General features: G+C 62.9%; 55 protein-coding genes. 25 read left to right on the top strand and 30 right to left on the bottom strand.

Annotated elements, in window-relative coordinates; genetic code table 11:
* Nucleotides 1-25 precede the first annotated feature (25 nt).
* The 8 genes from AC1RT2_RS18515 (at nt 26) to AC1RT2_RS18480 (ending at nt 8,126) form a co-directional block, all read left to right on the top strand.
* Entirely contained in the window at nt 26-913 is an 888-nt protein-coding gene (locus AC1RT2_RS18515; RefSeq protein ID WP_493104187.1) for a helix-turn-helix domain-containing protein, read from the top strand.
* Nucleotides 914-978: 65 nt separating this feature from the next.
* Nucleotides 979-1,896, top strand: coding sequence for a helix-turn-helix domain-containing protein (locus AC1RT2_RS18510; protein WP_493104185.1), 918 nt, complete (start codon nt 979-981; stop codon nt 1,894-1,896).
* Between the two features lie 197 nt (nt 1,897-2,093).
* On the top strand, nt 2,094-2,744 hold the full coding sequence (locus AC1RT2_RS18505; protein ID WP_493104576.1) for a hydrolase: 651 nt from the start codon (nt 2,094-2,096) through the stop codon (nt 2,742-2,744).
* A gap of 94 nt (nt 2,745-2,838) precedes the next feature.
* Complete coding sequence (locus AC1RT2_RS18500; RefSeq protein WP_069063801.1) at nt 2,839-3,102, top strand: XapX domain-containing protein; 264 nt, start codon at nt 2,839-2,841, stop codon at nt 3,100-3,102.
* 89 nt (nt 3,103-3,191) lie between these two features.
* A complete protein-coding gene (locus AC1RT2_RS18495) occupies nt 3,192-5,069 on the top strand; it encodes an amidohydrolase (RefSeq protein ID WP_493104573.1) in 1,878 nt (625 codons plus the stop codon).
* Between the two features lie 21 nt (nt 5,070-5,090).
* Complete coding sequence (locus AC1RT2_RS18490; RefSeq protein ID WP_493104571.1) at nt 5,091-5,534, top strand: DoxX family protein; 444 nt, start codon at nt 5,091-5,093, stop codon at nt 5,532-5,534.
* Entirely contained in the window at nt 5,534-7,126 is a 1,593-nt protein-coding gene (locus AC1RT2_RS18485) for an MFS transporter (RefSeq protein WP_493104183.1), read from the top strand. The genes AC1RT2_RS18490 and AC1RT2_RS18485 overlap by 1 nt, the downstream gene beginning before the upstream one ends.
* Nucleotides 7,127-7,304: 178 nt before the next feature.
* Complete coding sequence (locus tag AC1RT2_RS18480; protein WP_493104569.1) at nt 7,305-8,126, top strand: alpha/beta fold hydrolase; 822 nt, start codon at nt 7,305-7,307, stop codon at nt 8,124-8,126.
* Between the two features lie 43 nt (nt 8,127-8,169).
* Here the strand turns inward: AC1RT2_RS18480 and AC1RT2_RS18475 are convergent, their stop codons facing one another.
* Nucleotides 8,170-9,120, bottom strand: a complete 951-nt coding sequence (locus tag AC1RT2_RS18475) for a LysR family transcriptional regulator (RefSeq protein WP_493104180.1) — start codon at nt 9,118-9,120, stop codon at nt 8,170-8,172.
* 85 nt (nt 9,121-9,205) lie between these two features.
* Between AC1RT2_RS18475 and AC1RT2_RS18470 the strand changes: the two genes are divergently transcribed.
* The 9 genes from AC1RT2_RS18470 to AC1RT2_RS18430 are packed head-to-tail and all read left to right on the top strand — an operon-like array spanning nt 9,206 to nt 18,502.
* Nucleotides 9,206-10,063: a dioxygenase family protein gene (locus AC1RT2_RS18470; RefSeq protein WP_493104178.1), complete on the top strand. Its 858-nt coding sequence runs from the start codon at nt 9,206-9,208 to the stop codon at nt 10,061-10,063.
* Nucleotides 10,060-11,118, top strand: a complete 1,059-nt coding sequence (locus AC1RT2_RS18465) for a maleylacetate reductase (RefSeq protein ID WP_493104176.1) — start codon at nt 10,060-10,062, stop codon at nt 11,116-11,118. The genes AC1RT2_RS18470 and AC1RT2_RS18465 overlap by 4 nt, the downstream gene beginning before the upstream one ends.
* Before the next feature lie 35 nt (nt 11,119-11,153).
* A complete protein-coding gene (locus AC1RT2_RS18460) occupies nt 11,154-12,434 on the top strand; it encodes an ABC transporter substrate-binding protein (protein ID WP_493104174.1) in 1,281 nt (426 codons plus the stop codon).
* Between the two features lie 34 nt (nt 12,435-12,468).
* Nucleotides 12,469-13,188, top strand: a complete 720-nt coding sequence (locus tag AC1RT2_RS18455) for an ABC transporter ATP-binding protein (protein WP_493104172.1) — start codon at nt 12,469-12,471, stop codon at nt 13,186-13,188.
* Nucleotides 13,185-13,904: an ABC transporter ATP-binding protein gene (locus tag AC1RT2_RS18450; RefSeq protein WP_493104170.1), complete on the top strand. Its 720-nt coding sequence runs from the start codon at nt 13,185-13,187 to the stop codon at nt 13,902-13,904. Before AC1RT2_RS18455 ends, AC1RT2_RS18450 begins: the two co-directional genes overlap by 4 nt.
* Nucleotides 13,891-14,754, top strand: coding sequence for a branched-chain amino acid ABC transporter permease (locus AC1RT2_RS18445; protein ID WP_493104168.1), 864 nt, complete (start codon nt 13,891-13,893; stop codon nt 14,752-14,754). The genes AC1RT2_RS18450 and AC1RT2_RS18445 overlap by 14 nt, the downstream gene beginning before the upstream one ends.
* Before the next feature lie 10 nt (nt 14,755-14,764).
* On the top strand, nt 14,765-15,847 hold the full coding sequence (locus AC1RT2_RS18440; protein ID WP_493104166.1) for a branched-chain amino acid ABC transporter permease: 1,083 nt from the start codon (nt 14,765-14,767) through the stop codon (nt 15,845-15,847).
* A complete protein-coding gene (locus AC1RT2_RS18435; protein ID WP_493104164.1) occupies nt 15,840-17,594 on the top strand; it encodes an FAD-dependent oxidoreductase in 1,755 nt (584 codons plus the stop codon). Before AC1RT2_RS18440 ends, AC1RT2_RS18435 begins: the two co-directional genes overlap by 8 nt.
* Before the next feature lie 8 nt (nt 17,595-17,602).
* Nucleotides 17,603-18,502, top strand: a complete 900-nt coding sequence (locus tag AC1RT2_RS18430; protein WP_493104567.1) for an intradiol ring-cleavage dioxygenase — start codon at nt 17,603-17,605, stop codon at nt 18,500-18,502.
* A 182-nt stretch (nt 18,503-18,684) separates the two neighbouring features.
* Here AC1RT2_RS18430 and AC1RT2_RS18425 read toward each other — a convergent pair whose 3' ends face one another.
* The 6 genes from AC1RT2_RS18425 to AC1RT2_RS18400 form a co-directional block, all read right to left on the bottom strand.
* Entirely contained in the window at nt 18,685-19,080 is a 396-nt protein-coding gene (locus AC1RT2_RS18425) for a zinc-binding dehydrogenase (protein ID WP_493104565.1), read from the bottom strand.
* Nucleotides 19,081-19,239: 159 nt separating this feature from the next.
* Nucleotides 19,240-20,286 carry a branched-chain amino acid ABC transporter permease gene (locus AC1RT2_RS18420; protein WP_493104163.1) on the bottom strand — a complete coding sequence of 349 codons (1,047 nt, stop codon included), beginning with the start codon at nt 20,284-20,286 and terminating at the stop codon, nt 19,240-19,242.
* Nucleotides 20,283-21,161, bottom strand: coding sequence for a branched-chain amino acid ABC transporter permease (locus tag AC1RT2_RS18415; protein ID WP_493104161.1), 879 nt, complete (start codon nt 21,159-21,161; stop codon nt 20,283-20,285). The genes AC1RT2_RS18420 and AC1RT2_RS18415 overlap by 4 nt, the downstream gene beginning before the upstream one ends.
* Nucleotides 21,162-21,171: 10 nt before the next feature.
* Nucleotides 21,172-21,900, bottom strand: a complete 729-nt coding sequence (locus tag AC1RT2_RS18410; protein ID WP_493104160.1) for an ABC transporter ATP-binding protein — start codon at nt 21,898-21,900, stop codon at nt 21,172-21,174.
* Complete coding sequence (locus tag AC1RT2_RS18405; protein WP_493104159.1) at nt 21,900-22,646, bottom strand: ABC transporter ATP-binding protein; 747 nt, start codon at nt 22,644-22,646, stop codon at nt 21,900-21,902. The genes AC1RT2_RS18410 and AC1RT2_RS18405 overlap by 1 nt, the downstream gene beginning before the upstream one ends.
* A gap of 139 nt (nt 22,647-22,785) precedes the next feature.
* Nucleotides 22,786-24,063 (bottom strand): amino acid ABC transporter substrate-binding protein, encoded by a 1,278-nt coding sequence (locus tag AC1RT2_RS18400; protein WP_493104157.1) that lies wholly within the window; start codon nt 24,061-24,063, stop codon nt 22,786-22,788.
* A gap of 302 nt (nt 24,064-24,365) precedes the next feature.
* Here AC1RT2_RS18400 and AC1RT2_RS18395 point away from each other — a divergent pair, with 302 nt between their 5' ends.
* Nucleotides 24,366-25,397 carry a LacI family DNA-binding transcriptional regulator gene (locus AC1RT2_RS18395; RefSeq protein ID WP_493104155.1) on the top strand — a complete coding sequence of 344 codons (1,032 nt, stop codon included), beginning with the start codon at nt 24,366-24,368 and terminating at the stop codon, nt 25,395-25,397.
* Nucleotides 25,398-25,414: 17 nt separating this feature from the next.
* Here the strand turns inward: AC1RT2_RS18395 and AC1RT2_RS18390 are convergent, their stop codons facing one another.
* Nucleotides 25,415-26,314, bottom strand: a complete 900-nt coding sequence (locus AC1RT2_RS18390) for a LysR family transcriptional regulator (protein WP_493104153.1) — start codon at nt 26,312-26,314, stop codon at nt 25,415-25,417.
* A gap of 167 nt (nt 26,315-26,481) precedes the next feature.
* Between AC1RT2_RS18390 and AC1RT2_RS18385 the strand changes: the two genes are divergently transcribed.
* Nucleotides 26,482-27,171 carry a hydrolase gene (locus AC1RT2_RS18385; protein WP_069063468.1) on the top strand — a complete coding sequence of 230 codons (690 nt, stop codon included), beginning with the start codon at nt 26,482-26,484 and terminating at the stop codon, nt 27,169-27,171.
* A 110-nt stretch (nt 27,172-27,281) separates the two neighbouring features.
* Nucleotides 27,282-27,677, top strand: a complete 396-nt coding sequence (locus AC1RT2_RS18380; RefSeq protein ID WP_493104563.1) for a DoxX family protein — start codon at nt 27,282-27,284, stop codon at nt 27,675-27,677.
* Between the two features lie 23 nt (nt 27,678-27,700).
* Here AC1RT2_RS18380 and AC1RT2_RS18375 read toward each other — a convergent pair whose 3' ends face one another.
* Nucleotides 27,701-27,991 (bottom strand): GNAT family N-acetyltransferase, encoded by a 291-nt coding sequence (locus tag AC1RT2_RS18375; RefSeq protein ID WP_493104152.1) that lies wholly within the window; start codon nt 27,989-27,991, stop codon nt 27,701-27,703.
* Between the two features lie 347 nt (nt 27,992-28,338).
* The gene (locus AC1RT2_RS18370; RefSeq protein WP_493104150.1) at nt 28,339-29,442 is read right to left on the bottom strand and encodes an NADH:flavin oxidoreductase/NADH oxidase; all 1,104 of its coding nucleotides are present in this window, start codon (nt 29,440-29,442) and stop codon (nt 28,339-28,341) included.
* 357 nt (nt 29,443-29,799) lie between these two features.
* Between AC1RT2_RS18370 and AC1RT2_RS18365 the strand changes: the two genes are divergently transcribed.
* The 3 genes from AC1RT2_RS18365 to AC1RT2_RS18355 all read left to right on the top strand — a co-directional run bounded on the left by AC1RT2_RS18365 (nt 29,800) and on the right by AC1RT2_RS18355 (nt 32,867).
* Nucleotides 29,800-30,855 carry a TRAP transporter substrate-binding protein gene (locus tag AC1RT2_RS18365; RefSeq protein ID WP_493104149.1) on the top strand — a complete coding sequence of 352 codons (1,056 nt, stop codon included), beginning with the start codon at nt 29,800-29,802 and terminating at the stop codon, nt 30,853-30,855.
* 66 nt (nt 30,856-30,921) lie between these two features.
* Nucleotides 30,922-31,428 carry a TRAP transporter small permease gene (locus AC1RT2_RS18360; RefSeq protein WP_493104148.1) on the top strand — a complete coding sequence of 169 codons (507 nt, stop codon included), beginning with the start codon at nt 30,922-30,924 and terminating at the stop codon, nt 31,426-31,428.
* Nucleotides 31,425-32,867, top strand: a complete 1,443-nt coding sequence (locus tag AC1RT2_RS18355; protein WP_493104146.1) for a TRAP transporter large permease — start codon at nt 31,425-31,427, stop codon at nt 32,865-32,867. The genes AC1RT2_RS18360 and AC1RT2_RS18355 overlap by 4 nt, the downstream gene beginning before the upstream one ends.
* A 34-nt stretch (nt 32,868-32,901) precedes the next feature.
* On the opposite strand, the gene AC1RT2_RS18350 is transcribed toward AC1RT2_RS18355, so the two are convergent.
* The 12 genes from AC1RT2_RS18350 to AC1RT2_RS18295 all read right to left on the bottom strand — a co-directional run bounded on the left by AC1RT2_RS18350 (nt 32,902) and on the right by AC1RT2_RS18295 (nt 44,815).
* Nucleotides 32,902-35,190, bottom strand: a complete 2,289-nt coding sequence (locus AC1RT2_RS18350) for an NADP-dependent malic enzyme (protein WP_493104145.1) — start codon at nt 35,188-35,190, stop codon at nt 32,902-32,904.
* A 93-nt stretch (nt 35,191-35,283) separates the two neighbouring features.
* On the bottom strand, nt 35,284-35,949 hold the full coding sequence (locus tag AC1RT2_RS18345; RefSeq protein ID WP_493104144.1) for a 3-oxoacid CoA-transferase subunit B: 666 nt from the start codon (nt 35,947-35,949) through the stop codon (nt 35,284-35,286).
* A gap of 12 nt (nt 35,950-35,961) precedes the next feature.
* Nucleotides 35,962-36,669, bottom strand: a complete 708-nt coding sequence (locus AC1RT2_RS18340; RefSeq protein WP_493104143.1) for a CoA transferase subunit A — start codon at nt 36,667-36,669, stop codon at nt 35,962-35,964.
* A 3-nt stretch (nt 36,670-36,672) separates the two neighbouring features.
* Complete coding sequence (locus tag AC1RT2_RS18335) at nt 36,673-37,203, bottom strand: gamma carbonic anhydrase family protein (protein ID WP_493104141.1); 531 nt, start codon at nt 37,201-37,203, stop codon at nt 36,673-36,675.
* 65 nt (nt 37,204-37,268) lie between these two features.
* Nucleotides 37,269-38,618 (bottom strand): dicarboxylate/amino acid:cation symporter, encoded by a 1,350-nt coding sequence (locus AC1RT2_RS18330; protein WP_493104139.1) that lies wholly within the window; start codon nt 38,616-38,618, stop codon nt 37,269-37,271.
* A gap of 105 nt (nt 38,619-38,723) precedes the next feature.
* Nucleotides 38,724-39,074, bottom strand: a complete 351-nt coding sequence (locus tag AC1RT2_RS18325) for a cupin domain-containing protein (protein WP_493104138.1) — start codon at nt 39,072-39,074, stop codon at nt 38,724-38,726.
* A gap of 5 nt (nt 39,075-39,079) precedes the next feature.
* Entirely contained in the window at nt 39,080-40,102 is a 1,023-nt protein-coding gene (locus AC1RT2_RS18320) for a quinone oxidoreductase family protein (RefSeq protein WP_493104137.1), read from the bottom strand.
* Nucleotides 40,103-40,117: 15 nt separating this feature from the next.
* The gene (locus tag AC1RT2_RS18315) at nt 40,118-41,014 is read right to left on the bottom strand and encodes a beta-keto acid cleavage family enzyme (RefSeq protein ID WP_493104135.1); all 897 of its coding nucleotides are present in this window, start codon (nt 41,012-41,014) and stop codon (nt 40,118-40,120) included.
* Between the two features lie 21 nt (nt 41,015-41,035).
* Entirely contained in the window at nt 41,036-41,821 is a 786-nt protein-coding gene (locus AC1RT2_RS18310) for an SDR family NAD(P)-dependent oxidoreductase (protein WP_493104133.1), read from the bottom strand.
* Between the two features lie 26 nt (nt 41,822-41,847).
* Nucleotides 41,848-42,771 (bottom strand): dioxygenase family protein, encoded by a 924-nt coding sequence (locus AC1RT2_RS18305; RefSeq protein WP_493104132.1) that lies wholly within the window; start codon nt 42,769-42,771, stop codon nt 41,848-41,850.
* 137 nt (nt 42,772-42,908) lie between these two features.
* Nucleotides 42,909-44,042: a low temperature requirement protein A gene (locus AC1RT2_RS18300; protein WP_493104131.1), complete on the bottom strand. Its 1,134-nt coding sequence runs from the start codon at nt 44,040-44,042 to the stop codon at nt 42,909-42,911.
* A 98-nt stretch (nt 44,043-44,140) separates the two neighbouring features.
* Complete coding sequence (locus tag AC1RT2_RS18295; RefSeq protein WP_493104129.1) at nt 44,141-44,815, bottom strand: DUF1275 family protein; 675 nt, start codon at nt 44,813-44,815, stop codon at nt 44,141-44,143.
* A gap of 878 nt (nt 44,816-45,693) precedes the next feature.
* Here AC1RT2_RS18295 and AC1RT2_RS18290 point away from each other — a divergent pair.
* On the top strand, nt 45,694-46,113 hold the full coding sequence (locus tag AC1RT2_RS18290; protein WP_493104127.1) for an NUDIX hydrolase: 420 nt from the start codon (nt 45,694-45,696) through the stop codon (nt 46,111-46,113).
* 102 nt (nt 46,114-46,215) lie between these two features.
* Complete coding sequence (locus AC1RT2_RS18285) at nt 46,216-47,397, top strand: multidrug effflux MFS transporter (RefSeq protein WP_493104125.1); 1,182 nt, start codon at nt 46,216-46,218, stop codon at nt 47,395-47,397.
* Between the two features lie 108 nt (nt 47,398-47,505).
* Here AC1RT2_RS18285 and AC1RT2_RS18280 read toward each other — a convergent pair whose 3' ends face one another.
* The 8 genes from AC1RT2_RS18280 to AC1RT2_RS18245 form a co-directional block, all read right to left on the bottom strand.
* The gene (locus tag AC1RT2_RS18280; RefSeq protein WP_493104123.1) at nt 47,506-48,666 is read right to left on the bottom strand and encodes an amidase family protein; all 1,161 of its coding nucleotides are present in this window, start codon (nt 48,664-48,666) and stop codon (nt 47,506-47,508) included.
* A gap of 9 nt (nt 48,667-48,675) precedes the next feature.
* Nucleotides 48,676-49,383: an ABC transporter ATP-binding protein gene (locus AC1RT2_RS18275; protein WP_493104121.1), complete on the bottom strand. Its 708-nt coding sequence runs from the start codon at nt 49,381-49,383 to the stop codon at nt 48,676-48,678.
* Complete coding sequence (locus tag AC1RT2_RS18270) at nt 49,376-51,124, bottom strand: branched-chain amino acid ABC transporter ATP-binding protein/permease (protein WP_493104120.1); 1,749 nt, start codon at nt 51,122-51,124, stop codon at nt 49,376-49,378. The genes AC1RT2_RS18275 and AC1RT2_RS18270 overlap by 8 nt, the downstream gene beginning before the upstream one ends.
* Complete coding sequence (locus tag AC1RT2_RS18265) at nt 51,117-51,950, bottom strand: branched-chain amino acid ABC transporter permease (protein ID WP_493104117.1); 834 nt, start codon at nt 51,948-51,950, stop codon at nt 51,117-51,119. Before AC1RT2_RS18265 ends, AC1RT2_RS18270 begins: the two co-directional genes overlap by 8 nt.
* Before the next feature lie 53 nt (nt 51,951-52,003).
* Nucleotides 52,004-53,152 (bottom strand): substrate-binding protein, encoded by a 1,149-nt coding sequence (locus tag AC1RT2_RS18260; protein WP_069063489.1) that lies wholly within the window; start codon nt 53,150-53,152, stop codon nt 52,004-52,006.
* A 33-nt stretch (nt 53,153-53,185) separates the two neighbouring features.
* Entirely contained in the window at nt 53,186-54,031 is an 846-nt protein-coding gene (locus AC1RT2_RS18255) for a nitrilase family protein (protein ID WP_493104561.1), read from the bottom strand.
* Between the two features lie 290 nt (nt 54,032-54,321).
* Nucleotides 54,322-54,945 (bottom strand): ANTAR domain-containing response regulator, encoded by a 624-nt coding sequence (locus tag AC1RT2_RS18250; RefSeq protein ID WP_493104116.1) that lies wholly within the window; start codon nt 54,943-54,945, stop codon nt 54,322-54,324.
* A gap of 2 nt (nt 54,946-54,947) precedes the next feature.
* The gene (locus AC1RT2_RS18245; RefSeq protein ID WP_493104115.1) at nt 54,948-56,081 is read right to left on the bottom strand and encodes a transporter substrate-binding domain-containing protein; all 1,134 of its coding nucleotides are present in this window, start codon (nt 56,079-56,081) and stop codon (nt 54,948-54,950) included.
* Between the last annotated feature and the right edge of the window lie 122 nt (nt 56,082-56,203).

Genomic DNA, 56,203 nt, shown 5'->3' with positions numbered 1-56,203 from the left:
CAACGGCTGGTGCGGGGAGGACACGATGAACGATGATTCAGTTCCGGAAACGGTCGATATGGCTGCTGCCATGCGCCGCTGGGAGCTACGTGCCTCGCCGCTCACCATCACACGACTGAGTTCCGACCGAGACGATCTAGTCCCCGATCCCCCGAATGCGCCCGAAGACGCGTTCCATATCATTACCCAGCTCCGTGACTTCCGCCTGCACCGGCTATGGCGGGGGGAGGCGCTGATCTTCGAGGGGGGGCACCCGAAAGGCGCGCTGGCCATCACCGATCTGCGCGAGGAGTGGCGCTGCCACCATCTCTCGCCCTTCGACAATGTGCGTTTCAAGATCCCCTTCCAGCACGTACGCGCCCTCGCCACCGAACTTAGCCGGCCGGAACTGTCGGGCTTTAAATGCCGGCCCGGCACGCTGGACGCGGTGATGCTAGGGCTCGCGCAAGCGCTGCTGCCTGCACTGGAACGGCCACAGCAGGCAAGCCGCCTGTTCCTCGAACAGGTCGGCCTCGCCATCCTCACCCATCTCACGCAGACCTATGGCGGGGTCTATTTTCCGGTCGATCGCAAGGGCACGCTGGCGCCCTGGCAGGAAAAACGCGCGCTTGAACTCCTCGCTGCACGCCTCGATGGCGGGGTCTCCATCGCGGAACTGGCGGAAAGCTGCGACCTGTCGCGCAGTTATTTCATCTCGGCCTTCAAGGCGAGTTTCGGGCGAACGCCGGCCCGCTGGCTGAACGAGTATCGCGTCGCCTGCGCCAAGGAATTGCTGTCTGGCGACCTACCGATTGCCGAAATCGCCATCGGATGCGGCTTTGCCGACCAGAGCCATCTCACCAAGGTCTTTGCCGCCGTGACCGGCGAGACGCCCGCCCGCTTTCGCCGTGAGCGCCGCTCCGCAAAAATTTAGGGTGTCGCCACGGGGCTGGATCGGGTAGCTTGCCCGTGGGGAAGCCAACTTCGGAGGAAAAAGGCATGGGCAATGCCCCTTCCGTTTCGGCCGCCTCTCCTTCCCGCGACAGCCTGGGGTGCAGCCTTTCACGGCTCGAAGATGACCGGCGCGTCGAGGCAAGCGGCATGACCTTCCATCGCAAGAAGGCGACCTCGGCCCCGCCCGAACCGGTCTACACGCCCGCAACCAGCCGCGGCTACCTGCTCGGCCTGTCGCTCACCGGCGGCCATCGCCGGCGGATTTTTCACGCGCATCATTCTAGTGTGCACGATTTTGCGGAGAATGCCGTCTATCTGCGTTCCTTCCAGGAAGCCTACCAGGCAGAACTGGCCGGTTCGTTCGATTTCGCTCTCCTGGAAATCGGTCCATGTGCGCTCGAGCGCTTGGCCGACAGCGCGGATCTCGCGGGCGTCAGCGAGTTGCAGGCCTTCGGGGAGGAGTCCGATCCGGTGCTCGGCGGGCTGATGGGTGCACTCTTCGCCCCAACCAGCGATCAGCTGGAGCACAGCGCCCTCTTCGTCGACCAGCTTTCGCTGGCGATCGGTATCCATGTTGCGCACCACTACGGCAATGCCGCGCGCGAGACCGTGACGGAGCGTGCGAAGGGTCGGCGCCTTTCGCTGCGTGGCATGGCCGCGGTGCAGGACATGATGCGCGACCGGCTTCACGGCGATGTCGCGATCGAGGATTTGGCACGCGCTTGCAACCTTTCCGAAGGCGCCTTCCTGCGTGCCTTTCGCGAGACGGTGGGCAAGACCCCGCATCAGTTCCTCATGCAGGAGCGTGTCGAAAAGGCGCGCGACCTGCTCGCCTTCTCCTCCCTGACCCTCAGCGAGGTCGCCGCCGCCTGCGGCTTTGCCGACCAGAGCCATTTTTCGCGAATTTTCTCGCGCATCGTCGGCGCCGCGCCGGGGACCTGGCGGCGCAGCCGCAAGGCGTGAGCCGAAGCGGCATGCTGCCGCGTGCAATCAGAGAACTGTACCCTCTGCTCGCACGCGAACAAGAGCGAGTTTGGCCGAGAAACCTGTCAGAATGTTCAAAAGACAAACATAGGCGACAAGAACGGTACGGAGCACAGGGGCATAGTCCGGTTCGAAGAGAACTGAAACCGGCATCCAAAAAGGAGGACCCCATGACCCTGAACGCGACGCCCACCCCCGGCAGCCTGCTGATTTCCCCCAAGGATCACACGCTGATCATGATCGACTTCCAGTCGCAGATGGCCTTTGCGACGAAATCGATCGATGCCGTGAACCTGCGCAACAACGCCGCTCTCGTCGCCCATGGCGCCAAGGGCTTCGGCGTTTCGACGATTTTGACCACGGTGGCCGAAAAGACTTTTTCCGGTCCGATGTTCACCGAGATCACCGAGGCCTTCCCGGGCCAGGCCCTTCTCGACCGGACCTCGATGAACACCTGGGAGGACGCCGCCGTCATCGACGAGGTGAACCGCATCGGCAAGAAGCGCCTGGTGATGTGCGGCCTGTGGACCTCCGTCTGCATCGTCGGCCCGTCGCTCTCGGCGCTCGACCAGGGCTTTGAGGTCTACGTGATCACCGATGCCTGCGGCGATATTTCCACCGAGGCCCATGATCGGGCCGTGGACCGCATGGTTCAGGCGGGCGTGCGCCCGATGACCTCGCTGCAATACCTCCTGGAACTCCAGCGCGACTGGGCCCGCACCGAAACCTACGAGATGACGACTGGCATCGCGAAGAAATTCGGCGGCGCCTACGGCCTCGGCATCATCTACGCCAAAACCATGTTCGGGGCTTCCGAGGGGCACTGAGTTCGTTCCCCCTCCCGCACTCATTGCCCGCTCCGCCCGTCCGCAGGCCGCGCTGCGGACGGGCGTTCGATCCAGGATGGAGAAGGAAGCCATGATGAAGATCTATCTGCTCTCGCTCGGTGCCGGCCTCATGGTGGGCGTGCTCTACAGCCTGCTCAATGTGCGCTCGCCCGCCCCGCCGGTCGTCGCGCTGATAGGCCTGCTCGGCATTCTCGTCGGCGAACAGATCGTGCCGCTCGCCAAGTCGTTCTGGAACCGTGACCCGGCCGCGCAATCCTGGCTGCAGCACCACGTCAAGCCGCATGTCTTCGGTGAGATGCCGAAGGGCGGAAAACCGACCGACAGGACACACGTCTGATGCCGACCCGTCGCAATTTCCTTGGCGCGACCGCTGCCGCCCTGACACTGGGCAGCGCCGCCACGCAGGCCCAACAGGAGTCCCGTTTGATGACTGCCGACCTCATCCTTCATAACGGCCGTTTCACGACCCTCGACCGCAGCAATCCACAGGCATCAGCGGTCGCCATCGCGGACGGCACCTTCCTCGCCGTCGGCGACGAGCGCGAGGTTATGGCGCTTGCCGGCCCGGAGACGCGGGTGATCGACCTCAAGGGCCGCAGCGTACTGCCCGGGCTTTGCGACAACCATACCCACGTCGTGCGCGGTGGCCTGAACTTCAACATGGAACTGCGCTGGGACGGCGTGCGCTCGTTGGCCGACGCCATGGACATGCTGAAACGGCAGGTGGCGATCACCCCGCCGCCGCAATGGGTGCGCGTCGTCGGCGGCTTTACCGAACATCAGTTCGCTGAAAAGCGCCTGCCGACCATCGAGGAGATCAACGCGGTCGCCCCCGACACTCCGGTCTTCCTGCTGCATCTCTATGATCGCGCATTGCTCAACGGCGCGGCCCTGCGCGCCGTTGGCTACGGCAAGGACACGCCGAACCCGCCCGGTGGCGAGATCACCCACGACGCCAGCGGCAACCCGACCGGCCTGCTCCTTGCCAAACCCAATGCCGGCATCCTTTACTCGACACTCGCCAAGGGGCCGAAACTACCCCTCGACTACCAGGTCAACTCCACGCGCCATTTCATGCGTGAACTGAACCGGCTCGGCGTTACCTCCGTCATCGATGCCGGCGGCGGCTTCCAGAACTATCCGGATGACTACGCTGTCATTCAAAAACTCGCCGACGAGAACCAGATGACCGTGCGGCTCGCCTACAATCTCTTCACCCAGAAGCCGAAGGAAGAGAAGGAAGACTTCCTCAACTGGACGAAGTCGGTCAAATACAAGCAGGGCAACGACTATTTTCGCCATAACGGGGCCGGCGAGATGCTGGTCTTTTCCGCCGCAGACTTCGAGGACTTTCGCGAGCCGCGGCCGGACATGCCGCCGGAAATGGAGGGCGATCTCGAAGGGGTCGTGCGCATCCTTGCGGAAAACCGCTGGCCCTGGCGCATGCATGCAACCTATGACGAGACGATTTCCCGTGCGCTCGACGTCTTCGAGAAGGTCAACCGCGACATCCCGCTCCAAGGCCTCAACTGGTTCTTCGATCATGCCGAGACCATTTCCGAACGCTCGATTGACCGGGTGGCGGCGCTTGGTGGCGGCATCGCGGTGCAGCACCGCATGGCCTATCAGGGCGAATATTTCGTCGAACGCTACGGCCATGCCGCAGCCGAAGCCACGCCCCCCGTCGCCCGCATGCTGGAAAAGGGCATCAAGACCTCCGCCGGCACGGATGCGACCCGCGTCGCCTCCTACAACCCCTGGGTCTCGCTGTCCTGGATGGTGACGGGCAAGACCGTGGGCGGCACGGCGCTCTATCCGCGCGCCAACTGCCTCGACCGCGAGGCGGCCCTGCGCATGTGGACGGAGAACGTCACCTGGTTCTCCAACGAGGAGGGCAAGAAGGGCCGCATCGAAAAGGGCCAGTTCGCCGACCTCATAATCCCCGACAAGGATTTTTTCACCTGCGCGGAGGACGAGATCTCCTTCCTCTCCTCCGAACTCACCATGGTCGGCGGCAAGATCGTCTACGGCGCGGGCGATTTCTCCCGGCTGAACGAAAACCCCGTGCCTCCGGCGATGCCCGACTGGTCGCCGGTCAGAACCTTCGGTGGTTATGCAGCCTGGGGCGAACCGGAGGGTGCCGGCAAACGCTCGCTCCGGCGCACCGCGATCTCGACATGCGGCTGCGCCAGTTCTTGCGGCGTGCATGGTCATGACCACGCCGCGGCCTGGACGTCGAAACTGCCGATCGGCGACCCGAAGGGCTTTTTTGGCGCGCTCGGCTGTGCCTGCTGGGCAGTTTAAGGAGACAATATGCTGCAAACCATGGAACAGCGCGCGGCAAAGGTCTGCGCGCCCTTCATCATCAGCCATCCGGTGCGGCTTCTGGCACTTCTCGGCCTGTGCGCCGCCTATATCCAGGGCAGCTTGATGAAGCTCTTCGATTTCAACAGCGCGATTGCCGAGATGGAGCATTTTGGCCTGACGCCTGCCGCCCCGTTCGCCGCCGCGGTCATCTTCTTCGAACTCGTCTGCTCAGCCATGGTGCTGACTGGCTTTTGCCGCTGGATCGGCGCGTTGGCACTCTCGGCCTTCACGCTGATGGCGACCTTCATCGCGTTGCGCTTCCGGGAAATGACGCCCGGCATGGAGCGCATGATGGCGACCAACGCCTTCTTCGAGCACCTCGGCCTCGCCGGCGCCTTCCTGCTCGTCGCGTGGTATGATCTGCACCGCTGGAAGACGGCCCCCCGGGAGGACTGGACCTGATGGCCGCCGAGACCGCCCGCCCGCCCGGCGCCTTCGCTCCATTGCGCCAAAAAGTCTTCGCCGTGCTCTGGGTAGCGACGATCGTCGGCAACATCGGTACCTTCGTTCGCGATGTCGCAAGCTCCTGGCTGGTGACAGACCTTTCCGCAGCCCCCGCCGCCGTGGCGCTCATCCAGGCCGCCTCCACCTTCCCGATCTTCCTACTGGCAATCCCCGCCGGCGTGCTCTCCGATATCCTCGACCGGCGCAAATTCCTCATCGTCATCCAGCTCATCCTCGCCACCGCCAGCATCTCGCTGCTGACGCTGTCGGCCACCGGCCTGCAATCGATCACCTCGCTCGTCGCCTTCACCTTCATCGGCGGCATCGGCGCGGCGCTGATGGCGCCCACCTGGCAGGCGATCGTGCCGGAACTGGTGACGAAGGCCGACGTCAAGGGCGCCATCGCGCTGAATTCGCTCGGCATCAACATTTCGCGCGCCATCGGCCCGGCCCTCGGCGGCGTGCTGCTCGCCACCTTTGGCGCGGCCGTTACCTATGGCGTCGATGTCATCAGTTATGTCTTCGTTATCGCCGCCCTCCTCTGGTGGCGACGTCCCGTCGATAGCGAGGACGCGCTGTCGGAACGCTTCTTCGGCGCCTTCCGCGCGGGCCTGCGTTATGCCAAGTCGAGCCGCGAGCTGCATGTCGTGCTGGTGCGCGCCGCCGTGTTCTTCGCCTTTTCCAGCGCGGTCTGGGCGCTGCTGCCATTGGTGGCGCGCAACCTCCTCGGCGGCACGGCCGGTTTCTATGGCGTGCTGCTTGGTGCGGTGGGTGCCGGCGCCATCGGCGGCGCCTTCCTGATGCCGATGCTGCGCGCCCGTTTCGACGTCGATGGACTGATGCTGCTTGCCGCCATAGCCGCTGCCGCGGTCATGGCCGGGCTGTCGCTTGCTCCGCCGCAATGGGTGGCGATCCTCCTGTTGCTCGTGCTTGGCGCCGGCTGGATCACCGCGCTCACCACGCTCAACGGCACGGCGCAATCCGTGTTACCCAACTGGGTGCGCGGCCGCTCACTTGCCATCTACCTCACCGTGTTCAACGGCGCTATGACCGCAGGCAGCCTCACCTGGGGAACGATCGCCGAGGCACTTGGCATTCCCGCCACGCTGCTTGCCGCCGCCGCCGGCCTCACCATCATCGGCCTCGTCTTCCACCGGCTGAAGCTGCCCAAGGGCGAGGCGGACCTCGTGCCCTCCAACCATTGGCCCGAACCGCTGACATCGGGCACGGTCGCCAACGACCGCGGCCCGGTGCTGATCACCGTGGAATACCGGGTAGACGCCGCCGACCGGGCACCCTTCCTTGCCGCCCTCGACACCTTCTCCTCCGAGCGGCGGCGCGATGGCGCCTATGGCTGGGGCGTGACGGAGGATGCGGCCGACCCGGAGATCTTCCTCGAATGGTTCTTCGTGGAATCCTGGGCCGAACACCTGCGCCAGCACCGACGCATCTCCAAGGCCGATGCCGATCTCCAGCAGGAGGTGCGTCGCTTCCACAAAGGCGATGATCCGCCGACAGTCCGCCACCTGCTCGCCGCCGACCGGCGCTGACGAAACGCCGCCAACACAACCCGACTAGAGGAGTAGGTCCATGACCGACGGGAGCACCATTTTGCCTGTCACCCGGCGGCAGACGCTTGCCGCCGCGGCCCTTGCCGGCGCCGCCACGCTGCTGCCCCGCCTTGCGCTTGCCCAGACCGAAACCGCAACTGAAGAAGGAGCCAACCCGATGAGCACCATCACGACGAAGGACGGAACCCAGATTTTCTACAAGGACTGGGGCAAGGGTCAACCGATCCTGTTTTCCCACGGCTGGCCGCTTTCGGCCGACGCCTGGGATGGCCAGATGCTGTATTTCGGCCAGAACGGTTTTCGCGTCATCGCCCATGACCGCCGCGGCCACGGACGCTCGGACCAACCCTGGGACGGCAACAACATGGACCAATATGCCGACGACCTTGCCGAGTTGATTGAAACGCTCGACCTGAAGGACCTCGTCATGATCGGCCATTCCACCGGCGGCGGCGAAGTTGCGCACTACATCGGCCGCCACGGCTCCGCCCGTGTCGCCAAGGTCGTGCTCGTCGGCGCCGTGCCGCCCCTGATGCTGAAGACCGAGGCCAACCCGGAGGGCTTGCCGCTCGACGTCTTCGACGGCATCCGCCAGGGCACGGCAACGAACCGCTCGCAGTTCTTCAAGGAAGTCTCCATGCCCTTCTATGGCTTCAACCGCGAGGGCGCCAAAGTGAACGAAGGTTTTCGCGAATCCTTCTGGCTGCAGGGCATGATGGGCTCCATCAAGGGCCACTACGACTGCATCCGGGAGTTCTCCGAGGTCGATTACACGGAGGACCTGAAGGCCATCGACCGCCCAACCTTGATCATCCATGGCGACGACGACCAGATGGTGCCCATCGCCGCCTCCGCCGAAAAATCCACAAAGATCGTCAAGGATGCCAAGCTCCTTGTTTACAAGGGTGGCTCGCATGGCTTGGCGGAAGTCGAGGCGGAAAAATTCAACGCCGACGTGCTGGCCTTCATCAAGAGTTGATGACGGCTGAGGCGTCGGGGCGGAAACCTCCCGGCGCCTTCCTTCAAAGCCCCCAGACGACGGATTCCTCATGGCGTTTGATGAGGTGCTTGAGGTTGTCGAAGCCGCTCTGCACATGGCGGGCGAAATGATCGACCGCCGGCATGCGCGGTGCATCGGCACGCTTCAGGAGGCCGAGTGCGCGCTGCGGATGGGGCACGTTGACCGGCAGCGCGGTGATCGATTTCTCATTACGCTGGGCAAAGACCACGCTATGCGGCAGCACCGTCAGGGCATCGGTGCCCTTCAGGTAGTTGACGACGCTCATCAGCGAGCCGCCGGTATAGCGGATGCGAATCTCGGTGGCGCCGAAGGAGAGCAGCATGCTGCGCAGGTCGGCCAAAAGCGGACTGCCCGGCGGCGGTGCGACCCAGGGATAGTCGAGCAGATGCGTCGGCTGCGGCCGGCGCTTCAACAGCAGCGGATGTGTCACCCGGCAGGCGACGACGTTGCGGCCGGGCAGGATCTCACGGAATTCCAGCCCGGAGCCCTCGTCGAGAATATCGATCGGGCAGATGGCGAGGTCGATCTGGTCGGCCTTCAGCGCAGCGCGCAGATCGGAAAAATAGCCGTAGATCTGGTCGACGCGCACGTCCGGATGCTGGTTCTGGAATTCTGCAATCATCCCGGCGATCAGCGCATCCATGAAGAAGGGTGTACCGCCGATGCGCACCGTGCCGCCCTTGCCGACACGAAAGCTCTCGATCGTATCCGATGCCTTGCGGGAGGCCGCAAGCATGGTCTGGCCATGATCCGCCAGCGCCCGGCCGAGCGGCGTTGGCTGGAGCGGCCGCCTCCCCTTCAGGAATAGCGGTTCGCCCAGACGTTTCTCCAACATCGACAACGTGCGCGAGACGGCGGGCTGCGCCATTCCGAGCAGTGCCGCCCCCTCGGTAACGCCGCCCGTCTTGACGACGGCGGCAAGCTGGATCAGGTGGCGTTCGTCGATTTTCATAACGATCCGTTATATTCTTGCCGAACAAAATCATCAATGCCGATCCATGCCTTTGCTAGTGTCTTCCTACGTTGGAGGACGAAGCATGGCAGTCCCTGTCGATACGCTCATCTCGCCAGAGGTGTTTTCCCGGCGGCTTGCGGCCGCGGGCGAAGAGCCGTTGCGGCGAGCGCTGGTCGGTGCCGTCGCCCATCTCCACGCCCTCATCCGCGAATTGAAGCCGACGCCGGCCGAGTGGCGCAGCCTGATCACCTTCCTCACCGATGTCGGCCACGCCTCGGACGACCGCCGGCAGGAATGGGTGCTGCTGTCAGATCTTCTCGGCGCGACGGCCCTTGTCGAAGAGGTCAACACCCATCGCCCCAAGCAGGCGACGCCTGGCACGCTGCGCGGCCCCTTCTTTCGCGCCGATGCACCGGCCCGCACCCTCGGCAGCGACATCTCGCTCGATGGCGTTGGCGAACGGCTCGCCGTCTTCGGCCGCGTGGTGGATCTCGACGGCGAACCCGTCGCCGGGGCCGAGATCATCACCTGGCAGGCAAATGCCGCCGGCCTCTACGAAAACCAGCAGCCCGATCTCCAGCCGGAATTCAACTTGCGCGGCCTGTTCCAGACGGATGGGGAGGGGCGCTTCCACTACCTCACCGTGCGCCCCGCCGGTTACGGCGTGCCTGACGATGGTCCGGTCGGCGCCTTGTTGCTGAAGGCCGGCCTGCCCCTGCGCCGCCCGGCGCATCTGCAATTCCTGATCAGGGCGGCCGGCTTCGAGACGCTCGTCACCCATCTCTACGACGGCAGCGATCCGCACCTTGCCGAGGACCCGCTCTTCGCCGTCAAGCCCGAGCTGATCTGCCGCTTCGAGCGCATGGGCGAAAAACCCTGCTGGCGGCTCGATTTCACCTTCGTTCTGGCGCGCGCCAAAAAACAGGGAGCCGGAACATGACCCGCGATTTCGTCTATTCGACCAGCCCGGCGCATATCGTCTTCGGCCCGGGCAAAGCCGGAACCGTCAGCGACTGGATCGACCGCATCGGCTGTCGCCGTGCGCTCGTGCTCGCAACGCCGCACCAGGAGAGTGATGCGCAAAGACTGGCGGAAACGCTTGGGCCCCGCGCGGTCGGCGTCTTTGCCGGGGCGGTGATGCACACACCCGTCGACGTGACGGAACGGGCGATGGAGGTGGTGCGCCAGACCGCGGCTGATGTCGTCGTCTCGCTCGGCGGCGGCTCGACGACGGGGCTCGGCAAGGCGATCGCCTATCGCACCGACCTACCGCAGATCGTCATCCCCACCACCTATGCGGGCTCCGAGGTGACGCCGATCCTCGGCCAGACGGAGGCGGGCCGCAAGACGACGGTGCGCAGCGCCAGCATCTTGCCGGAAGTGGTGATCTACGACCCAGCGCTCACCCTCGGCCTGCCGGTCGGCATGAGCGTGACGAGCGGCCTCAACGCCATGGCCCATGCCGTAGAGGCGCTCTATGCCGAGGACCGCAACCCCGTTTCCTCGCTGATGGCCGTCGAGGGCCTGCGCGCCTTCCGAAAGAGCCTACCGGCGATCGTCGCCTCGCCAAGGGATGAGGCGGCACGGTCGGACGCACTTTATGGTGCATGGCTCTGCGGCACGGTGCTCGGCACGGTCGGCATGGCACTGCACCACAAGATCTGCCACACGCTCGGCGGCACGGTCGATACGCCGCATGCCGAGACCCATGCGATTATGCTGCCGCACACCGCGGCCTTCAACGCCGTCGCCGTGCCCGACATGCTCGCCCCCGTGGCCGAGATTTTTGGCGGTTCTGTCGGCGGCGGGCTCTGGGATTTCGCCAAGGCAGCCGGCGCGCCGCTGGCGCTGAAGGATCTCGGGCTTTCGGAAGGCGATCTCGACCTAGCGGCCGATATCGCCACACAAAACCCCTATCGAAACCCGCGCCCGATCGACCGCCCGTCGATCCGCGCACTGCTGCAGGATGCCTGGGAGGGCCGGCGGCCGGATTGACAACGCCCGAAAAGGGACTGGGAGGAGGACCCATCATGCTGACGAGACGCGATTTCCTGAAGACGACGGCCGCAGGCAGCGCCGCTGCCCTGACATCCGGCCTTTCCATGCCGGCACTGGCGCAAAATGCGCCGCTGAAACTCGGCTATGTCAGCCCGCAGACCGGGCCGCTCGCCGCCTTCGGCGAGGCCGACAGCTTCGTCATCGACAATTTTCTCGCCGTCGCGAAGGCCAAGGGGCTGAACTACGAGATAACAGTAAAGGACAGCCAGTCGAACCCCAACCGCGCGGCGGAAGTCGCCAAGCAACTCATCGTCGACGACGAGGTGAACCTGGTGCTCGTTGCCTCGACGCCGGAGACGACCAATCCCGTCGCGACGACGTGCGAGGCGGAGGGCATGCCCTGCATCTCCACCGTGGCACCCTGGCAGCCCTGGTTCATCGGCCAGCAGGGCAATCCCGGCGATCCCGCCTCGTGGAAACCCTTCGATTACGCCTACCACTTCTTCTGGGGGCTGGAGGATGTCATCGCCGTCTTCACCAACATGTGGGCGCAGGTCGAGACCAACCGCAAGGTCGGTGGCCTCTTCCCCAATGACGGCGACGGCAATGCCTGGGGCGACAAGACTGTTGGCTTCCCGCCCGTACTGGAGAATATGGGCTATTCGCTGAACGATCCCGGCCGCTATCAGAATATGACGGATGATTTTTCCGCGCAGATCAATGCCTTCAAGGCCGGTCAATGCGAGATCATCACCGGCGTCGTCATCCCGCCCGATTTCACCACCTTCTGGAACCAGGCTAAGCAGCAGGGTTTCGTGCCGAAGGTCGCCTCGATCGGCAAGGCGCTGCTCTTCCCGCAGGCGGTGGAGGCGCTGGGCACGGCCGGGCACAATCTTTCCTCGGAAGTCTGGTGGTCGCCGAGCCATCCGTTCAAGTCGTCGCTGACGGGCGAAAGCTCGGCCGAGGTCGCCGCCGCCTTCACCAAGGCAACCGGCCGTCCCTGGACGCAGCCGATCGGTTTTGCCCATGCGCTCTTTGAACTCGCGGTGGACGCGCTTTCCCGCGCCGAGGACCCGACGGACGGCGACGCGGTCGCCGCCGCCATCGCGGCGACGAAACTCGATACGCTCGTCGGCACCGTCGCCTGGGACGGCAAGGGCCTGCCGCCGTTTGCGGCGAAGAACATCGCCAAGACACCGCTTGTCGGCGGCCAATGGCGACTGAAGGACGGCGGCGGCTACGACCTCGTCATCACCGACAACAAGACCGCGCCGGCCATCCCCGTCGGCGGGACGATGGAAGCGATCGCCTGAACGTGCGGAGGATGGGCGGCCTCGGAGGCGCAAGATGACCCTGTTACAGCTCGATGGCGTTTCCAAGCGTTTTGGCGCGCTCACTGTCGCGGAAGCGATCAGCTTTTCCGTCGGCGAAGGCGAGGCGCTCGGCATCATCGGCCCGAACGGGGCCGGCAAGTCGACGCTCTTCAACCTGATCAACGGCACGATCGCCGCCGACAGCGGCACCATCCGCTTTTCCGGTGCCGACGTCACCCGCACACCGCCGATGGCGCGCTGTCTTGCCGGCATGGGGCGCACCTTCCAGATCCCCCAGCCCTTCGAAAAGCTGACCGTCTTCGAAAACCTGCTGGTCGCCGGCAGTTTTGGCGCCCGGCGCAGCGAGGCGGAGGCCTACGACCGCTGCGCCAAGATTCTTCACGACACCGGCCTCATCGACAAGGCCAACGTGCCGGCGGGCGGCCTCAGTCTGCTCCAGCGCAAACGCCTGGAACTTGCCCGGGCGCTCGCCACCGAACCGCGCCTCCTGCTGCTCGACGAGATCGCCGGAGGGCTGACGGAGGGCGAATGCCAATCGCTCGTCGCCACCATCCGCGCCATCCATGCCAAGGGCGTTGCCGTGATCTGGATCGAGCATGTGCTGCATGCGCTGACCTCGGTGGTGGAACGGTTGCTGGTGCTGAATTTCGGCCGGGTGATCGGCATCGGCGGGCCGGCCGAGATCATGGCCTCACGCGAGGTCAAGGAAATCTATCTGGGGATCGAGATATGACCGCCCTCCTCGAAACCAAGGGCCTAACGGCTTTCTACGGCGATTTCCAGGCGCTGTTCGGCGTCGATATCCGCGTGGAGGCCGGTGAGACCATTGCCATCATCGGCGCCAACGGCGCCGGCAAGACGACGCTGATGCGTGCCATTTCCGGCGTGCTCAAAAGCGCCGCCGACACCATCCATTGCCGGGGCGAGGCGATCGGCGCGCTCCCTGCCCCCGATATTCTGGCCCGCGGCGTCGCCATGGTGCCGGAGGGGCGGCGGCTGTTTCCCTCGCTGACGGTGGAGGAGAATCTCCTCATCGGCGCCTATGGCAAGCGCCGCGGCGCCTGGACGCTCGACAGCGTCTACACGCTCTTCCCGATCCTCAAGGAGAGGCACAACAACCCGGCGACGGCGCTTTCCGGCGGCCAGCAACAGATGGTGGCGATCGGCCGGGCGTTGATGGCCAATCCTGATGTGCTGCTCTGTGACGAGATCAGCCTCGGCCTCGCGCCCGTCGTCGTGCGCGATATCTACGCCGCCTTCCCGCGCATCCGCGCCTCGGGCGCCTCCATCGTCATCGTCGAGCAGGATATCGGCCAGGCGCTGAAGGTGGCCAGCCGCGTCTATTGCATGATGGAGGGGCGCATCACCCTTTCCGGCCGGCCGGACGAACTGAGCCGCGAAAACATCCACGCCGCCTACTTCGGAGCCGTGCGCCATGAACCTCATTGACACCATCGTCCAGGGCGTATTGCTCGGCGGTCTCTATGCGCTGTTCGCCGCCGGCCTCAGTCTCGTCTTCGGCATCATGCGGCTGGTCAATCTCGCGCATGGCGACCTAATCGTGCTCGCCGCCTTCCTGCTGCTCGTGCTGGTGAGCACGCTCGGCCTCAACCCCTTCCTCGCCGCGCTCATCATCGCACCCGTCATGTTCGCGCTCGGCTATGCCCTGCAGGAGGTGCTGTTCAACCGCACGCTCGGGAAGGACGTGCTGCCGCCGCTGCTCGTCACCTTCGGCCTGTCGATCGTCATCCAGAACGGCCTTCTGGAGGGCTTTTCGGCCGATAGCCGCCGTATCTCCGCGGGATCGCTGGAAACGGCTTCGATAGCAGCCGGCCCCGTCATTATCGGCCTGATGCCGCTGCTCGCCCTTCTCTCGGCCGTCGCCGTCATTGTCGGGCTGAACCTCCTCATCTACCGCACTGCGCTCGGCCGCGCCTTCCGCGCCACGTCAGACGATGCAGTAACGGCCGGCCTGATGGGTATCCACCCGCGCAAGATTTTCGCTGTCGCGACGGGGCTTGCCATGGTGGTGGTGACGATTGCCGCGCTCTATCTCGGTACCCGCGCCAATTTTGATCCGACCGCCGGTCCGGCCCGGTTGATCTACGCCTTCGAGGCGGTGATCATCGGTGGCCTCGGCTCGCTCTGGGGCACGCTTGCCGGCGGCATCATCCTCGGCGTGGCGCAAACGGTCGGCGCGGCGATCAATCCCGAATGGCAGATTCTGTCCGGCCATCTCGCCTTCCTCGCCGTCCTTCTGGTCAAGCCGCGCGGTCTCTTCCCGCGCGCCGTCGATTGAGGTGTTTTCGATGAGCATCGCCATTCCCTCCCTCAAGGTCGAAACCCGCACGAAGGTCTCCTCGGTCTCGCTGCTCGTCGCCTTCGCCGTGCTGGCGCTCGGTTTTGCCGCGCCTTTCGTCGTCTCGCGCGGCGCGGTGCAGGACCTGTTCTTCATCCTCACCATGCTGGTGCTGGCGCAGAGCTGGAACCTGCTGGCCGGTTACGCCGGGCTGATCTCCGTCGGCCAGCAGGTTTTCGTCGGTTTCGGCGCCTATGCCATGTTCGGCGCGGTCATCCTGCTGGGCGTCGATCCGTTGCTGGCGATCCTCCTCGCCGGGGTTCTGTCTGTCCTGCTCGCCATCCCCACCGCCTTCTTCACCTTCCGCCTCTATGGTCCCTACTTCGCCATCGGCACCTGGGTCGTGGCGGAGGTCGTGCGCCTGCTCTTCGCCCAGTGGAAGGCGCTCGGCGGCGGCACCGGCACCTCGCTGCCGCGCGAGGCGGTGCGCGACATGGCAGGCGTTTCGCTTTTGCGCGATCTCTTCGGCATGAAGCCGGCCCAGGCGAGCGACGCGATCACCTATTGGCTGGCGCTCATGCTTGCCGCCGCCACCATCGGCTTCATCTACCGCCTCCTGCGCAGCAAGCAGGGGCTCGGCCTTGCCGCCGTGCGCGACAACGAGCAGGCGGCGCGTGCCGTCGGCGTCGATGCCCGGCGCATGAAGGCGCTGGTCTATCTCGCGACAGCCTTCCTAACCGGCCTTGCCGGCGCGCTGATCTATGTGCAGAAGGCCCGCATATCGCCGGATGCCGCCTTCTCCGTCACCGACTGGACGGCTTATGTCATCTTCATCGTCGTGATCGGCGGCATCGGCACCGTCGAGGGGCCAATCCTCGGCGTCATCCTGTTCTTTCTCTTGCAGAATTTCATGGCCGACTACGGCTCGTGGTATCTGCTGATGCTCGGCCTTGCCGGCATCCTCGTCATGCTCTTCGCGCCGCGCGGTCTCTGGGGTGCTTTCTCCGACCGCACCGGCATCCAGCTCTTTCCGGTCCGCCGCACACTTGTCGGCGGCCCGTCTGTCCATCAGGGAGGACCATCACATGGCTGACATCACCACCGACGTGCTCATCATCGGCACTGGCCCCGCCGGTTCCGCCACCGCGGCGCTGCTTTCGAGTTACGGCGTCGAGAACATGGTGATCAACCGCTACCGCTGGCTTGCCAATACGCCGCGCGCCCACATCACCAACCAGCGAACCATGGAAGTGCTGCGCGACCTCGGCCGCGAGGTGGAGGACGAGGCCTATATGTACGCCGCAGAACAGGACCTGATGGGCGAGAACGTCTTCTGCACGGCGCTTGCCGGCGAGGAAATCGGCCGCATGAAGAGCTGGGGCAAACACCCCGTCTCGCGCGCCGAACACCAGCTCTCCTCCCCGAGCCACATGAACGACCTGCCCCAGACCTTCATGGAACCGCTGCTGTTCAAGACCGCCTGTTCGCGCGGCACGCAGGCCCGCATGTCCACCGAATATGTCAGTCACCAGCAGGATGCGGACGGCGTCACCACCACCTGCCTCGACCGACTGACCGGCAAGACGCTGACCGTTCGCTCGAAATATCTCGTCGGCGCAGACGGCGGCAACTCAAAGGTCGCCGAGCATGCCGGGCTCTCCTTCGAGGGTCGCATGGGCGTTGCCGGCTCGATGAACATCTTCTTCGAGGCCGACCTTTCGCGCTACGTCGCCCACCGCCCCTCGGTACTCTACTGGGTCTTGCAGCCGGGCGCGGATGTCGGCGGCATCGGCATGGGGCTGGTGCGCATGGTACGACCCTGGCACGAATGGCTGATCGTCTGGGGCTACGACATCAACCAGCCGGCCCCCGCAGTGGACGAGGCTCATGCAAAAAAAGTGGTGCGCGATCTCGTCGGCGTCGTCGATCTCGACGTGACCATCAAGTCGGTCTCCACCTGGACCGTCAACAACATGTACGCCACCACGCTGTCGAACGGCCGCGTCTTCTGCATGGGTGACGCCATCCACCGCCATCCGCCCTCCAACGGCCTTGGCTCCAACACGTCGATCCAGGACGCCTTCAATCTCGCCTGGAAGCTTGCCTTTGTGCTAAAGGGCCAGGCAGGCAAAGGGTTGCTCAACAGCTACCAGACCGAGCGCGCGCCCGTCGCAAAACAGATCGTCACCCGCGCCAACAAGTCGATCGAAGAATTCGGGCCGATCTTCAAGGCGCTCGGCCTGCTTGATTCCATTGACCCCGTGAAGATGCAGCAGAACATGGACGCCCGCTGCAACAACACGCCGGCCGCCGAGGAACAGCGCGCCGCCATCCGCAAGGCGATCGCGGCAAAGGTCTATGAGTTCGACGCCCATGGCGTGGAGATGAACCAGCGCTACCGCTCGGACGCCGTGGTGACCGACGGTCAGCCCGAGCCCGCCTTCGCGAAGGACCCGGAGCTGCATTTCCAGCAGACCACGTGGCCGGGTGCGCGCCTGCCGCATACCTGGCTCTTCGCCGAGGACGGGAAAAAGGCCTCGACGCTGGACCTTGCCGGCCACGGCCGCTTCACCGTGCTGACGGGCCTCGGCGGGCAAGGCTGGATCGAGGCGGCCAAGGTGGTCGGCCATGAACTCGGCATCGAGATCGCGGCGCACGCCATCGGGCCCCGCCAGCCCTGGCAGGATTTTACCGGCGACTGGGCCAATCTGCGTGAGGTGCGCGATGGCGGCGTCGTGCTGGTGCGTCCCGACCACCATGTCTGCTGGCGGCAGGCAGAAACGGCGGAGGATCCGGTGGGTGAACTGCGCCGGGTGATGACAGCCATTCTGGGAAAGTGAGGCCGATGATGGAAGAGCACGAAAAGGGTTTTTTCACCGAGGAGAATTCCGTCGAGGTCGTCAGCGGCCGCAACCGGAATGCCAGGGACGCGCGGCTGAAGGCGATCATGGAAGTCGTGACACGCAAGCTGCACGAGGCGGTGAAGGAGATCGAGCCGACGCAGGAGGAGTGGATGGAGGCCATCCTCTTCCTCACCCGCACTGGCCAGATGTGCAACGAGTGGCGGCAGGAGTTCATCCTGCTTTCCGACACACTCGGCGTCTCCATGCTGGTCGACGCCATCAACAACCGCAAACCCTCCGGCGCCTCGGAAAGCACGGTGCTCGGGCCGTTCCATGTGCAGGACGCGCCGGAGCTGCCGATGGGGGCGAACATCTGCCTCGACCAGAAGGGGGAGGACATGGTCATTTCCGGCCGCATCCTCGACACCGGGGGACGGCCGATCGAAGGCGCGGTGCTGGATGTCTGGCAGGCTAACGACGAGGGCTTTTACGACGTGCAGCAGCTCGGCATCCAGCCGGAATTCAACCTGCGCGGCGTCTTTCGCACCGGGCCGGACGGGCGCTACTGGTTCCGCGCCGTCAAGCCAAAATTCTACCCGATCCCGCATGACGGCCCGGTCGGAAAGATGCTCGACCATCTGGGACGCCACCCCTACCGCCCGGCGCACCTACAGTACACCCTCAAGGCCGTGGGCTTCGAGACGCTGATCACCCATATTTTCGATCCGCACGACCCCTATATCAATTCGGATGCGGTCTTCGGCGTGAAGCAGAGCCTGCTTGCCGATTTTCATCTCGTCGACGATGCGGCGCGGGCGAAGAGTTATGAATTTGCCGGGCCGTTCTGGGAGGTGGAGTACGATTTTGTACTGGCCCGCAAAGGCGAGGCCGGGAAGGCAGGATGACGAGAGGGCCAGGCACAATCTGACAGCGAGCACCGTTTCGACCGTCGCCGCACCCGCGACGACGATATGGATTGTCTAGTTCGGCGGACCACGCGGCGGACTGATCCAGATCGTTTCGGTCACGCTCGCCTCTTTGCCCTGCGGCCGGCGGAAGCGCATGTCGTGATGCTCCGCCGCCTGCATCAAGGTGTCAGCAGCACACGATCTGCCGTGCCGGGCAGCACCAAGGCGTAGGCCTTGGCTGCATCGGCAAGGCCATCGACGGTCGCCGGGCTGATCGGGAACGGCCTCAACTTGCCCTCCTCGAACTTCGTCTTCAGCTTGTCGAAGATGCGTGTGCCCTCGCCCGAGGACAGCGCCAGCGTATCGACGCCGATATATTTGTGGCGCCCTCGGAAGAAGTTGAAGGGCACGGCGCGATCGAAGGTCGAGATGAAGATCTGCCGCGCCCGCTTGGCCATGGCATTGTTGGCGATCTCGAAATAAGGACTGCCGACGGTGTTGAAGACGATGTCCGCCCCATGCCCGCCGGTCTTTTCCTCGATGATCGCGGCGACATCGTCTGTGGCGCTGTTCAGCGTGCCACATCGACGAGTTCGATCTTGAGATTGTCGAGGTCCGGTGATTTCTCGCTGACCCGGAGTGCTTTTGCCAATTGGGTATCGGCTTGGATATTCATGTCTCGTTTCCTATGAGTGAACGAAATTCAGGTGGGAAGGCTCGGCAAAGGCTGGCAGTCAGTCCCAGTTGAGGATGCGCGGCAGCTTGCCGCTGCGGGCCAGGGTGCCTACGAGGCCGAGCGGGAAGAATACCAGGCCCAGCGCCATCACCAGGCCCGTGCCGAGGATGTTGAGTTCGGAGGCGCCCATGGTGGCGACAAAGATCTCGTTGAGCGCGACGATGAGGATTGCGCCGATGACCGGGCCGGCGACCGTGCCCTTACCGCCGAGGATCGACATCAAAACGAGATTGGCGGAGACGAGGATGACCAGGAAGATGTTGGGGCGCAGATAGGTGAGGTATTCGCCCCACACGGCGCCGGCCATGCCGACGAAGAAGGCCGAGAGCGCGAAGGCCATGACCTTGTAGAAACGCGTGTCGATGCCCGCACTTTCCGCCTTGATCTCATCCTTGGAAATGGCGCGCAGACCCAGCCCGAATTTCGAATGCTTGATGCGGTAGCTCGCCCAGACGGAGACGGCGGCGATACCCAGCATGGCGTAGTAATAAGGCAACTTCGCCCATTCGACCGGCAGGCTGTTGACCGGCAACGTCACGCCGTTGGCGCCGCCGACAAATTCCCAGTTGTCGAACAGGATGCGGGCGATCATCAGAAGCGCGATCGACGAGATAATGAAGCTCGGGCCGCGCACCGTGAGCGTGATGCGCCCGATGAGATAGCCGAAGGCGGCGGCGACAAGGCCGGCGAGCGGCGCGGTAATGATCGTCGAAATGCCGTAACGGGCGAGGATCATGCCGGAGAAATAGCCGCCAATGGCGAAGAACACCGCATGGCCGAGCGAGACATAGCCGGTGAAGCCGCCAAGAATGTTCCAGCCCGACGCCATCGCGACATAGGACGCGGTGAAGAGTATGAGGTGCAGGACGTAATTGTAGTTGCCGGTGAACTGCAGGAGCGGCACGGCGCAAAGCAGTGCCAGCAACACCAGCGGGAACCAGGTCGCCCGCCGCTGGTCGGCTCGAAGCGCCAGTTTTTCGTTGTGGATACGCCTTGCCTCGAGCACGGCGCTTGTATCGGACTGCTGAAGGGTCACGACCATCATGCCAACTCCGGTTTTTCGCCGAACAGGCCCTGGGGCCGCACCAGCAGAATGATGAAAAGGGCGAGGAAGAAGGTCATCGTCGACCAGGTGGCACCCACCCAGGTGCCGACGAAGGCGGCGATCACCGAGAGCAGCACAGCGGCGATGACCGTGCCGAGGATGCTGCCCATACCGCCGAGTACGACGACGGACATCAGCATGGCGATCCATTCCCAGTGTTTGGCCGGGAAAAAGGAGAAGACGAAGCTGACGAGTGAGCCGGCGGCACCCGCAAGGCCGATGCCGATGGCGAAGGCGATGAGGCCGATGAGGTTGACGTTGACGCCGAGCAGTTCGGCCGCCTCGCGGTTCTGCGCCGTGGCGCGGATGGCGTAGCCGAGCCGCGAATACTTCAGGAACAGCGCCAGCGCGCCGATCAGGAGAATGGAGATCAGCCCGGCATAGAGCTGGCCCTTCGGAATGAAGACGTCGCCGAGGAAGAAGGCGTCGGTCGCATAGTCGGGCGAGGTGACGCGCTGGGTATTGCTGAACAGGGCGCCCAGTAAGCCCTCGACGATCATAGCGAGCGCAAAGGTCAGCAGCACCGTCATTTCGGAATATTTCGCGCTGCGCGCCTCACGGGCAAAGAGCAGCTTGTAGAGCAGCATACCGACGACGCCCATGATGACGGTGGCGATCGGCAGCAGTACGATCGGATCGGCCCCCGTCAGCTTGAAGCCCCAATAGGCGACATAGGCGCCACCGATGATGAGGGACGGATGCGCCAGATTGACGACCCGCATGACGCCGAAGACCAGCGCCAGGCCGGAGCCCATCAGGGCGATAACGCCACCGAGCGCGAGGCCGAGGATAAGAACTTGAATAATATCTGCCATCGTCGCTCCTTCAGGCGGCCTTCTTGCCGCCGAGATAGAGTTCCTGGATACGCGGGTCGGAAAGCACGTCCGATGCAGGGCCTTCGAACAGCGTGCGACCGAGATCGAGCACCACGCCCCAGTCGGAGTTTTTGAGCCCCATCAGCGCGTTCTGCTCGACGAGCAGCACCGTGACACCCTCCGCCGACATCATCTTCATGATGTCGAACATCTCCTGGATGATTTTTGGCGCGAGGCCGAGCGAGGGCTCGTCGAGCATGACGATGGCCGGCTTGATGATCAGCGAGCGGGCCATGGCGAGCGTCTGCTGCTGGCCGCCGGACATGGTGCCGGCATGCTGGTTGGCGCGCTCCTTGAGGATCGGGAAGCGTTCGAGAATGCCGTCGATGCGCCGCTCCAGCTCCTTCTGGTCGTTAAGGATGAAGCCGCCCATGCGCAGGTTTTCGCGCACGGTCATCTTGGGAAAGAGCGCCCGCTCCTGCGGCACGAAACAGATGCCTTCGCGCAGAATCTGGTCGGGGCGCAGGCCATTGAGCCGCTTGCCCTTGAAGATGACGTCGCCCCTGCGGATCTTCAGCATGCCGCAGATCGCCTTGAGGAGCGTCGACTTGCCGGCGCCGTTCGGGCCGATGATACAATGGACCTTGCCGGGCTCGACCGTCAGATGCGCGCCGTCAAGAATGGCGGGACCGTCGCCGTAGCCGGCGGTGATGTTGGTGACTTGAAGAAGCTCGCTCATCACGCCGCCTCCGCTTCAAGAACGCCGCCGAGATAGGCTTCGAGCACCTGTGGATCGCGGCGCACGACATTCGGCGTGCCCGAGCAGATCACGCGGCCCTGCGCCATCACGACGACCTTGTGCGAGAGACGCATGATCAGGTCCATGTTGTGCTCGACGATCAGCACGGTCAGGCCCTTGTCGTTGAGCGCCCGGATATGGCCGACGATTTCTTCCATAAGCGTCGGGTTGACGCCGCCGGCGGGCTCGTCGAGCAGGATGATCTTCGGGTCGGACATCAGGAGGGCTGCAAGGTCCATCAGCTTCTTCTGGCCATAGGAAAGATTGTGCCCGTCCTCGTAGGCGATGCGGGTGATGCCGAGGAACTCGAGGATGGATATCGCCTTGTCCTTCTCCTCGGCGCTCATCGCGGGGCGCATGAGATCGCGCCAGCCGGCAACGCGGGACTGGACGATGATGTTCTCGATGACCGTCATATCGGCAAGGTTGCGGGAGATCTGGAAGGTGCGACTGAGGCCGCGCGCCGTGACCTTGTGAGGCCTGAGATCATCGATACGCTTGCCGTCCAGCCGGATTTCGCCGGAGGTCGGCGTCACAGTGCGGCTAATGCAGTTGAAGGCGGTGGTCTTTCCGGCCCCGTTCGGGCCGATCAGGGCAGTGATCGAGCCCTGCTCGACCGAAAACGTCGCCCCGTCGACGGCTTTGATGCCGCCATAATGCTTACAGAGATTCCTGACTTCGAGCATGGGCCCGGCCTCCGGTTTGTTGATCTTGTGGATGTCGAAGGCGTCTTGCCGCCCATACGTCTCGTTTTCCCCTTCTCCTCGCGGGGGAGAAGGCGGCGGCAGCCGGATGAGGGGGCTGCCGCCTGCGCTTACCGCAGAGTCAGAACCCGGCCTTGGGGTAGTGGAAGGGCGTGATGCCGTCGAATTCGCCCTTGGGCGCGACGAATTTCAGGTCGCCGTCCTGCCACTGGACCATGATATGCGACTTGTCCTGCGCAAGGCCCCGGGCATCCCAGGTGAAGCGACCGAGCACCGTGCGTACCGGCGCGTCCTTGGTGCGGGCGTGCAGCCATTCGCCCATCTTGGCATTGTCAGTCGTGCCGGCGCCGGCGATCGCCTGTTCGATGCCCTGGCAGACGGCGAAGGGAATGGCGCTGTCCTCATCCGGCTCCACGCCGTAGGTATCGGAGAAGGCCTTTACGAAATCGCCGTTGGTAAACGGTTTACCGGCGAGCGTGCTTTCGAAGGGGGCATCCTTGTGCCAGTTGGTGTGGATCATCACGCCATCGGCCGCGGATTCACCGACACCCTCGACGAATTCGCTCTGCGCGCCCTGGCTGAGATAGACCAGTTTCGGCGTCGCGCCGACGGTCTTCAGGCTACGGGTGAGTTGCACGGCCTCTTCCGCCGAGGCCGTCAGGCCGATGACCATCTCCGCGCCGGAGCGCTTGATCGAGTTGGCGAGGTTCAGCCAGTCGTTGAACCCCTCCTCCGGCCATTTCTCCTGCATCACCACGTTGATGCCTTCCTTGGCGAGGTAGCCTGGAGCGAGGTCGGCGATCTCCTTGCCGGTCGCGGGGTCCATGACCTTTTCACCGGTGAGGCCTGTGGCGATGGCATTGGCGAAGAAGTCGTCGGCCGAAACGATCGCCGCGTTCTTCGGCCCCTCGCCGGCCGGAATGAGATCATGAATGACCGCGGTCACGTCCTTGCCGGCATATTCGGCGGCACTCACCTGGAAATAGAACAGGTTCTTATAGCCCTGTTCGTAGATGCGCAGCGCGCCGCCCGAAGGCACCGCATGCACCATGTTGTATTTCGAGAGAATTGCCGCGACCGGGAAGGTCAGGCGGCTGGAAAACGTGCCGTAGACCGCATCGACCTTGTCGACATTGATGAAGCGCTCATACTGGTTGATGGCGGTGGCGGGGTCAGAACGGTTGTCGCTGACGATCAGCTCGACCTGCTTGCCCAGAATGCCGCCACCGGCATTGATGAGCTGCGTACATAGCTCATAGCCGCGCTTGTGTTTTTCGCCGCTAACCGACAGGCCACCGGTGATCGGCAGCGAGGCGCCGATACGGATCGTTTCGGCATAGGCCGCCGTGCTCGCCAGCGTGAATACCAGGGCGGCCGTCAGGGTTTTCGTCAATGTCATTGATGCTCCTCCACCAGGGTGACGTACAATGCTTGATGCGCAATCGATTGCATAAACAGGTCGAAGAAATGGCGGTAAAAACGCCGCCCATCGTCACACGGCCTTTGGCGCTCCTCGTTCGCCCGGCCGTCGCAAGAAGCCGATTGCGCCTGCCGTCGACACCCAAACCACGTCAATGACGTCTATGCAATCGATTGCGATAAGCACTTAGCATGACAAAAATCAAGTGTCAAGCAATTCACGCAATCGTTTGCTTCGCCGTCGCTTCGCGTTAATATGCCCGCGCGGACTAGGAACGAGGCATGATGAAAAAACGAATTACCCTGAAGGACATAGCCCGGGAGACCGGCGTGCATGTATCGACGGTCTCCCGGGCCCTTGACCCCGTGGAGCGCAAGGCCATCACCGAGGAGGTCGCTGCACGCGTGCAGGCGGCCGCGGAAAAACTCGGCTACCGGCCGAACCGCATCGCCGCCGGACTCAGGACCAACCGCACGCTGACTGTCGGCGTGATGATCCCGGACATTACCAACCTGATCTTTCCGCCGATCCTGCGCGGCATCGAGAGCGTGCTCGAACCGCTCGGCTACGCCTCGATCATCGTCAACACCGACAGCGAGCGCGAACGGGAAGTGCGCCTGCTCGACGTGCTGCGCGACCGTGGCGTCGACGGCATCATCCATGCCGCCGTTCTGCGCAGCGACCCATCGATCGCCCGCGCCGCAGAGGACGGCCTGCCGGTCGTCACACTGAACCGAAGGGTGGAGAATTCTTCCATTCCCTATGTCATCAACGACGAGGACGGCGGCATCTGCGAGATGTTGCGCCACCTGCGCGCCCTCGGCCACCGGGCCATCGCCCATATCGCCGGCCCGCAGGATCTTTCGACCGGCCAACTCCGCCTTGCCGCCTTCCGCACGGCTGCGGCAGACCAGGCGCTTGGCGTGGATGAAAACCTCATCGTCACCGCCACGCGGTTCGACGAGCAGGACGGTGCGCGCTGCATGGCGGCCCTGCTTGCCAGTGGCGTGCCGTTCACCGCCGTGCTCTGCGCCAATGACCGCCTGGCGCTGGGCGCGATCGAGGCACTGCGCGCACGCGGCATCGACTGCCCCCGCGAGATTTCCGTCACCGGCTTCAACGACATGCCGATGCTCGACCTCATCCGCCCGCGGTTGACGACGGTGCGCATAGAACAGTACGGCGCCGGCCAGGTCGCGGCCAAGACGCTGCTGCGCCTGCTGAACGCTGACGATCCCAAGGATGTCCCTGTCGAGACCATTATGCCCGTCGAACTCGTCATCCGCGACAGCACGGCCCCTGCCCCGTCCTAGGGTCCGCTCTCGGCGATCTACTGTAATGCAGACATGAAGGCCGGCACGTGCTGCTCGAAATATTTCGAGAAGGCGGCGATGCGAGGCGGCAGGGCCTGATAGGGCGGGTAGTAAAGGGTGAGCCACAGGTCGGGCGGCGACCAGCGCGGCAGGACGTGCACCAGCCGGCCGGCCTTCAGGTGGCCCGCAACGTGGAAGCGCGGCAGCAACGCGACGCCGACGCCCTCCGCCGCCATATCGGCGAGCATGTCACCATTGTTGGCGCTGAAGGCCCGGCCCGCGGAAATCTCGACGCTCGCGCCGCCGTCCGAGAGTGCCCACGTTTCACGCCGGCTCTCGCCGCTATAGGCGAGGCATTCGTCCGGCGTCAGCTCGCCGGGGTGGTCCATCGCCGTAAACCGGCTTTCGGGTGCGGCGACGAGCACGCGAGGGATAACGCAGACCTTTCGCCAGATGGTGAACTTGTCGGAGGGCGTGGAGGAAATGCGGATGGCGAGGTCGAAATCCTGATCGAGAATGTTGACGAAGCCGTCGGCCAGCGAGATTTCAAAATTGATCTTCGGATAGAGCTTTCGAAACCCCGACAGGATCGGCGGCAGCACCGCCTTGCCGAACCAGGTCGGCGCGCTGATGCGCAGCCGCCCCTGGTCCACCTTGTGCGCGTCCATCACATCCTTGCGCGCCGTATCGATCGCCTGGATGGCCGGCTGGATCTGCGCGGCGAAGACCGCGCCGTCCGTCGTCAGCGACACCTGCCGCGTCGTGCGCACGAAGAGCTGGACGCCGAGTTCGTCTTCCAGCGCGGCAATCGCCCGCGTGATGGCGGCCGGCGCCATGTTCAGTTCCCGCGCCACCTGGGCAAAGTTTCGTTTCTCTGCGGCGAGCAGGAAGATGCGCAGGGCCTTGTAATCGTTCATCTCGATTATTTCCTTAATCGCAATTCAATCAACATTATTATTGCAATTCAGCGACGCAATCAACCGCGCTACACCTATCTCCATCGAAACACAGGCACCCGCAGAAACCGGTGAAGACAACGGCAAAAGCCCTTCTTCCCACCCAACCAAAGAGAGAGGAACACACCATGTCCGGCAAACTCGAAGTCCTGACCCCGCAGAACAGCCAGCTCATCTTCATCGACCAGCAGCCGCAGATGGCCTTCGGCGTCCAATCGATCGACCGCCAGGTGCTGAAGAACAATGTCGTCGGTCTCGCCAAGGCCGCCAAGGTCTTCGACATCCCGACGACGATCACCACCGTCGAGACCGGCTCCTTCTCCGGCCACACCTATCCCGAACTGCTCGCCGTCTTCCCGGAAAACGACATCCTCGAACGCACCTCGATGAACTCCTGGGATGACCAGAACGTGCGCGACGCGCTGGCAAAGAATGCCGCCAACGGCCGCAAGAAGATCGTCGTCTCCGGTCTCTGGACGGAGGTCTGCAACACCACCTTTGCGCTCTCGGCCATGCATGACACCGACTATGAAATCTACATGGTGGCCGATGCGTCCGGCGGCACCTCTCTCGATGCACACAACTACGCCATGGACCGCATGGTGCAGGCCGGTGTCGTGCCGGTGACCTGGCAGCAGGTCCTGCTGGAATGGCAGCGCGACTGGGCCCGCAAGGAAACCTACGATGCCGTCACCGCGATCGTGAAGGAGCATTCCGGCGCCTACGGCATGGGCATCGACTACGCCGTGACCATGGTCCACAAGGGCGAGGAACGCGTCCATCACGGCAAGCGCATCGGTCCCAACCCGGCAAAGTGATCCCTCCCCGTTTCAGACAACAGGCCGGCCCCGCAAGGGGCCTGCCGCCTTTTGCCCAGCAGCGATCCCGTCTTCCCGATCGCTCCGAACCCGTTGCAGGAGAAACGATGATGCTTTTTTCGATCAAACAGTTCGCGCCCTATTTGCTCAGCCTCATGAGGATGGTGTCCGCCCTCGTGCTCTTCAGCTACGGCACACAGAAAATCATCGGCTTTCCGGCAGACGATGGCGGGCCGCCGCCCGGTTCCCTGCCCTGGATTGCCGGGCTCCTCGAACTCGTTCTCGGCTTTTCCCTGCTGGTCGGCTTCAAGATCCGCCTTTCGGCCTTCATTCTCTCCGGCCTCATGGCCTTTGCCTATTTCCTGCGCCATGCGCCGCAAGGCTTCTATCCGGCCCAGAACGGCGGCACGGCGGCGATTCTGTTCTGTTTCGTGTTTCTCTATCTTGCGGCGGCCGGCGGTGGTCCGCTCAGCCTCGACGCCGTGCGCGTCAAAAGCAGGGCTTGACGTGGAAGCCCATTGCACACCGGTCATCCATCTACGATGTCGCCGTAATCCAGGTGGCGCGCATACCAGGCGGCCACGAAGGGGCAACGGATCACGACTTTCCGGTGACTGGCCCTGACGAGATCGAAGACCCCCGTCACCAGCCGCGAGCCGACGCCCCGGCCTGACAGTTCCTGCGGGACCTCGGTGTGGGTCAGCACCAGGCGTCCATCCTCCAGGCGGTAATAGACGGTGGCGGTGCCGCCATCGACCGCCAGCTCGAAACGGTGCTGGACTGGTCGCTCGACGACGGCATTGTTCTCCGGCTGGTTCACTGTGTGCTTCCTTCTTCTCCGCCGCGCTTCAAGCGGCCCGCTGTAGGAACTGATGGATCGTGTGGGGGCACCCCGCGCCTGAAAGGCGCCTTTGACCCGCCACTCCAGGACAACGCGGAAGAAATGGCTGGTGGTCGAGGCGGGTCGATACCTAAGTGTAGTTACGCTCAGCACGAGAGAGGCCTACCTTTCATTCATCGCGTCGCTTCCCGCGAGGCGGTTAGCATCCTCCGGCTACCGGCTTCAGGGATCCCCTCCCCCGAAGCCGCGGACCGCCCGGTCCGCCAAGGCCGTCTCCTGCCGCCGGAGACGGCCTTTCTTTTTGGCGCGCGGTTGCAGGAAATACTTCAGCGGTCGAAGAGGTGCCGGAGCTGGCGGGGCTGCGATCGCAAATACTGGTTGGGCGCCCACACCCTTTCGCCGAAATGCGCAGCCGCATGCCACGGCCAGCGGGGATCGTAGAGAATGGCGCGGGCAATCGCGACGAGATCGGCGTCTCCCACCGTAAGGATGGCTTCCGCCTGCTCGAACTCCGTGATCAGGCCGACGGCGATAACCGGGATATTCACATTGGCCTTGACGGCGCGGGCGAAGGGCACCTGGTAGCTCGGACCGATGGTGATCTGCTGGTGATGCGCCAGCCCGCCCGTCGAAACATGGATGGCCGAGCAGCCGCGTGCCTCCAGTTCCTTGCAGAAGGCGATGGTCTGTTCGGCATTCCAGCCGCTTTCCGCCCAGTCGGTCGCCGAAACCCGCATCGTTACCGGCCGCTCCGCCGGGAAGGCTTCGCGCACGGCCTCGAAGACCTCAAGGGGGAAGCGCATGCGGTTTTCCAGCGATCCGCCGTAGTCGTCGGTGCGATGGTTGGAGAGGGGCGACAGGAACTGGTGCAGCAGATAGCCGTGGGCGCCATGGATCTGAACCGCATCCAGGCCGAGCGCAGCGGCGCGGCGGGCGGCGTCGGCGAAGGCCGAACGTATCCGCGCGAGCCCGGCGCGGTCGAGCGCGGCCGGATGGTCGTAGTCGTCATGGAAAGGCACTGCACTCGGCGCGACCGTCTTCCAGCCGCCATCGCCGGCGGGAGCAATCTGCCGCCCGCCCTTCCAAGGCACCTCGCTCGACGCCTTTCGCCCGGCATGACCGAGCTGGATGGCGATCGGCATGTCCGACCAGCGGCGGACCCCGTCCAGTACCCCGCCCATCGCCCGCTCGCAGGCATCCGAATAGAGTCCGACATCGCCATAGGAAATGCGCCCCTCGGGTGAGACCGCCGTCGCTTCGATGGTGAGGATGGCCGCGCCCGAGAGCGCCAGATTACCGAGATGGATGAGATGCCAGTCGGTCATCTCGCCGTCAATGGCCGAATACTGGCACATTGGGGCGATGACGATGCGGTTTCGCAGCGCCAGTTTGCCCATGTCGAAGGGCGAGAAAAGCCTGGTTTCGCTCATGATCATTCTCCACACAAAGGGAAGGCAGGGTCCGGCGGGGCGGCCCTATCGATGGTTTCGCCGTTGTCGACGAGGCTACAATGTCCCGGCGCCGAACGGGAGCGGAAATGTTCCCGCTCGGCACCGCGTATCGCCAAGTCTTCCAAGCCACTGCCAGAAAGATGACACTCTGCCACGGGCCTGCGCGTGGAAATGCAGGTCGCCCCGATCACGTTCTATTGATTATCGTGTGAAACTGTATAATTTACTTATCATGTTAAATATGTGGAGATGCTGAGACCAGTTCAGGCATGCCAATCGGGGCGCTGCCTTACTCGAGGAGGAGTAGGCGGTGATGTCATATCCAAGGAGGAGAGAATGGAATTCACCAGGCGAAAATTCATGGCGACCGCTGGAACCGCGCTTGCCGCTCCGGTTATCCTGAAGTCCACTATCACGCGTGCTCAGGAGGCGGTCACGTTGCGGCTACACCACTTCCTGCCGCCAGCCGCCAATGTTCATCAACACCTGTTGACGCCCTGGGCGAAGGCGCTGGACGATCAGAGCGGCGGCAAGCTCAAGGTCGAAATTTTCCCGGCCATGCAGCTCGGGGGAAAGCCGCCCCAGCTCTATGACCAGGCGGCCAACGGCGTTGTCGATATCGTCTGGACCTTGCCGGGCAATACGCCCGGGCGCTTCCCCTCGACGGAAGTCTTCGAATTGCCGTTCATCGCCGCGCAGAAGGCGGCAGTGAACGCCCCGGCCTGCGAAGACTATGCCCAGGCCCATGTCGCTCAAGACACGGCCGATACAAAAATACTCTGCTTCTGGGCGCATGATCACGGCCTGATCCACACCAACACGGAAATCAAGACGAAGGAAGACCTTTCGGGCTTGAAGCTGCGCAACCCGACCCGCCTGGCCGGGGAAGCACTTGCGGCGCTTGGTGCAACATCGGTCGGCATGCCGACCCCGCAAATTCCGGAGGCGCTGGCGCAGCGCGCGATCGATGGCTGCGTCGTGCCTTGGGAGGTGGTGCCCTCGCTGAAGATCGACGAACTGACCTCGTATCACCTGGAAATACCGGGTACGCCGACGCTCTATACCACGACTTTCTTCCTCGCGATGAACAAGGCGAGATATGAGGGCCTCGCCCCAGAGCTACGCGAGATCCTCGATCGCAACAGCGGCCTTGCCTTCGCAAAGGCCGCCGGCGACATGTGGGACCGGGTCGGTGCGGAGGTTCGCGCCAAGGTCGAGGCCAGTAGCAACAACACGGTCACGACGATCGGCGAGGCGGAAAAGGCACGCTGGATCGAAGCCACCGCTCCGGTTCGCGACAAGTGGGTTGCCGATATGAAGGCGAAAGGTCTCGACGGCGAAGCCCTCGTCAAGGCCGCGCAGGATGCAATCCAGAAATACGCCAAGGCCTGACCGGACTGCCGGAACGGTGCCTTTGACCGTTCCGGCGATTTCTTCACGATCGTTACGGAGCCTTTCATGGAAAAGGTTGAGCAACCTCGCCGGGATCGCCGAGCGGGCCAGGTCGAGCGCCTGGCCGGCCTGCTGGCCATGATCGGTGGTATTCTGATCTGCTTTGCAGCCTTGCTGGTGACGATCAGCGTCGCGGGACGCCGGCTGTTCAACAAACCGATCACGGGCGACTACGAACTGGTCGAGGTGAGTGTCGCTGTCGCCGTGTTCGCCTTTCTGGCCTACACGGCCGCCAAGAGCGGCCACATCGCCGTCGACACGTTCACGCTCAAACTGCCGTCCCGCATGAACGCCGCCATCGACGGGCTCTGGGATCTCGTTCTGGCCGGGTTCCTCGGCTTCTTCTCCTGGGGGCTGCTGGCTGGAGCATTGAACGCGCGCGCCTATGGCGAAACGCTGGTCCAGATCGCCTGGCCGATCTGGCCTGTCTATTTCGCCTGTTCCATTCTCGCCGCGTTCGCCTGTCTGATCACGCTCGCGGTCGCTTTTCTCAAACTCGGAGGCGGCAAGTGAGCGGCTTTTCCATCGCGTTGCTCGGATTCGGCGCCATGCTGCTGCTTATCGCGGCGCGCATGCCCATCGCACTTGCCATGCTCGTGGTCGGCGCCGGCGGCTATGCATGGCTGTCCAGCCCCCATGCCCTGGTCTACTATCTGCAAACCAACGCCTACAGCCAATTCGCCAGCTACACGCTGTCGGTCATTCCGCTGTTCGTCCTGATGGGCGCGTTGGCGGAACGCTCCGGGATCGCGGCAACGCTGCTACGCGCGGCCGAACACAGCCTTAGCCGGTTGAGGGGAGGCATGCCGATGGCGGTCATCGTCGCCTGCGCCGGTTTTGGCGCGATCTGCGGCTCCTCGGTCGCCACCACCGCCACCTTCGGAAGGGCGGCGCTGCCGGAACTGCGCCGGGCGAAGGTCGATCCGGGCCTCGGGACGGGCACCATCGCCGCCGGCGGCACGCTGGGCATTCTCATTCCGCCATCCGTCATCCTCGTCATCTACGCCATTACCGCCGAGCAGAACATCGCCAAGCTTTTCCAGGCGGCCCTGATCCCCGGGCTCATGGCGGCGGCGTTCTACATCATCGTGATCGCCATCGTCGTTCGCCGCAATCCTGAACTGGCACCCCCGATAAGCTATGCACCGCCGGCCGCGGCCCCGCGCCCGGCCTGGGCACGCCCCGTGGGAGTAGTCCTTGTTCTTCTCGCAGCAGGCACCTGGTTCATGGGCTACTTCGGCGTGACCGGCGCCGTGCTGCTGACGATCCTCGGCCTGCTCATGATGTTCGCCAATTTCGCCGTCATCCCGGCGGCGGGCATCGCATTCGTCGTCGTTGGCGGCATCTACGGCCAGGTGTTTACGCCGACCGAAGGGGCGGCCGTCGGGGCGGCCATCATGCTGGTGGTCGGCATCGTCCAGAGAACCCTCAATTTGGAGGATATCAAGCAGAGCTTCCTTCAGACGGCGGAAACGACCGGCATGATTTTCCTTATCCTGCTTGGCGCGGAAGTGTTCGGCGCCTTCCTCGCGCTGACCCAGATGCCGATGACGCTCGCCTCGATGATCGGCGATTCATCCCTGCCACCCTATGCCGTCATCTGCGGCATGATGCTGGCCTATATCGTCCTTGGCGCGGTGATGGACGAACTGGCCATGATCCTGCTGACCCTGCCGGTCTTCATACCGGTCGTTCTCACGCTCGATTTCGGCATGCCGCCCGAAGATGTCGCGATCTGGTTCGGCATGCTGGTGCTTGTCGTCGTCGGCATAGGCCTTACCGCGCCGCCGATCGGCCTCAATGTCTTCATCATCAGCAAGATCGCCCGCGATGTCCCGATCGTGCAAACCTATCGCGGCGTGCTTCCCTTCGTCATCGCGGACTTCCTCCGTCTTTCAGCGCTCATCATCTTCCCAACGATCTCGCTGTGGCTGGTGCGTCTGCTGAATTGACGACGAGCGGCTGCGGCCACGGTGCTGAACCTAGTCAGGCACTATCGGTTCCAAAGGCCGCGATTGCCGCCATGTTGACGATGTCGGAATCCTTGGCGTTGAGCGGCACGATCTGCACCGACCTGTCGAGACCGACCAGTAGCGGGCCGATGACGGTCGAGCCGCCGAGTTCCTGCAGGACTTTTGTCGAAATCGAAGCGGAGTGCAGCGCCGGCATGACCAGCACATTGGCCGGACCCGACAGCCGGCAGAACGGATATTGCTGCTGCATCAGCTGATGGTTGAGCGCGACGTCGGCCGCCATCTCGCCATCGTATTCGAAATCCACCTTGCGCTTGTCGAGGATCCGGACGGCCTCCTGCACGCGCTCGGACCGCTCGCTCTGCGGCTGGCCGAAGGTCGCGTTGGCGAGCAGCGCGACACGCGGCTCGTAGCCCATGCGCCGCGCGAAACCGGCAGCCCCCTCCGCGATATCCGCCAGCTGCTCGGCATTGGGCAGGTCATGCACGGCGGTGTCGGCCACGATGACGTTGCGCCCACGGCTGAGCGCGATCGACAGGCCGATGACGCGCTGGCCCGGGCGCGGATCGATCACCCGCCCGATATCCTCCAGCGCCGCTGAATAGTGGCGTGTCACGCCGGTGACCATGGCGTCGGCGTCGGCGAGCGCCAGCATGCTGGCGGCAAAATGGTTGCGGTCATTGTTGATGAGGCGCTGGCAATCACGAAGCAGAAGGCCCTTGCGCTGCAGTCGCGCGTAGAGGTGCTGGGCATAGGCGCTGCTCCGCGGCGAAAGCCGCGCATTGGTGATCTCGATGCCGCTATTGGCAATATCGAGACCGGCATTCAGCGCCGCCTCCCGGATGCGATCCTCCCGGCCGACGAGGATCGCCGTTCCGAGTTCCTGATTGACGAAGGCGACAGCCGCACGGATGACCTGCTCCTCCTCGCCTTCCGCAAAGACGACGCGCTTTGGCTGGAGCCGCACGCGGTCGTAGATGCGTTGAAGGGTCGAAGCGATCGGGTCGCGGCGGGCGGACAATTCCTGGGCATATTTTTGCAGGTCGTCGATGTCGCGACGCGCGACGCCGGTCGCCATCGCCGCCTTCGCGACCGCGACCGGAATTTCCGAAATGAGGCGCGGGTCGAACGGCACTGGAATGATGTAGCTGGGGCCGAATTTCGGCCGGTTGCCCTGGTAGGCGGCGGCGACCTCGTCGGGCACGTCCTTGCGGGCAAGCTCGGCCAGCGCCTGCGCGGCCGCCACTTTCATCGCCTCGTTGATGGTCGTCGCCCGGACATCCAGCGCGCCGCGGAAGACGTAGGGGAAACCCAGCACATTGTTGACCTGGTTCGGATAGTCCGAACGGCCCGTGGCCATGATGGCGTCGGTGCGGATTTCGGCGACTTCCTCCGGCGTGATCTCGGGATCCGGGTTCGCCATGGCGAAGATGATCGGGTTTTTCGCCATCGACTGCACCATGGCCGGCGTCAGCGCACCCTTGGCCGAAAGGCCGAAGAACACGTCGGCGCCGTCGATCGCCTCGGCCAGCGTGCGCTTGTCCGTCCTCACCGCATGGGCCGACTTCCACTGGTTCATACCCTCGGTGCGGCCCTGATGCACGACGCCCTTGGTGTCGCACAGGATGACGTTTTCCGGCGCAAAGCCGAGCGACTTGATGAGTTCGATACAGGCGATCGCCGCCGAGCCTGCGCCGTTGCAGACGAGGCGCGTCGTCTTCATGTCGCGGCCGGTGATATGCAGCGCATTGATCAGCCCGGCGGCGGCGATGATGGCGGTGCCATGCTGGTCGTCATGGAAGACCGGGATGTCCATCACCTCGCGCAGGCGCTGCTCGATGATGAAACATTCCGGTGCCTTGATGTCCTCAAGATTGATGCCGCCGAAGGAAGGACCGAGGAAACGCACGCAGTTGATGAACTCGTCGGGATCCTGCGTATCAACCTCAAGGTCGATCGAGTCGATGTCGGCAAACCGCTTGAACAGGACCGCCTTGCCCTCCATCACGGGCTTGGACGCCAGCGCCCCGAGGTTGCCGAGGCCGAGAATGGCTGTGCCGTTAGAGATGACGGCCACCATATTGCCGCGCGTGGTGTAGTCGAAAGCCTTTGACGGGTCTTCCGCGATGGCCTTCACGGGCTCGGCAACGCCGGGCGAATAGGCCAGCGAAAGGTCCCGCTGGGTCGCCATGGGCTTGGTTGGTGTAATCTCGATCTTGCCAGGGCGCCCCATGGCATGAAACTCAAGCGCTTCTGCGGCGGTCACCGATGGGCCTGCGGAGTGGGTCTTTTTCAACGACATCAGTTCGCTCCCTTTGCCATTTGGGCAAGACGCTGGAGAGCCGCGGCGACGGCCGCAGCGGCGCATCGGCAATTTCGGGCCCGGATCAGGCGCCTAGGTCAAATGCGATGAAACGACGATCTCGCTGCCTGTGGCGGCTCGTACGTCTTCGATCGCTACGGCATCGGCGAGTTCGAGAACCTCGAATGCAGGACGATCGCCACGAAGCGGCCGGAAGACGCCGAGGTCGGTGATCACGAGATCGACAACGCCCTTGCCCGTCAGGGGCAGCGAGCACTGCGGGACCAGCTTTGGCTGGACGGCGCCGGTCTTGTCCTTGGCGACATGCTCCATGACCACGACGACGCGCTTGACGCCGGCCACCAGGTCCATCGCGCCGCCCATGCCCTTGACCATCTTGCCCGGGATCATCCAGTTGGCGAGGTCGCCGTTGGCGGCCACCTCCATGGCGCCGAGGATCGAGATGTCGATATGCCCGCCGCGGATCATGGCAAAGCTGTCGGCGGACGAGAAAAAGCTGGTCGTCGGCAGCGCGGTGATGGTCTGCTTGCCGGCGTTGATCAGGTCGCCGTCCTCATCGCCCTCGAAGGGGAACGGTCCCATGCCGAGCATTCCGTTCTCGGATTGCAATTGCACACTGATGCCGGGCGCAATGTGATTGGCGACCAGCGTGGGAATGCCGATGCCGAGATTGACGTAGAAACCGTCTTGCAGTTCCTTGGCGGCGCGTGCCGCCATTTGATCGCGAGTCCATGCCATCGGTTATCTCTCCTACGCCGCGGTCCGCGGTCTGGTCGTGCGTTGTTCGATGCGCTTTTCGGGATTGGCGACGTGCACGATCCGGTCGACATAGATGCCGGGTGTATGGATCCCGTCGGGGTTCAGGTCGCCGACTGCCACGATGTGCTCGACCTCGGCGACGGTGAAGTCCGCCGCGGTTGCCATCATCGGATTGAAGTTGCGCGCGGTGTAGCGATAGATCAGGTTTCCCTCGCTATCGCCCTGCCAGGCGTGCACGATGGCGAGATCGCCGCGCAGACCCTTTTCCATGACATAGGTCTCGCCGTCGAAGTCGCGGCTCTCCTTGCCGTCCGCGACGAGGGTGCCGACCCCGGTGCGCGTGTAGAAGGCCGGGATGCCGGCCCCGCCTGCGCGAATGCGCTCGGCAAGCGTGCCCTGCGGGGTGAATTCGAGTTCGAGTTCGCCTGACAGAAACTGCTGTGCAAAGGTCTTGTTCTCGCCGACATAGGACGAGACCATCTTGCGGATCTGGCGCGAGTCCAGCAGGACACCGAGGCCGATCCCGTCGACACCGGCATTGTTGGAGATCACGGTCAGGCCGGTCACGCCGGATTCACGGATCGCCAGAATCAGGGCTTCCGGTATCCCGCTCAGCCCGAAGCCGCCCGAGAGGATCGTCATGCCGTTCTTGAGGCGACCGGCCAATGCTTCGGTCGCGCTGCTCATTACCTTCTTCATGGGTCATATTCCCTTTGAAACGAGATGGTCGCGATAGCGGATCGCGTTCTGTACGTAGCGCTGCGCCGAAGCCTTGAAGCGTTCGGATTCTTCTTCCGAAAGCGTCTTCACGAGCTTTGCGGGCGAGCCGAGGATCATCGAGCGAGGCGGAAACGACTTGCCTTCCGTGACCAGCGCCCCCGCCCCGACAAGCGAGCCTTCTCCGATCTCGGCACCATTCATGACGATCGCCCCCATGCCGATGAGCGTGCCCTTGCCGATCGTGCAGCCATGGAGGACAGCCCGATGGCCGATCGTGCAGTCTTCGCCGATTTCGAGCGGAAAACCCGGATCGGTATGGAGGATCGCGCCGTCCTGCACATTGCTGCGGGCACCGAGGTCGATCAGTTCGTTGTCACCGCGCAGGACGGCGCCGAACCACACACTGCTGTCCTTTCCGACGCGGATCCTGCCGATGACCTGGGCATCCGGCGCGATCCATCCCAATTGTTCGTCAAGGACCGGCCTGTGGTCTTCGAGATCGTAGAGGGGCATTTCATACTCCATTGGTAACCGTGATCGGGCGCCCGGGGCCGCGTTTGCCGCGGCCCCCACCACTCTCAGATCTTCGACGCGAGTTCCGGGGCCGGAATGACGTCCAGGTCATCGACGGCTTCGGTATCGGCCAGCGGACTGCCTGCAAGCACCGCCTGGAGACGGGCCTCGTCCAGTTCCCCTTCCCATTTCGCCATGACGATCGCCGCAACGCCGTTGCCGATCATGTTAACCAGGGCGCGCGCCTCGCTCATGAAGCGATCGATGCCGAGGATGAGCGCCATGCCCGCCACCGGGATTGCGGGCACCACGGAGAGCGTAGCGACAAGGGCGATGAACGAGGCGCCGGTGACGCCCGACGCGCCCTTGGACGTAACCATGGCGACGCCGAAGATGGCGAACTGCTGGCTGAGCGAAAGGTCCGTATTGGTTGCCTGGGCAACGAACAGGGCGGCAAGCGTCATGTAGATGGACGATCCGTCGGTGTTGAACACATAGCCGGTGGGCACCACCAGACCGACGACGGGTTTGGCGACGCCCGCATGGGTCAGCTTTTCCATCAGGCTCGGCAGCGCCGAGTCGGATGACGAGGTGCCGAGGACAATCAGGATCTCTTCCTTGATATAGGCCAGAAACTTGATGATGCTGAAGCCGGTCCACCAGGAGATCAGGCCGAGCACGCCAAAAACGAAAAGGATGCTGGTGAGATAGAAGGTGCCGATCAGGAAGGCGAGCGGGCCGAGCGACGACACACCGTACTTGCCGATGGTGAAAGCCATGGCGCCGAACGCACCGATCGGAGCGAGGCGCATGATCGCGTTGATGGCACCGAACACGAGATGCGAGCTGGCATCGATGACATCGCGGATCGGCTTGGCGCGATCACCGAGATGCGACAGGACGTAACCGAACAGGACCGAGATCAATACGACGGGAAGAATGTCACCCTGCGCGAAAGCATCGACCACCGTCTTCGGCACGATGTTCATGAGGAATTCGGTGACGGATTGCTCCGCAGCCTTACCGGCATAGACACTGACGGCATCGGCATCGAGCGTGGCGGGATCGGCGTTGAAGCCGGCACCGGGCTTGAGCACATTGCCGATCACCAGACCGATGGCGAGCGCGAGTGTCGAGACGACCTCGAAATAGAGCAGCGCCTTGCCACCGACGCGGCCGACCTTCTTCAGGTCGTTCATGCCGGCGATGCCCGATACGACGGTACAGAAGATGACGAGCGCGATGATCATCTTGATCAGTTTGATGAAGGTGTCGCCGAGCGGCTTCATCTCGATCGCCGACTCCGGCCAGAAATGACCAAAGACGATCGCGAGTGCGATGCCGATCATAACCTGTACGTAGAGTATCTGATACCAAGCCTTGCGCGGCTTTGGAGCAGTGGAAGCATGCGTCATGGAAGATCCTCCCTTCGGAATGAGCAAGATTGCCGCGACGGGCAACCCGTCACGTGAACTGGAATCGGAACTTCGAGGTAGGCGAGCGGTTAGCTCGCGCCGGCCTTACAGCGGCTGAGCTGGCGGCAGCGGCATTACCAGCAGGATCGTCGCCGGTCGGTCGGTCGCGTTGAAAAGTTTCCGCCCCTCGCTGGGCGCGACACGACAGGAATCCCACGGCGCAAGCACGACCTCCTCGACGCCGTTCGACACCGTGACCTCGCCGTCGAGAACGACGTAGAGTTTTTCGACGGACGAACTGTCGAGGGTCGTGCCGCCGCCCGGCTCAAGGATCGACACGCCGAGCCAAGCCGTGTCGGAAGGCCCGGCCTCGCGGCCCTGCAGGCGAACCATCCGCATTTTGTCGTGGCCTGCCGCCTGGTAGGGCGGCGCGTCGGCGAACTTGACGACGTGCATGGCGTCTACGCTCCCGGGACCAGCACGATACGGTCGCGCGAGGACGCCATGACGGCCTGGTAGGCGTCGTAGGCGTTTTCGAACGAATAGATCGCGCTCGGAAGAATGGGAAAGGGCTTGAGCTTGCCGGCGGCAAAGCCCGGCGCCAGCTGTTTGAGGATCGCGCCCGTCTCGACCGAGCTCAGCGAGATCGTGTCGATGCCGACATAGGTATGCTGCCCCTTGTAGAAGGCAAGCAGGTCGAAGGTAACGAAGCGATCGACCGCCGCGATGAAGATGGCCCTGCCCCCAACGGCGAGTGATTTCTGGCCGATCTCGTAGAACGGGTCGCCGACGGTGTTGTAAACGATAGCAGCTCCCTTGCCGCCGGTCAGTTCACGAACCAGCGCAGGCACATCCGTCCTGTCGGCAGCGATGACCTCGATCGGTGCGTTGGTGTGCCCCTGATAGGGTTCGTCCCGGCGCACGACGCCGATGACGCGGGCGCCGCGCCAAGTTGCGATCTGCGCCGCAGCCTGCCCCACCTTGCCGTTGAGGCCGAGGATGAGCACGGTCTCGCCAGCCTCGGGCAGCCCGACCCGATCCAGGCCTTTCCAGGCCGTGACGAAGGGCACGCCGATCCCTGCCGCAGCCTTGATGTCGATCCCGTCCGGAACCTCGACGACGGCGTCGGCCTCGACGATCATATGGCTCGCATGCGAGCCGTCCTGCCGGATGCCGAGATCGCCGGATGAACCGAAGACCAGCTTTCCGGCTAACTCCTGCGGGCCTGCCACCACCTGGCCCGCGAAATCGCGTCCCGGCGTTCGCGGAAACACCGCATAGGGCATCAGGCCGGTTGCCGCCTTGGCATCGGCCGGATTGACGGCCGCCGCATGGATTTCGACAAGCACTTCACCCGGCCGAAGCGGCCTTAGCGGATGCGTCTCGATGGGGAGCTTGATCGTATCGTAGCTCGGCGCATTGGCATGGAGACGCAGGCCCCTCACCATCGTTGCCGTTTTGATGTTCGGATCTTCGTTGTTCATCACGGTGGCCTCCTGTCACGCAGCTTCGCGCAAGCCGAGAATGCGGCGCGCTTCGGATGGATTTGCGATCTGGGCACCCAGATCTTCGGCAATGCGGCGGGCTTTCGCGACAAGGGCTGCATTGGAAGGCGCGAGCACGCCGCGGTCGATGTAGACGGCGTCTTCGAGCCCGACCCGGATATGGCCGCCGGCCAGGTAGGACAGGGCGAGCATCTGGAAGGCCGACCGGCCGATGCCGATGGCCGTGAAGACGGCATTGGCCGGCAGCAACCCGCGTGCGTAGAGCACGGTCTCGGACGACGGTTGGAAGCCGTATTTCACGCCCATGACGAAGGAGGTAAGGAGCGGCCCCGTGAGCGTGCCGTCGGCGACGAGATCGTGAAGGAGCGCCATATCGCCGGAATCGAACAGCTCGATCTCCGGTTTGACGCCCGCCTCGGTGATCACCTTCGCCATGCGGCGCGCATTTTCCGGCGTGTTGATGACGACCTGGCCGCCCGAATTCATGGTGTTGAGGTCGAGGGTGCAGATGTCGGGTTTCAGAGCGACGATATGATCGACGCGGCGTTCGGGTACCATCAGCGTCGTGCCCTCGGCCGCAACCTTCGGATCGTGCTGCGACGGCACGAACCGGCCGCCCGGACCCGTCGTCAGATTGATGATAAGGTCGGCATTCTTCGACCGGATGCGATCGAGAACCTCGCGGTAAAGGTCGAGATCCATCGACGGCTGCCCGGTCTCGGGATCGCGGACATGGATGTGGGCGATCGCCGCCCCGGCTTCGGCCGCTTCCAGCGCGGAATCGGCGATCTGCTGCGGCGTGATCGGCAGATGCGGCGTCTGCCCCGGCTTGGTGAGGTTGCCGGTGATCGCACAGGTGATGAAGATTTTTTGGAGCGGTGCGCGTGTCATTGTTTCCTCCCGTTGGTCCGGCTAGAGCGCGCGGCCACCATCGACCTGAATGATGTGTCCGGTCGAATAGCCGAGCATGGTGGCGCAGGCGGTGATCGCCGCGGCAATGTCTTCGGCGTCACCGATCCGCTTGAGAGGCGTCGAGGCCATGACCTTGTCGTTGAAGTCCGCGCTGCGCCCCGGAACGAACTCGGTATCGACGACACCGGGCGATACGGCGAGAACACGCACTTCCGGCGCGAGCGCTCGCCCCAGAGCCTTGGTCATGACATCGATGCCGGCCTTCGCCGCGCAATAGGCGATGGACGAACCGATGGCGGTGAAGGCCGCAATCGACGAGATCGACACGACCAGACCGTCACCGGATGCCTTCAAGAGCGGCGCGAAGGTGCGGATCGTCGCAAACTGACCGCGCCAGTTGACCTGCAGCATGAGATCGATCAGCTCGTCGGTGAGCGCGTCGAGGTCCGCATGCGGCACGGGCTTGGTGAAGCCGGCGGCATTGACCAGAATGTCGAGGCGTCCATGTTCTTTTTCGAGCACCGTGCGAAGCGCCACGAGGGAAGCGGTGTCGACGACATTGGCGACATAGGCCGCGTGCGGCGCGCCGAGTTCCGCAATCAGCGTCTTTGCCGCCTGCGTGTCACGCTCCGTGTCCATATGGGTGATGACGATAGTCGCACCTGCGGCGGCGAGCATGCGGCTGGTCGCGGCGCCGATCGCGCCGGCTCCGCCGACGACGAGAGCCACCTTGCCCTTGAGCGAGCGCGGATAGGTTTTACGTTCAGACTGTGCCGTGTTCGACATGAGGATCATCCGTTCAAGGTTGGGGGTCAGCGGATTGGCGGCGTCGGAAGCGTGGCCTCGCCGCGCTCCATCACGAATTCATAGGCAAGGCGGTACCAGGGGCCGTTCACATCGGCCGCCGGCGGCTCGCCCGTTCCTTGCGCAAAGTCGCCGATCAGGTGGCGCGTCACGCCGAACACCACGTCGCTTTCCAGATGCTCGTCGTCATCGACAAAGATCTGGGTGATGAGCGTCCTGTAGCCCGGCTTGAAGCAGAGAAAATGCAGGTGGGCCGGGCGATAGGGATGGCGTAGCTGCGCGCGCAGCAACTCTCCCACCGGCCCATCGGTCGGCACCGGGTAGCCCGCGGGCTTGACCGAGCGGAAGGCGATGCGGCCCTCTGCATCGGTGCGGAACTTGCCGCGCAGGTTCATGTTCGCCTGATCCGGATCCTGGTTCTCGTAGAGGCCGGCGGGTGACGCCTGCCAGACGTCGATTTCGACGCCCTCGATCGGCTGCCCCTCGGGATCGGTGATGCGACATCCGGCGAAGAGCGCGGATCCTGGCGTTTGCGAGCGGATGATCGAACCGCCGTTCTCGGTGGCAGGCGAATGCATCCGCCAGAACGGGCCGAGCAGCGCCGCAGCGGTTTCCGTCGCACCGTTCTGGCCATTGTTCAGCAGGCAGACCAGGGTCGAAAAACCAAGCGCATCAGAGGCCAGAACGCCTTCATTGTGCGCGTCGTTGGTTGCCTGACCGATCCGGTTGAGGAAATCGACGCCCTGTTCGAACTCCCCTTCGGTGAGGCGGACCTCGCGGGCGAAGGCATGCAAATGCCTGACGAGCGATTCCATGACCTCCCTGAGACGGTCGTTCGGCGCGCGCGACATCGCATCAAGCACGACGTCCGTCACCTCCTCCTGGTTTTCAATGATGTGACCTTGCCGGGTCTGTGTCTTTGCCGTATCCATGGCTTTGCCTCCTGCAATCGATTGCATGATTAATGCGAACGATTGCACATTGTCAAGAGTGCGAAGGCATACTTTTTGACAGATGGCCCAAATAGCGGTTGTATTCCCCTGAAGACGGCGGGTTCGCGCAATGGCGATCAATCGGCGCGCGAGCCTGCCGGATACAGCCGGCGTCGTACCGATACGGCGACAACCAGCAGTACCGCGATCGATTCCAGCGCATGGGCGGCGATGAAGACGCTGCTCGCGAGAACCAAAGCAGCAACCAGCAAGAGCAGCCAGTGCATCGAGCCATGCCTGGACGTCCGGTCGCGAACCAGCCAGAGGGCAGTCAGGTACACCGCGATCGGGATGCCGAAAGCGAGAGCGATATGCTGTTTCGAACCGGTTCCATTGCCGGCATCCGCGAGAAGCACAGCAAAACCGGCAGCCGTCGCTGCTCCCGCCGCAAAGAGCACACAATGACCGTACGCCCAGGTAAGAACGACACTGAGCTTGCGGCCGAGCAGTTGTTCGTTGCGGTCGAAGTAGAGCCCCCACATCGAAAAGGCGATGATGGAACATAGGGCCGCCCACCAGAAATGCTGGAACTGCGGCGTCGCCGGGCCCGAGATAATCAAGGCGACGGCGGCAAAACACTCGCCAAGGACAATGATGTTGAAGGAGTTGTAGCGATTGATGATGTGACCGTGGTGCCAGTTGCTGGCGCCCCGTCGCTCCGCCAGTGCAGGGACGGCCAGCTCGCCGAGAGCACCGAGTGCAAAGAGAGGGAAGTAGAACGGCGCCTGCGGAGAAACCAGGATGATCAAGGTGTTCCAGTAGATCTGCATGGCGCCGATCCCGGCCACGTAACGCAGGGCCGTCGGGCGGCCCTGTCGATCCCCGTTCGCGGCACCCAGCCACAGCGCAATCATGCCAAGCCGCATGATGCTGAAGCCGATGAGGACGAGCCAATGCGGCTGATCGCCGAGGCCGCTTCGAATCCCTCCGGCGAGCGTCAACGATCCAAACATGATGATCATCGTCACCACACGGAATGCGGCCGACTTGTTGTCATACCCCGAAGCGAACCACGTGTAGTTTGCCCAGGCCAGCCAGGCCATGAAAAAGCTGCAGGCAAACCGGATGGCACCAAGCGCAAGATCGCCGGCTTCGATGTCTTGCGCCAGTGCGTGCGCGGCGGCAGCCACCGTCACGACGGTGGCAAGATCGAACATCAACTCGAGCGAGGTCGAGTCGCGGTTGGTCTCGCCGCGATCGCGCGGGGCCAACCTGAATGAAGCTATCCTGGACAAGGCTGACCTACCTTCGAGATGACGTGGAAAGGGGGCGATTGCGCCTGCGGGGGCAAACAACATTGCCCATTCGTTCAGTTCGGCTTTTGCGCGCTCTTTGGCGAATAGAAAAGGCCGACCAGAAGCAGCAAGAGAGCTGGCAAAAGCATGCCGGCAACGCCTACCGTCACTTGCGCGAACGCCCCGGCCGCACATCCCGCCACGAAGCCGAGCACCAGGATGATCGACGTCAGCGATTGCCCCCACTCTTCAGGTTTCTCGCTATAGCCGACGAGACGACGGGCAGCGGCGACGGCGAGCCCGGCGATGTTGCCTGTCATCAGTGAAAACGGTGGGCCGAGCCTGGGGTCGAGGCGCTCGATCGCCGTCAACATCCCCATCGCGACAACCGCGAGAAGCGCACACGCCGACACCGGCCCGGCGTCGAAGATGGCAAGAAGGCCGGCCGTTGCGAACGCCGCTGCGGCGATGATGAGCGTCCAGAACGTCGCGCGTTCGAGAGGCTTGATCCGGGCGACCATGACGGCCGCAAAGCCTGCACCCGCCATGAAGAGCGGGAATGTCATGAGCTGGAGATCACGCAGGCCGCCTTTTTCATGGCCAACCAGACCCAGCCCCAACAGCACGACATTGCCGGTGACCAGCCCAACGAAAAGGCCGCCCAAGTGAATGAAGAAGAGCGCGTCCGCAAATCCGGAAACGAATGCCAGCGCCAGTGAATTGCTTTTCCCACGAAGTATGTTCAGCATTGTCCCCTCGCTGGTTGCTCATGAAGGCCGGAAAGCGAAATTCTGCCCCTGGGGCAGCTCGGTTCCCGGCGGATGGGAGGCAGCATCTGGGCCTGCTTGATCTCTTCGGTTCACCCAGTAGCCGCCCGGTGAAGAAAGATGTAGCGTGTTTGATTGCGCCGAATAACTGCAACAATAATTTTGAGTGAATTGCGAAATACGAAATAATTAGATCGGGAAACGCGAAGCTCCCGCGCCGACTTTGAGCATCGAATGCGATGATCGACGGGTCGTTGCCCTTTGCTGGCGCTTGCCCGGATCGTCGGCATCAGGGGGTCGCTATAAACCCTGGATGCGGAGGTCGACACGACAATCGGCAGGTTGAAAAGACGTGCTGTCCTGGCAAGGGCTACCGTATTGCCAACCAGCGGCTGGCGATCGTCGGATCCCGCACCGAATGCGAGCCCCGCCTGCTGGTCGACGATCAGGAGCAAGGGCTCGATGGGGGCAGAAGGGGAAGGGCCGTCATCGTTTGCACTCCGAAGAACAGTTCGATGATTGCAATGGTAGTCGCCCGGCCCGCCGGCGACTTGAACGAAAGTTCGGAATTTTGCCGAAACCGCTCAGATTTACTGGCAGGCGTGCCCTCGCTCGGAAACGCCGGTCTTGGATTTCTCTATTGCCGTGGCGGGCTGACTTCCCTCGTATTCACTGAGGTGCCGTCTTAACGGAAGCCTTGATGAAGCGAACCGGACTGTCCGGCCCAAATAGTCGTCAGCTACTTCGGGCATACGCAGTCATTGCGGGCGACCTGTTCCGGAGACGGGCATGGTGTATCCTGCCCCGTGAAATCCCCGGCGAGAATCGGCTCTCGTTCCGGCGAGCCCAGAGTTTGGCAGATGACATTTCTCCCTTTCAAAGGCGCAAAAATCGCATTGCTTTATCAAGGGCAACTGATCGCCTATCAGCGCGACCAGAAACCGGACATCCCGTTTCCCGGCATGCGGGATCTTCCCGGAGGAGGGCGCGAAGAGGGTGAAACTCCGATGGAGTGCGCAAACCGGGAGACGCAAGAGGAGTTCGATATCACAATCGATCCCGAGTGGATCGTATGGGAGCGACACTATCCGGCGCCGATTTCGACCGACCCTGGGAGCTATTTCTTTGTTGCAAAGCTTGAAGACGGCTTCGGGCCGATAAGGTTTGGCGACGAAGGTCAGCAATGGGCAATCATGCCGATTGCCGAGTTCCTGGATCACTCCGAGGTCGTCGAAAGTTTGAAAAGCAGATTGCGCGACTATCTCCTGAAGAACGCCTGACCTGGGCTTTCAGGCGCTCTCCAGGGGTGCGATAGATGCAGCAAGGCTGTTTGGAGGAATACGAATCTGAAGACCGTATCTATCAGCTTGCGTGAACGCATAGTGCTCTACGCCCTGCTCACGTCGCTGACCTCCATTAGCATCGACGCACTTTTGCCGGGTCTGCGGGCAATCGGAGCCGATGTCGGCGTTTCACCACCATTGTCGACGCAGCATGTCATATCGCTGTTCATCTTCGGCATGGCATTTGGAGAACTGCTGCTGGGGCCGATTTCCGATGCGCTGGGCCGGAAGAAGGCGCTTGTCCTCGGCCTCGGTGTCTATGCGGCCGGAACCATCATCGCTATGCTGGCGGGCTCGCTGGAAATGGTTATCCTGGGACGTTTCCTGCAGGGAGTCGGTGTTTCCGGCCCCAAGATTGCAACGCGAGCAATGATTCGCGACCAATTTGAAGGTGACGCCATGGCCCGCGTCATGTCCTTCATGTTCACGCTGTTTATTCTCGTACCGATGCTGGCGCCAGCCTTGGCGCAAGCTGTCATCCTCACCGCGGGATGGCGCAGCATCTTCATCTTCTACCTGGTGTTCGCCGGCTTCCTCGGCCTTTGGCTATTGCTGCGCCAGCCGGAAACCCTGCCGCCGGAGCGACGGATCGCCTTTCGGCCAAAACTGCTGTTCCGCAACGCGCAGCGCATTCTCACGAACCGTCGCGTAGCGCTACTGATCATCGCCACCGGCTTCGTTTTTGGAGCGCAACTTCTTTATCTGAGCACAGCCGCCGACCTCTTTTACGATGCATACGGGATCGCGGAGACCTTTCCGCTCTATTTTGCCATGCTGGCCACCGGCATCGGACTTGCCTCGTTTCTCAATGCGAAGCTGGTGCCACGCTACGGCATGGATGCCATGGCGCGCATCGGCTTTCTCGGCCTCATGCTGGCGGGGATGGCGATGCTCTCCGTGGTCCTCGCCTTCGACGGGCATCTGCCGCTTGCGATCCTTCTGGCCCTGACCTATGCCGCCTTCTTCTCAATTGGCATACTCTTCGGCAATCTCAACGCCATGGCGATGCGCCCGCTTGGACAGGCCGCCGGATTGGCCGCCTCGCTGATCGCCTCCGGTTCCAGCCTCGTCGCCACGGTATTTGCGATAACGATTGGCCATTTCTACGACGGCACACCCCTCAACCTGGCCTGCGGTCTCTTCATCGCCGGTATGTTTTCGCTGATCCTGGCTGAACTGTCGGCGCGCGGCTCTACGATTCCAATAGAGGTTGTTCGATAGAGCGTCGCAGAAATCCTGATTTCGCAAACATGCACCAACATTGGTCCCGGATTGCCCCACGGGAGCTCACCATCCACTCGTCCGCAGCCCTGTCATGGATCGGTCGGATCACGGCATTCGGACCCGCAGTGCGGTGTCCACAAGCAACAAATCTGCATTCGCTGCTCCGATGAACGACAGTGAGAACTCCCGATCACCCACCGAAACCGGAAATGCCAGTTGCGGGTAACCGCCAAGGCCGGCAAGACATAAATAGGGAATGCAGGCCGAACGGAATTCGGCAAGTTGATCCGCGGTGGCTTCACGACGCGGGGGGCTCGCCGCCAGCGTTGGCAAGGCAAGCAACGCGCCGTCTGCAAAGGCAGCATTCATTTCCCTGCGAAAAACCCTCCTGATCGCCTGCGCCTCCTTCACCACGGCCGGCGTCAGCCGCGACCCGGACAGGAGGCGGGCCGCGATGCTCGGCGCAATCGTCGAACCGTGGAGCTCGAAGAACGACCGATTGCTTTCCCAGGCTTCGCTCTGCAGGATCGTAACGAAAGCCGACGCAAGGTCGTCGTACCCAATCGAAGACAGGGAACGGACACACTGGAGCGGCACGGCGGTCGAGTGCATGCATGCAACCAGCGCATCGGCGATGGCCGGATCGATCGATTGCAGAATGTCTTCCGCGATCACAATGGATGTTGTTTGGCCCGGAACGGTCGGAAGGCCGACCGAGCCGGCGACCTGCGCCATGTGCTGGAGATGCGCGGTCATAAAACCGAGAACGTCGAAGCTCGGAGCGAGCGGGCGCAAACCGGCTGTGTTCAGTGTCCCATGGGTGGGCCGCAGACCTACGACGCCATTGATCGCAGCCGGCAGCCTGACCGAGCCTGACGTGTCCGTGCCAAGGCCAATATCCGCCAGGCCCGCGGCGACGGCGACAGCCGAACCGGACGATGAGCCGCCGGGGATCCGCTCCGGGTGTCGCGGATTGATCGGCATTCCGAAATGAACATTGTCGCCGATCAAGGAATAGGCAAGCTCGTCGGTGTTGGTTTTGCCGACAAAGCGCGCGCCGGCATCGAGCAACGTCTGTACGACCGGCGCCGTCTCCGTCTTGTTACCCGAAGCGGCGAGCAAGACCGGATTTCCCGCAGCCGTCGGATATCCGACGACATCGAAGAGATCCTTCACCGCCAGTCGCAGACCGGACAGGGGGCCGGTGGGCGCATGCTGCACCGCTTTGCTCGGATAGGGCACGAACGCATTCCACCGGTCCGCCATGGCCGCCGCCTAGATCTTCAGATGCTGCATGACGCGGCCTGCACTATCAGGGCCGTTCGCACTGACTTCCTGGATAGCGCCGAGCTTGAGGATCCCCCACCGGTCTGCGACCGAAAGCGCGAAATCCAGGTTCTGCTCGACAAGCAGCACGGTGGTGCCCCACCGCTCGCGGTCTTCCTTCAGCGCCCTTGCGATATTCTGGACGACGGACGGCTGCAGGCCCTCGGAGATCTCGTCGATCAGGAGCAACTTCGGACGCAACATGAGGGCGCGCGCCAGGATGAGCATTTTCTGTTCGCCGCCGGAAAGCGTGCCGGCCTTCTGGGCAAGGCGATCCTTGAGAAACGGGAAGTAGGCGTAGACCCGATCCAGCGCATCGGGCAGAAGCCTGTCACTTTTCAAGGCGAGACGAAGATTGTCGCGGATGGCGAGATCCTGGAAAAGTGGCAGCTCCTGTGGAGCATAGCCGATGCCCGATGCGATCAGTTGAGCCGATTTCCTTCCCGAAATGATCGATCCATCGACTTTGATGGTCCCACCACTCTGGCCCAGGAAACCCAGGATCGTCTTGAGCAGCGTCGTCTTGCCCATGCCATTCTTGCCGAGCAGCGCGAAGATTTCACCGGACGGGATCGAAAGAGACACATCGTTGATGACATCGATGACACCGTAGCCACTCGACACGCCGACAAGTTCGAGTTTTGCGGTCTCAGACATGAGCGCCTCCTGAGTAGATCGTACGGACCGTTTCGGAGTTCACCACCTCCTCGACGGTTCCGTCGAGAACGAGCTTGCCTTGGTGGAGAACAACGATGCGGCTCGATATCTCACGCACGAAGTCGAGATCGTGTTCGACCAGGATCGCGGCAAAGCCCATCTCATCCGTCAGTTTTTTCAGGATGGTGCCGATCGTCATCCGCTCGGTCTTGGTCAGACCCGCAGTCGGCTCGTCGAGAAGGATGACGCGTGGTTGCAGCGCCACCACCATCGCGAGTTCCAATGCCTGCCGCTGGCCATGAGAAAGCAGGGACACAGGTTTGTCGAGCATGGCGGCCATCCCGGTCAGTTCAAGGATATCGACAGCCGGCGCCGGCATTGCGATCTCCGTAGCGGAGTGGACCAGGCTCGGCGTCTGATGGCTGAACCGCGCCATCTTCAGGCATTCGCCGATCGTCATGCTGTCGAAAATGCTGGCAACCTGGAACTTTCGTCCGACGCCGAGGGCGACAATCTTCTCCGGCGTGTGACCGGCGATGTTCCTGCCGAGAATGTCGACTTCGCCCTCGACCCGCTCCCTGCCATCGGACAGGCAACGCATCATCGTCGTCTTGCCGGCACCATTCGGGCCGACGAGGCTTACAAGCTCGCCAGAACGAACTTCCAGGTCGATACCCTTCAGCACCGACAGGGCACCATAGGACTTCCCGAGATTGCGGATCGACAGGAGACTGCCCTCGTCCTTGCCGGCGAAGGGACGCATCGGGATCGGCGTCAGCTTGGTCCCTGTGCCGCCCGGCTTCAGCAACCGAGTGACCAGCGAAGCCAGACCACCCGGCAGAAGGATGATCATCACGACGAAAAGCCCACCGACGATCAATTGCCAAAGGTACGGCAGGTCGCCAGACAGGTTGGCGCTAAGGTAGTCGATGCCGATGGCGCCGAATATCGGGCCAATGATCGTGCCGCGACCGCCGAGTGCCGTCCAGACGACCAGTTCCGTTCCGAAAACGAAACCGGTGTTTTCCGGTGCGACGACGCCCGACGCATTGGCGTAGAGAAAGCCGGCAAGTCCGCAGACGCCGGCAAGCACGGCAGTCAAGGCGATCTTCAGCCTTGCCGGGTTCATGCCGAGATATGCGACGCGGGCTTCATTGTCGCGCACGGCCGCGAGGAGACGGCCGGCATCGGAACGCACGAAGAGGATCGCGAGTGCCGCAACGATGACGAGGCAGATGCCTGCCAGACGAAAGTAGCCGGCGAGACCGAAAGGTAGCGTTTCGTAGCCGACGAGCCCGCTCGAGGAGCCTGTCCAGACGCCGCCGGAGAAGACCGCCTGCGTGACGACGATTGGTACAACGAGCGAGATCACGGTGGCATAGAGTGGTGTCGATCCGTAGTAGAAGGACAACCAGCCGACAGCCAGCCCGAGCAGCAGCGGAATGACCAGAGCCGCGACCAGCGCCACCACGAAGAAGGCAGGGCTCGAGCCAAGATGCGTCAGCACCATTGCCGTCGCATAGGCGCCGACCCCGAAGAACGCCGCCTGCCCGAAGGTCAGCACGCCGGTGTAGCCCCAGAGGAGATCGACGGTGATGGCGAGCATTGCATAGATCATCGAGCGCGTCAGGACATTGAGGCTGAAACGGCCGAGGAACATCGGCCCGAACACAACGAGCAGGATGCCGACGATCGCCAGCACGACAAGGAGAACAAGGCGGAGGTTATGTCTGTTAGGCACGGGCGAATCCTTTCGGGCGGATGCGCAACGTGACAGCGCAAAGAACGGCTACGGCCATGCCGCCGAGAACCGGGCTGAGATAGATGCTGACGAGAACCTGGGCAGCCCCGAAGACGAGACAGGCCGCAGCCAGTGCACCGAAAGACGAACCGGCGACCATGACCAGCATGAACGCTCCGGTGAGCCATGCGACGCCCATGTTGGGATCGACGCTTGTCAGCGGCGCCAGAAGCGCGCCGGCCAATGCGGCAAGACCGGTTCCGATCATGAAGGTCGCAAGCCGGACCTTCTCGGTATCGATGCCAAGCGCCCGCGCCAGCGTCTCGTTCATGATCACGGCTCTCGCCGAAAGGCCGAGGCGCGTGCCGTCCAGCAGGAAGGCAAAGCCGACGCCGAGCGCAAGGGCGGCGACAATCGCAAAAAGGCGATAAAGCGAGTAGCTGACATCGAGGAAGGTGAGCGCGCCCGGCAGCAGCGGCGGGGTGAACTGGACATCCCGGCCGAACCACAAGGTGATCAACTGCCCGATGACGATGCCGAGACCCCAGGTCGCGAGAATGGCGTCCAGCGGGCGACGGTAGAGCGGCCGCACGATGAAATGTTCGGTCAGGCCACCGAAAGCCGCGCCGACAATGAAGGCAAGCGGAAGCGCGAGCCATGGATTGAGGCCAAGACCGGCAACGACGACGGCGCAATAGGCGCCGATCGTCAGCCAAGCGCCATGGGCGAAGTTGATGATCTTCAGCACGCCGAAGATTGCGAGCAGTCCGGCGGCAACGATGAACAGGATAGCCGCGGTACTGACGATATCGAGAACAAGTGTCATGTCGAAAAAATCCGATGCTGGAGGCGGGGCTTTCGCCCCACCCCGCACGAGAATTACAGGTTAGGGCACTGATCCCCGGGATCGACATCTTTGAAGCTGTCGACGACGACGACGCTTCCGTCGTCCTTCACCTGGCCGAGATACATCGTCAGTGGCGCATGATGCTGCTTGCTCATCGAAACCTCGCCGCGCGGTCCCTTGAAGGAAACAACCGGTAAGGCCTCGATAACAGCTTCCGTATCAATTGAGCCGGCTTTCTCGACGGCTGCCTTGTAGAGATAGATCGCCTCGTACTGCGGCACGGACAGGTCGTTGGGCGTGCGCAGTTCCTTGCCGAACTTCGCCTCCATCGCAGCCAGGAATGCCTTGTTCTCCGGGCTTTCGATGGCGGTGACATAGGACGCGGACAGGAAGATGTCCTTGGCTTCGGCTCCCATGCTTTTGGCGGTCCCTTCATCGACCGCGAGATTGCCGTAGGGTAGCTCGACGCCGGATGACCGCAATTGCTTGGTCAAGGTCACGTTCGGCGCGCCGCCGGCGGTCGATGTAATGATCGCATCAGCACCGGACGACTTGGCCTTTGAGATAACGGCCGTCCAGTCGCTTCCGTCTATCGGCAGATATTCCTCACCCACCACTTCAGCACCGGATTTGGTGATGTAGTCCTTGGCAAACGTGAGCATTCCGCGGCCGAACGCGTAATCGGAGCCGATCAGGAAGAACTTCTTCGCGCCCTGCTTGTTGATGAAGTTGTCGACGACCGGCGGAACCTGCTGTTCCGGCACCCAGCCATTGACGAAGAGATTGGCGTTACACGACTTTCCCTCGTAGAACGAAGTGTAGATGTAGGGAACGTCACCCTTGCTGATGATGGGCAGGCCCGCATTGCGCGCAGCGCTTGTTTCCATCGAGATGACGACATTGACTTCCTTCTGGAAGACGAGCGCATCGAAGGCCTTCTGGGCACCAGCCGCCCCGGAAGCGTCGTCGGCAATTTCCAGCTGCAACTGGCGCCCGAGAACGCCGCCCTTTGCATTAATTTCCTCGACGGCGAGTTCGGCCGCCTGAACGACCGAAGGCGCGACAACACTGTTGGCGCCCGAGAGACCGACAGGAACGCCGATCTTGATCGGGTCCTCTGCAAAAGCGGATGTGGCAAATGCCGCTGACGCCAATGCTAAAGTGATAAGTTTATTTTTCATTTTGTTCCCCTTTCTTGGCTTGGTTGGTTGGAATCAACCGTAGACATCCGCCCGGCGATCACCGAGCAGATGGTTGAAACTGTTGAGTGCCCGGGTGTCGGCAACACTCGACAGATCGATGTCCGCGAGAAGGATTTCCTCGCGGTCGGCACTTGCAGGGCCGGATATGGGCCAGCCCTGCGGCCCAAGGATCAGGCTGCGTCCGATGAAATTCTGGCCCCGCTCCGTGCCGATCCGGTCGGCGCAGGCGATGAACAGGCCGTTGCTGTGCGCTGCTGCCTTGTGCAGGATGTTTGCCATGGGCTCCGGTACGGTTTCCGCGCCGGCCATCGGCACCCAGTTGGTCGGAACGCAGACGAGCTCGGCACCGGCGAGCGCGAGTTTGCGAAAGGTCTCCGGAAACCAGCCATCGTAGCAGATCGCAATGCCGACGCGCCCGAACGGCAGGTCGAAGACCGGCAAGCCGACGTCGCCTTTTTCGAAATAGCGATGTTCGTTGTTCCAAAGGTGCAGTTTGCGGTATTTGCCGATAAACCCCTGCGGGCCGCATATCATCGCACTGTTGTAAAAACGGTCGCCATCGCGCTCTGCGACACCGCTGACGAGGTGGATGGATTGCTCGATGGCAAGGCGGCAGAGGGCGTCTGCGCTCTCTCCTCCCGGAACCGCGCCCGCCATCTCTGCGACTTCGTCCGCATCGTCGAAATTGTATCCGCTGTCGGCCAGTTCCGGCAGGACGACAATCTCCGCACCATTGCTCGCGGCGCGCGTCACCAGGCGTTCGATCGCCGCGAGATTGCCGGCACGATCGCCGACGACCGGTTCGAATTGAATTGCTGCGATCGTCACGCGGCGCGGGGTTGAGGTCTTGGGAACCAAAATTATCTCCAAACGCAAAAAACCCCTGGCACGGAAATCAATCCGTGAACCAGAGGCTACATAGCCAACATGTAAAAAGCGGCAGCCCTGCCGCTGAGCAATCTTGCTCGTTCTCACAAGACTTTCACAGGAGAAGTTCGCCGTCAAGTATGGCGATCGTGTATTTTCCCGCCTGTAAAAATGCAGAACAAAAGGTCCGTCGAAATGCGGCTTCGCAGGCTCTTTAAATCAATCAACTAATTGTAAATAAAAGATTATAATCGACAGGTCTACGCGTGTTTCCGCTCGTCTCAGGTGTCGTTTCGTCCGGCTATCTGTAGCCCGAGGCTCTTCATGGTTTCGTGGGCGGCAATGATGGATTCGGCGATCGCCGCCATTGGCATCCGCTTGGCCGTTGCCTGATCACGAAGCAATTTGTAGGCGGATTCTTCATCGAGGCCGTTGATGGTTCGCAGCGCCGACACGGCTCTTTCGACGAGGCGACGACCCTTCAGAGTGTCCTCAAGCTTCTGGACCTTGCCGGCCAGCCGCTTCTCGTAGCTGTGCCGGTATCGCGCCAGGGCAAACTGGGTGAGGATGCCGAGGGGCCTCAGCGGCTTGCTAATGACGCCGTGGGCATTGAGATCGATAATGGCCTGGAGCGACGTCGGGCTTTCATAGGTGACGATGGCAATGATCGCCGGCTGATGCTGGTCGGCCAGATGCAAGGCGTTCGCGACTTGGACATCCTCGATATGCAGGAACACCGTATCGACGTCGGCCGGCAAGACCGATGGCAAGGGCCAAGTCGCCCGTACCTCGCAGCCAAGCCGTTTGAGATGGGCGACCAGCGCGTCCCCGTCCTCGTCTCTCGGGTGAACGACGAGAACCCTGGCGCGCCGCAGATCCTGCATGATCCTACCGGGACCTGCCATGTTCAGGCCTCCAGCCAGACGTCTTCGAACCGCGAGGCGGCAAGATACGGATCGGGGCGTAGCGGACCTGGCGCCTGCCAGGCGATATCGAACAGCCCGTCGGCTCGGGCAACGCCGATGCGTGGATGCAGCCAAAGATGACGCGTGTCGGCATCGAAACTCAACCGCCCTTCGGGGGCAAGAAACTCTTCGGCGAGAATTTCCTCGGAAATGCGGTGGGTCTCCAGCGATCCGGCGCGGGCGAGAGCCCGAGCGAAGAGATGCACCTGCACATAGGCCGGCTGCGACCAGACGCTCGTCGTTACCTCCGGACCAAACCGGGCCTTGAACGCGCTGACGAAGCGATCGTTAGCCGCCGTCTCCACCGTCTGGAAGTATGTTGCCGAGAGGATGTGCCCGGTGCACAGATGCGCCCCGATCTCGCGAATTTCCGTTTCCGCCATGGTCAGGCTGGCGATGGGCACCTTTGCGCGATCAATGCCGGTCTCGGCATACATTCGGTAGAATTTCTGCGCGGATCGGCCGATGATGGTGGAAAAGATCGCATCCGGTTTCAGCCGCAGAACATCGGAAATGACCGAGCGCAACGTATCCTCCGTTGCATTTATCGGAATGTAGCGCTCACTGACGATTTCGCCGCCTTTCGCCTCCAGCACGTCGCGCATGACGCGGTTGGATTCGCGCGGATAAATGTAATCGGCGCCAACGAAGAGAATGCGCGATCCGTAGGTGCGAAGCAGATATTCTGCAAGCGCGAACGTATTCTGATTTAGCGTCGCCCCGGTATAGACGACGTTCTCCGAATATTCGAAGCCTTCATACATGGAAGGATAGAACAGAAGGCCGTCGTGCCGCTCAACGATGGGGAGAACGGCCTTGCGGCTTGCCGACATGGAGCCGCCGAAAATGATGTTCACGTCATCGTCGGTGAGAAGCTTGCGCGCCAGTTCCCTGTAGGCGGCATTGTCTCCGCCCGGATCATAGGCGACGGGGACGATGGGCTTGCCGAGCACGCCGCCGGCCGCATTGATCTCCTCGATCGCAAGCGCCGTCCCGAAGAAATGCTCGCTCTCGGTGACTTCGGTCACGCCGCTGCGAGAGAAAAGAATTCCAACCCGCCACTCGTTGTCCATCACATCACTCCAGCATTTCGACTTGGTCGGAACAAGGCACACCTATTACCGGCCATGGCAAGCAAAACGCCACCTCCCTGGTGAATACAGATAGATAAGGACGATAGAAAGCGCGGTTTCCAAAC

It is taken from the genome of Shinella sp. GW821-FHT11G07, assembly GCF_058808115.1.
The sequence above is the reverse complement of the archived record's forward strand: the minus strand, read 5'-3'. Positions and strand labels throughout refer to the sequence as shown.

What these genes read in the sequence shown, in the direction of transcription:
- AC1RT2_RS18515 (WP_493104187.1), top strand. Translation starts at nt 26, where the DNA reads ATGAACGATGATTCAGTTCCGGAAACGGTCGATATGGCTGCTGCCATG.
- AC1RT2_RS18510 (WP_493104185.1), top strand. Translation starts at nt 979, where the DNA reads ATGGGCAATGCCCCTTCCGTTTCGGCCGCCTCTCCTTCCCGCGACAGC.
- AC1RT2_RS18500 (WP_069063801.1), top strand. Translation starts at nt 2,839, where the DNA reads ATGAAGATCTATCTGCTCTCGCTCGGTGCCGGCCTCATGGTGGGCGTG.
- AC1RT2_RS18495 (WP_493104573.1), top strand. Translation starts at nt 3,192, where the DNA reads ATGACTGCCGACCTCATCCTTCATAACGGCCGTTTCACGACCCTCGAC.
- AC1RT2_RS18490 (WP_493104571.1), top strand. Translation starts at nt 5,091, where the DNA reads ATGGAACAGCGCGCGGCAAAGGTCTGCGCGCCCTTCATCATCAGCCAT.
- AC1RT2_RS18485 (WP_493104183.1), top strand. Translation starts at nt 5,534, where the DNA reads ATGGCCGCCGAGACCGCCCGCCCGCCCGGCGCCTTCGCTCCATTGCGC.
- AC1RT2_RS18480 (WP_493104569.1), top strand. Translation starts at nt 7,305, where the DNA reads ATGAGCACCATCACGACGAAGGACGGAACCCAGATTTTCTACAAGGAC.
- AC1RT2_RS18475 (WP_493104180.1), bottom strand. Translation starts at nt 9,120, where the DNA reads ATGAAAATCGACGAACGCCACCTGATCCAGCTTGCCGCCGTCGTCAAG.
- AC1RT2_RS18470 (WP_493104178.1), top strand. Translation starts at nt 9,206, where the DNA reads ATGGCAGTCCCTGTCGATACGCTCATCTCGCCAGAGGTGTTTTCCCGG.
- AC1RT2_RS18465 (WP_493104176.1), top strand. Translation starts at nt 10,060, where the DNA reads ATGACCCGCGATTTCGTCTATTCGACCAGCCCGGCGCATATCGTCTTC.
- AC1RT2_RS18460 (WP_493104174.1), top strand. Translation starts at nt 11,154, where the DNA reads ATGCTGACGAGACGCGATTTCCTGAAGACGACGGCCGCAGGCAGCGCC.
- AC1RT2_RS18455 (WP_493104172.1), top strand. Translation starts at nt 12,469, where the DNA reads ATGACCCTGTTACAGCTCGATGGCGTTTCCAAGCGTTTTGGCGCGCTC.
- AC1RT2_RS18450 (WP_493104170.1), top strand. Translation starts at nt 13,185, where the DNA reads ATGACCGCCCTCCTCGAAACCAAGGGCCTAACGGCTTTCTACGGCGAT.
- AC1RT2_RS18445 (WP_493104168.1), top strand. Translation starts at nt 13,891, where the DNA reads ATGAACCTCATTGACACCATCGTCCAGGGCGTATTGCTCGGCGGTCTC.
- AC1RT2_RS18440 (WP_493104166.1), top strand. Translation starts at nt 14,765, where the DNA reads ATGAGCATCGCCATTCCCTCCCTCAAGGTCGAAACCCGCACGAAGGTC.
- AC1RT2_RS18435 (WP_493104164.1), top strand. Translation starts at nt 15,840, where the DNA reads ATGGCTGACATCACCACCGACGTGCTCATCATCGGCACTGGCCCCGCC.
- AC1RT2_RS18430 (WP_493104567.1), top strand. Translation starts at nt 17,603, where the DNA reads ATGGAAGAGCACGAAAAGGGTTTTTTCACCGAGGAGAATTCCGTCGAG.
- AC1RT2_RS18420 (WP_493104163.1), bottom strand. Translation starts at nt 20,286, where the DNA reads ATGATGGTCGTGACCCTTCAGCAGTCCGATACAAGCGCCGTGCTCGAG.
- AC1RT2_RS18415 (WP_493104161.1), bottom strand. Translation starts at nt 21,161, where the DNA reads ATGGCAGATATTATTCAAGTTCTTATCCTCGGCCTCGCGCTCGGTGGC.
- AC1RT2_RS18410 (WP_493104160.1), bottom strand. Translation starts at nt 21,900, where the DNA reads ATGAGCGAGCTTCTTCAAGTCACCAACATCACCGCCGGCTACGGCGAC.
- AC1RT2_RS18405 (WP_493104159.1), bottom strand. Translation starts at nt 22,646, where the DNA reads ATGCTCGAAGTCAGGAATCTCTGTAAGCATTATGGCGGCATCAAAGCC.
- AC1RT2_RS18400 (WP_493104157.1), bottom strand. Translation starts at nt 24,063, where the DNA reads ATGACATTGACGAAAACCCTGACGGCCGCCCTGGTATTCACGCTGGCG.
- AC1RT2_RS18395 (WP_493104155.1), top strand. Translation starts at nt 24,366, where the DNA reads ATGATGAAAAAACGAATTACCCTGAAGGACATAGCCCGGGAGACCGGC.
- AC1RT2_RS18390 (WP_493104153.1), bottom strand. Translation starts at nt 26,314, where the DNA reads ATGAACGATTACAAGGCCCTGCGCATCTTCCTGCTCGCCGCAGAGAAA.
- AC1RT2_RS18385 (WP_069063468.1), top strand. Translation starts at nt 26,482, where the DNA reads ATGTCCGGCAAACTCGAAGTCCTGACCCCGCAGAACAGCCAGCTCATC.
- AC1RT2_RS18380 (WP_493104563.1), top strand. Translation starts at nt 27,282, where the DNA reads ATGCTTTTTTCGATCAAACAGTTCGCGCCCTATTTGCTCAGCCTCATG.
- AC1RT2_RS18370 (WP_493104150.1), bottom strand. Translation starts at nt 29,442, where the DNA reads ATGAGCGAAACCAGGCTTTTCTCGCCCTTCGACATGGGCAAACTGGCG.
- AC1RT2_RS18365 (WP_493104149.1), top strand. Translation starts at nt 29,800, where the DNA reads ATGGAATTCACCAGGCGAAAATTCATGGCGACCGCTGGAACCGCGCTT.
- AC1RT2_RS18360 (WP_493104148.1), top strand. Translation starts at nt 30,922, where the DNA reads ATGGAAAAGGTTGAGCAACCTCGCCGGGATCGCCGAGCGGGCCAGGTC.
- AC1RT2_RS18350 (WP_493104145.1), bottom strand. Translation starts at nt 35,190, where the DNA reads ATGTCGTTGAAAAAGACCCACTCCGCAGGCCCATCGGTGACCGCCGCA.
- AC1RT2_RS18345 (WP_493104144.1), bottom strand. Translation starts at nt 35,949, where the DNA reads ATGGCATGGACTCGCGATCAAATGGCGGCACGCGCCGCCAAGGAACTG.
- AC1RT2_RS18340 (WP_493104143.1), bottom strand. Translation starts at nt 36,669, where the DNA reads ATGAAGAAGGTAATGAGCAGCGCGACCGAAGCATTGGCCGGTCGCCTC.
- AC1RT2_RS18335 (WP_493104141.1), bottom strand. Translation starts at nt 37,203, where the DNA reads ATGCCCCTCTACGATCTCGAAGACCACAGGCCGGTCCTTGACGAACAA.
- AC1RT2_RS18330 (WP_493104139.1), bottom strand. Translation starts at nt 38,618, where the DNA reads ATGACGCATGCTTCCACTGCTCCAAAGCCGCGCAAGGCTTGGTATCAG.
- AC1RT2_RS18325 (WP_493104138.1), bottom strand. Translation starts at nt 39,074, where the DNA reads ATGCACGTCGTCAAGTTCGCCGACGCGCCGCCCTACCAGGCGGCAGGC.
- AC1RT2_RS18320 (WP_493104137.1), bottom strand. Translation starts at nt 40,102, where the DNA reads ATGAACAACGAAGATCCGAACATCAAAACGGCAACGATGGTGAGGGGC.
- AC1RT2_RS18315 (WP_493104135.1), bottom strand. Translation starts at nt 41,014, where the DNA reads ATGACACGCGCACCGCTCCAAAAAATCTTCATCACCTGTGCGATCACC.
- AC1RT2_RS18310 (WP_493104133.1), bottom strand. Translation starts at nt 41,821, where the DNA reads ATGTCGAACACGGCACAGTCTGAACGTAAAACCTATCCGCGCTCGCTC.
- AC1RT2_RS18305 (WP_493104132.1), bottom strand. Translation starts at nt 42,771, where the DNA reads ATGGATACGGCAAAGACACAGACCCGGCAAGGTCACATCATTGAAAAC.
- AC1RT2_RS18295 (WP_493104129.1), bottom strand. Translation starts at nt 44,815, where the DNA reads ATGCTGAACATACTTCGTGGGAAAAGCAATTCACTGGCGCTGGCATTC.
- AC1RT2_RS18290 (WP_493104127.1), top strand. Translation starts at nt 45,694, where the DNA reads ATGACATTTCTCCCTTTCAAAGGCGCAAAAATCGCATTGCTTTATCAA.
- AC1RT2_RS18280 (WP_493104123.1), bottom strand. Translation starts at nt 48,666, where the DNA reads ATGGCGGACCGGTGGAATGCGTTCGTGCCCTATCCGAGCAAAGCGGTG.
- AC1RT2_RS18275 (WP_493104121.1), bottom strand. Translation starts at nt 49,383, where the DNA reads ATGTCTGAGACCGCAAAACTCGAACTTGTCGGCGTGTCGAGTGGCTAC.
- AC1RT2_RS18265 (WP_493104117.1), bottom strand. Translation starts at nt 51,950, where the DNA reads ATGACACTTGTTCTCGATATCGTCAGTACCGCGGCTATCCTGTTCATC.
- AC1RT2_RS18260 (WP_069063489.1), bottom strand. Translation starts at nt 53,152, where the DNA reads ATGAAAAATAAACTTATCACTTTAGCATTGGCGTCAGCGGCATTTGCC.
- AC1RT2_RS18250 (WP_493104116.1), bottom strand. Translation starts at nt 54,945, where the DNA reads ATGGCAGGTCCCGGTAGGATCATGCAGGATCTGCGGCGCGCCAGGGTT.